This window comes from Pseudoalteromonas sp. APC 3893 (assembly GCF_030408095.1).
In the GTDB taxonomy this organism is placed as follows: Bacteria; Pseudomonadota; Gammaproteobacteria; order Enterobacterales; family Alteromonadaceae; genus Pseudoalteromonas.
This window is the reverse complement of sequence record NZ_JASDCD010000001.1, coordinates 57672-115342: the sequence shown is the minus strand read 5'-3', so window position 1 is coordinate 115342 and position 57671 is coordinate 57672. Positions and strand designations below refer to the sequence as shown.

Sequence of the window (57671 nt, the reverse complement as noted above, 5' to 3'; positions counted from 1 at the left end):
AGCATAGTTACGGGCAACCTACATGGTCTCCTGACTCTAAAAAAATCGCATTTACTTCCAACAGGAGCGGGAGTAATCAACTGTACGTTTATTGGTTAGAACAAGACAAATTAGCATTATTAACGCAGCTGCCAAAATCAATACGCAGTTTAAGCTGGTCTAATAATGGCAATAACATCGCATTTACGATGAATGTACCTGCTGGTAAAACAGACTTTGTTAAGTCAGTTAAATTACCTAAAAAGCCTAAAGGGGCTATGTGGTCAAAACCCGTCAAGGTTTATGAAAAAGCCCGCTACCAAGCGGATGGTTCTGGCTATTTAGAACCAGCCTATCGTCATGTATTTGTGGTGCCAGCAAATGGTGGCACAGCAAGGCAATTAACAACGGGCAATTATCAGCATTATGGGCCACTTGCATGGTCTCCTAATGATAGCAAACTCGCTTTTTCATCCGATCAACATGTGGATTGGGAATATCGCACCACTGAATCAGATTTATATGAAGTTGATATTAATCAAGGTACTTATACCCAGTTAACTCAATTGCCTGGCCGAGAGTTTCGCCCTACGTATTCGGCTAATGGTAAAAAAATTGCGTTTCTTGCTCGTGATAACGCCCCTGTTCCCTACGTAAATTACCAACTCAATGTCATCACTAAAAGTAATAAAAAAATTGCCAATATAAGTAATGATTTTGACCGTTCCGTTGCTGATTATAAATGGTCAGGCAAAGGTGACTTTGTTATTCAATATGACGATTTTGGTAAGCGCAAGCTGGCAAAGTTATCATCCAAAGGTAAAGTAACCGATCTTGTGGATTCGCTATCGGGAACTTCTATCGGTCGCCCGTATATTAGTGGTAGCTTTAGCCTCGCAAAAAATGGCGCAGTTGCATATACCAAAGGCAGTAGTCAGCGTCCGGCTGATTTAGCGTACTTATATAAAGGAAAAAGCAAAACTTTAACCGCTTTAAATGAAGACTTACTCGGCCATAAGCAATTGGGTGAAGTTCATGAGTTAAATGTTAAGTCTTCATTTGATAACGAAAATATTCAAGGTTGGTATATTACCCCTCCTAATTTCGATAAAACCAAAAAGTACCCATTATTACTTGAAATCCACGGTGGCCCACACCTCGCTTACGGACCTAGTTTCACAGCTGAACTACAACGATACGCCAGTGAAGGTTATGTTGTGGTGTATGTAAATTACCGTGGTTCTACTAGTTATGGTAAAGATTTTGCTTTATTACTCGATGGAAAATATAGCTCAAAAGAAGACTTTGCCGATCATGATTCAGCGGTTGATGCCATGATAGCCAAAGGGTTTATTGATGAAGAAAACTTATTTATAGCAGGTGGCTCTGCAGGCGGTATCGCTGCTGCTTACGCAATTGGCTTAACCGATCGATTTAACGCCGCTGCAATCACCAAACCGGTCATTAATTGGCTGAGTAAAACGTTAACGGCTGACAGTTATATCGGCCAAATTCGCAATCAATTCCCTGGTATGCCTTGGGATCATGTTGATCATTATTGGCAACGTTCTCCTTTGTCATTAGTAGGAAACGTTACAACACCTGCTTTACTTATGACAGGAGAAGAAGACCGCCGAACGCCTATTTCAGAGTCTGAGCAATTCTATCAAGCTCTCAAGTTACAAAAAGTAGACACGGTTCTTATTCGTGTTCCTGGCTCACCCCATGGTATTGCAGGGCGCCCATCTCGTATGATCTCTAAAGTAGAGCACACGTTAGCTTGGTTTGAACGATATAAGAAATAAATCTGTTTATTAAAATATAAATACAAAAAATGCCGCTTAATTGCGGCATTTTTATATCTAAGCTTTGTTGGAATTACTCCAAAGCTTTAAAGCTATTTAAACTAACCTTGAAAGCTATTTAAACCAACCTTGAAAGCGCTCCATCAACATATAGTTTACAGGCACCAGTAACAAAGTTATGAAAGTCGCAAAGATAATACCAAAGCCAAGGCTAACTGCCATCGGTATTAAAAACTGCGCTTGTGTGGCTTTTTCAAATAATAATGGCATTAGACCGATGAAGGTCGTTAAGCTCGTTAGCATTACAGGGCGAAAACGTGCCGCACCAGCGCGCTTTACAGCTTCGAGTAAGTCACCACCTTCACTGCGCTTTTTGTTTACATAATCAACCAATACCAATGAATCGTTCACGACCACACCAACAAGCGCTAACATGCCGAGTAGACTCATAATGGTTAAGTCCATGCCCATGATCCAATGCCCCATTACCGCACCTATCATACCGAATGGGATCACACTCATTACTATCAATGGCTGTAAGTAAGACTTAAACGGGATCGCGAGTAATGCGTAAATAATAAAGAATACAAACAACAAGCCCCACGCCAGTGAACCAAACGACTCTCGTTGCTCTTTCGCCTCACCTTCTAAGGTATAATTAACACCAGGGTACTGTTGCACAAGCTCGTCTAAGTAACCTTTAAGATCCGCTTGAAGAACCGTCATATTGGTGTTGTTCTTCTCAACATCAGCGGTAACATTTAAAGTACGGTAGCGATCGATACGGCGAATACTCGATGGGCTCTCACCTGTTTTGAGCGTAGCAACATGTGATAATGGCACTGTGCCACCACCTGGTAAATCAATAAGTATATCAGTTAAATCTGCTACTGAACGACGCTCTTCAAGTGGTAGCCTTACCATTACACGTACATCATCACGACCACGTTGAATACGTTGCGCTTGAGAACCAAAGAACGAATTGCGGATTTGCTGTAATACATCAGTACGGTTTAAACCCAGCGCTAAACCTTGATCGGTCAGTTCAACTTGCAGCTCTTCTTTACCGTCTGACAAACTATCTGCAATTTCAAATACCGTTGGGTAGGTTGCTAAACGCTCTTTAATTTTTTCAGCGACGGTTTCTAATGTCTCAATTGTGCTACCAGAGAGCTGAACATCAATTGGATTTGAACTACGGCCAATCTCAGCTCTAAAAGTAATTGTTTCTGCCCCTGGGATCACACCAATCAAGTCCCGCCATTCGCTCGATAACTGCTGCGAGCCAATATTAGATTCGCGCTCTTCTGCTGGCGTAATTTCAAAACGTACAGAGCCAGTATTTGATGTGCCTCCTCGACCACCGGTACTTGCCAAAATATTCAAGATAACACTTTCGCCATCTTCATCACGGTACTTATCTTGTAACTCTTTGGCTTTGTCTGCCATAAGCACAATATATTTATTAGTCACATCAAAAGGTGTACCCGCTGGGAAAGTAACGTTGGCACGTACAGTCTCACTCGGGATGCGCGGGAAGAAAACAAACTTAGTCCATCCGCTCGATATCAGTGTTAAAATCACTAAAAATATACCAATAAATGCGCTTACTGTAGCTAACTTATTTTTTAGTGCTAAATTAAGTACTGGTTGATAATACTTCATAATCGCCGTTTCAAAGCCATCGGCAAAACGCTGCTGTAAACGCTCTAGCTTTGAAGGCTCTGATTTTTGGTTACGCAGTTTGATGTATTTTAAATGCGCTGGTAAAACGAACTTAGATTCAATTAATGAGAATAGTAATACCGGGATAACCACTACGGGAATTTGCGCAAACAAAGCACCACGTCCGCCTTCGATAAATGCCAGCGGTAGAAATGCAGCGACGGTTGTTAACACACCAAAAGTTACCGGTGTCGCTACTTCTTGCGTACCTCGAATAGCAGCTTGCTCACCAGACTCTGCGGTTTTTAAATGAGTATAAACATTTTCGCCGGTGACAATCGCATCATCAACAACAATACCCAGCACTAAGATAAACCCGAATAAGCTCATTATATTTAGCGTAACACCAAACAAAGGCATCGCTAAAAATGCGCCCATGAACGATACCGGAATACCAACAAACACCCATATTGCTATGGCTGGGCGTAAAAATAACGTCAGTAACGCCAGCACTAAAATACCACCTTGAATCGCATTGGTTGTTAAAGTGGCAATACGCCCTTTTACAACTTGCGAATCATCATCCCAGTAACTGAGCTGAAAACCTTGCGGTAGGCTTGTTTGTTGTTCATTAATATAGTCCTTTACTGCATCAGCCACATCAATCGCACTTTGCGGCCCAATACGATAAACGTCGATAAATGCAGCTTGCTTACCATTAAAGCGGGTGCGCACTGGGGTTTCTTCAAAATCATCAGTAATACTAGCAATGTCGCCTAAGCGAATAATAGTGCCGTCAGATTGCTGTTTAACTACGATTTGAGCAAACTCATCTTTGCGATAGGCTTGGCCTTTTGAGCGAATAAGTACTTCACCACCTTCAGTTTTTAAGTTACCCGCAGAGACATCGGTACTTGAGCGAGAAATAGCAGATGATATTTGCGCAAGGCTTAAATCATATTGGCGTAGTACATCTTGGCTTACCTCAACTGCGATTTCGTAATCACGAACACCGCTTAACTCAACTTGCGTTATTAATGGAATACGCAGTAAGTCATCACGTACTTTTTCAGCATATTCGAGGGTTTCTTTTTCACCATATTCACTCGAAACTGTTACCGCTATAACTTCACGTATACGCTGAGCAAGTGCTACTACTGGCTTTTCTGCGTCTACAGGAAAGGTATTTATAGCATCAACTCGGCTTTTTATATCAGCCAATAAGTCACGAGCATCATAACCAGTTTCGATTTCAATATTGACCGATGATGACCCCTCAGAAGAGCTACTTGAAATTTGCTCAATTCCTTCCAAGTCTTGCACTGCTTCTTCAATACGAATAGTGACACCCTTTTCAACATCTTCCGGGGTTGAACCACGTAGAGTGACTTTGACGCTGATACGATCCGTTTCAAACGAAGGGAAAACCTCTAAAGGGATTTGGGTCGATAAACTAAATAGCCCCGACAATACAATACTAATAAGTAATAAATTGGCGGCTACATGGTTTTTAGTAAACCAAGCGATCATTGCCCAGCTCCTTGGTCGCGAGCTTGGCGACGCTGTTTCATTAGCTCTTGAACTGAGATACCTTGCTCTTTAGCCATTGCTTCTAACTTTTCTTTACTTGGTCGTTCACCTCTAGCTTGCTTTTGACCACGGGTACTTTGATAAGCTTGTTCACCCATAATATTTACTTGTGTACCTGAGCTGACTTGACCAAGCGGAGTTATAACTAAGTTGTCACCCGCACTAACACCTAAAGCAATAATTGCATCATTCGCATTTTGCCATCTCAAACTAATGTCTTTGCGTTTTAAAATACCCTGCTCTTCAATATAAACATAACTGCCTTGGTAAATAGCACTATTAGGAATAACAATAGCATCTTGAACCTCAACACCTTTTACTTGTGCAGTTACATATTGACCTATTTTGATTGGGTATTGATTATTTGCAGTTGCTTTATATGGGTCGTGAATTTGCCCAACCACATAAAGCTGCTGAGCAGATGAATCTATAGCACCTTCAGTACGAACTATTTGGCCTTGCCATTGCTGTGAGCCAACCAGATCAGAACGAAAAACAACAGGTGATCCTTGCTCATTACTCACACCATCACGAAACTGCTCAGGTAATTTGATAAAAGGTAAATCTTTGTTTTTAATTGGCAAACGGATTTCTACACTATCAATAGCATAAATAGAAGCAAGCTCAGTGTTATTACTTACCACTTGGCCTAAATCAACAGTGCGGCTTAAAACTCTACCTGCATAAGGTGCACTGATTTTAGTGCGTTCTAAATCAAGCTCAGCTTTTTCTAGTTGTGCTTGTGCTGATAACACCTCAGCTTGCGCTGCAGCTAATTGTGGTTTACGCAGTACTAATGAACTGGCTTGTTCACCATTGCCTAAGCGTTGCCAATCTGTTTGCGCTTGATTACCACGCGCTTCTTCTTCTAATAAAGCTTGTTGTGCACTTAATAAATTAGCTTGGGCAGATTTAACTTCTGCACGATGATCTCTATCATCTAATTCAAGCAGCACATCGCCTTTTTCAAAAAAGCCACCTTCACGAAATTGCTCGCTAATTTTAATAATTTGCCCCGAGGCTTGTGACACCAACATGCTTTGCGTTCGCGGTTTTACCGTGCCAAAACTATTGATCATAATTTGATAAGGTTGCGCTTGTAGATGAGAAACAGCAACAGTCACATTTGCTTTTGGCGCTGAGCCAAATCGTCGAGTTTCTGGTGGGTTGTCCTTGATAATCACAATAAGTGTCGCGGTCGCTGCGATAATAATAGTTGGGATTAAAAATTTACGAAGTTTACTGTTCATAATTATTGCTCTTCTGGCTCTTGGTTAGGCTCGGAAAAATCGCCACCAAGGGCAATATGTAACTTTATTCTATTTAATATTAATTGGTTTTTGATATTGATCACTGAGTTTTGAGCAGTGAAGGAGCGATCTTGTGCATCAAGTACAGTGGTATAGTCGACTAACCCACTTTGATATTGCTCAAATGATAGCTGTTCGGCAGAAATCGCGTTGGTTTGTGCTTCGAGTGTTTTCGTATATCGCTGCTGTAATGACTGCTCTTGCGTAATCGCATTTTCAACATCGTTAAACGCATCATATAAAGACTCAAGATACACTTGCTCTTGACGTTTCACCGTTAATCTAGCTTGCTCTTCATTCGCAGCTAAGCGTCCACCATCAAAAATAGGCATCGCAATGCTACCAACCAGTGACCACGCTAAACTTGAAGGCGAAAATAAATCACTAACCCTATCAGTACTATCACCAATTGACGCTGACAAATTTAAGCTAGGAAAACGCTGTTTGTGAGCATATGCTAAACCAGTATCAGTGCTTAATAATTGATACCAACTAGCCATTAAACTTGGTTTACGAGTAATAAGCTCTGACGGTAAACCTTTCGGAATTGGTTGGTCAAGTAAAGGTAAATCGGCATCTACAGTTAAAGCACCTTTAGGGTATTCACCGGTTAAACGTTCAAGAGTGCGAATTGCTTCAGTTAATGTTGCTTGTTGTTCGGCAATATTTGAGCGCTCAGTATTTAATTCATTGCGGGTTAAATATACGTCTAATGCTTCATTTAAGCCTTGGCGGTAACCTGACTCAATAATCGAGAGGTTCTGTAGAGCAATTTTTTCTCTTTGTTTATAAAGATCGAGCAATTGCTGCGCAGTAATCACATTAAACCAGCCACTAACTACATCCGCAACAAGCTGTTGGCGTGACTGCTCATAGCTGGCCTTTTGTGCTAAATACTCCAAATTTGCTTGGCGTTCAGCCGCCGATAACTTACCCCACAAATCCACTTCATAACTTAGTGAAATATTAGCCGAGCTTGCATTGTTATAACTAACAGGACGATTATCTTTACTACGATTTGTACTTGCTGATAAATCTAGGCTTGGCCAAAGCGCTGCCCCCGTTGCGAGTAACTGCTGTTGTTTTATTGCGACATCATAGCCCTGCTGTAAAATTGCTTGATTATGCGCAAGCGCCTGCTCTACTAATGCAAATACTTGTGGATTGTCTAATTGTTGTAACCAATCATTAGCAACTGCATCAACTATGTTTTCGTTAGAATTTTGCTGCCAATTAGTTGGCAGCGTTTCGAGCTGCTGCACACGCTCTTGTTGAGTAGGTTGTGTTGTACATGCTCCGATAAACAACACAGATAATGCAACAATACTCGGCTTTAATTGCCAGTTCATGTTTAACCCTGAATACATCGATTACTAAGTGTAATTCAAGCATTCAATTCCTATTTGCTCAACTGACTTTACATAACATTACAAATTCTTAGCATACAGTACGTTAAAGTGCAGGATTAATAAGATGAAAGGTTAAAAGTGAAAGGTGCTAGGTGCTAGGTGCTAGGTGCTAGGTGCTAGAATTAAAAATCACTGCCAAGTAGAAGGCAAACTTTATTATCTAAATAACAAATTATTTCAAAAACAAAAAAGCCCTGCGAGTGCAGGGCTTTATTATAAATGGTGCCTCGACGCGGAATCGAACCACGGACACGAGGATTTTCAATCCTCTGCTCTACCGACTGAGCTATCGAGGCACATCAACTGTGCTGATTTACTGCTAAATTAACAATAAATCTAAATAAATGGTGCCGACTCACCGAGTCGAACGGATAACCTGAATAAGTTACTGATTACAAGTCAGTTGTTCTTTTCAAATTATCTAAAATAAATGGTGCCGACTAACCGAGTCGAACGGTTGACCTACTGATTACAAGTCAGTTGCTCTACCAGCTGAGCTAAGTCGGCACACTAAACTGTGTGCTAGGCACGTATCAATTTTAAAGATTGATTAACTTTAATAAATGGTGCCTCGACGCGGAATCGAACCACGGACACGAGGATTTTCAATCCTCTGCTCTACCGACTGAGCTATCGAGGCACTAAATAGTGCTTGTTAACAGTAGCAACTATTAACTAAATAAATGGTGCCGACTAACCGGAGTCGAACGGATAACCTGAATGAATTACTGATTACAAGTCAGTTGCTCTGTTCAAGTTATCTAAAATAAATGGTGCCGACTAACCGAGTCGAACGGTTGACCTACTGATTACAAGTCAGTTGCTCTACCAGCTGAGCTAAGTCGGCACACTAAACTGTGTGCTATGGCACATATCAATTTTAAAGATTGATTAACTTAAATTTTTTTATTAAAAAAGCCTCGCTATTGCGAAGCCTTTTCAAATAAATGGTGCCTCGACGCGGAATCGAACCACGGACACGAGGATTTTCAATCCTCTGCTCTACCGACTGAGCTATCGAGGCACTTAATAGTGCTAATTAAATGTTTAAAACATTTAACCTAAATAAATGGTGCCGACTAATCGAGTCGAACGGATAACTTAAATGAATTACTGATTACAAGTCAGTTGCTCTGTTCAAATTATCTAAAATAAATGGTGCCGACTAACCGAGTCGAACGGTTGACCTACTGATTACAAGTCAGTTGCTCTACCAGCTGAGCTAAGTCGGCACACTAAATCATGTGCTTTGGCACGCGTAACAACATTTAAGTATATTTAAACATTATTACAATAATAATGGTGCCTCGACGCGGAATCGAACCACGGACACGAGGATTTTCAATCCTCTGCTCTACCGACTGAGCTATCGAGGCAAATTCAATTTACCTATAAATCATATAGGATTTTCAGTACATTTCCTACCACTCTACTGACTAAGCTACCAAGGAAACTTCAGCTCTAATTAAAAATCATATAGGATTTTTAATACTCTTCCCTAGATGCTCTGCTGACTTAGCTATCTGGGCGTGCGGCGTATTAAACTGGTTTTGCCCCTGCAAGTCAACTTTTTTTTTATCCCGCCCCACTGTTTGCACAGTTTTACAGCAATGTGGGTAATAAACATATTAAACGCTGCTTTTTGCATCAAATATATGTGATTAAGATTAAGTCCTTATAATTGCTAATAGGTAATTAAATCCCTTTATTATCTAAAACAGTAAATATTGCAATATTATGTACATAACGTAGTGAATTATTTCAGTAAATGTTAGGATTGATTGCAAGTAAATAAGCTGCTGATTGGTTTGTAGCTACTACATTAAAATTGGAAAATAAATGCACAGTAAATTTTCTTCGCCGGTTAAGGGCTTGTTACCACTTATTATATTTACAAATATTGTGGCAATAACATTAGCTTTAGCTGCCTACTACTTCTACCCGAAAAAACAAATTAATAACTTTCAAGTCAAGAGCACTACTGACTTAAGCGAGCTAGCTGATAATTTAGACAAGCAGTTAGTCATCGCTCTAAGTAAACCTGGGCAGAACAAAGCAGAGCAACTATTAGTTTTAAGCTCAAAGCTAAATAACCGATTTGAATATTACTTATATAGGTATACATCATTAAGTGCACCCCAACTCATTTATTCAAGTCATAAGCCTGCTATCAAACCTTTAAAGCTGGACACATTTATTCAAAATAAAGCAATTATCCATAAGCAATTAGTTTTGAATGACCAACCTATTGGAGAATTAATAATTAAAGATAGAAATAGCTCAGCTTCAGCTATAGCAGATTCAATGCTACTTACTTACGTATTTTCAGGGTTAACATTTTTTAGCTTGTTTTTATTTGCCTTCTATATTAATGCTTTTCTAAACAAACGAATAAAAAGAAGTAGCGACTATCTCGCTTCAGAAATCGATACAATTTGTCAATCATCTAACTATGAATCACAAGTAAAAGAGCAGTTAGATTTAGGAATGAAAGCAGTTGCAATAAATATAAATAAACTCCTCAAGCAAGTACAAAACGCGATTGTTAGTAATCAAGCAACACAATCCAAATTGCAAAGCCTGCAAAATGGCTTAGAGATAGAAGTTCAAAAACGAACTATGCAACTTGAGAAAGCAACATTGAGAGCTGAACAAGCAAGTGATTCTAAAACTACTTTTTTAGCAACAATGAGTCATGAGATACGCACGCCAATGAATGGTGTAATTGGCACAATAGATCTATTAAGGCAAACAGAGCTTGATGGTGCTCAGCATAGACTAAGCACCATTATTCGTGAATCTGCTTTTTCATTATTAGGTATTTTAGATGACATATTAGATTTTTCTAAAATTGAAGCTGGTAGGCTCAATATAGATCCAACTCCATTTTCAGTTTCTGACACTATTGAAGAAGTAGCCAGAGTTTTATCATCGGTTGCCAAAAAACGTCAGCTCGATTTAGAACTAGCAATTGCCCCAGATATTCCAACAAACTTAATTGGCGATACCATGAGAGTGCGCCAAGTACTGTACAACTTATGTAGTAATGCTATTAAATTCACTAGCACCGATGAAAACCGTCGTGGCCATGTTCGTATAGCCGTTGAAGTAGCTCAAAACACGACAGATCATTTCACTCTACGTTTTATCGTCAGTGATAATGGAAAAGGTATGAGCCAAGCACAATTACGTGAGATTTTTAACCCATTTATTCAAGCTGAAAATTCTATCACTCGAGAATATGGTGGCACGGGGCTTGGCCTTTCAATTTGTAAAAGTTTAACCGAGCTCATGCTTGGTACTATTAATGTTACAAGCGATTTAGGCATTGGCAGTGAATTTGTTGTTGAATTACCTTTTAGCACCGAAGGAACAATTAAGTACGCACATAAAAATACATTAAAAGATCAACTTGTAGTTTTAATAAGCGAAAATAGTACGAGAAAGCAAACGTTATCACGTTACCTATCGTTTGTGGGAGCTAAAACACTTCAAGCGGGTACTCTTGATGAGATAGAGCAGCACCAAGAGAGTTTTGGTATTGTCTGGGTTCTTGATGGTGTTGATTCGATAGAAAAAACTAATTCATTACTACGTCGCCTAATATACACTCTAGAAGATCATAACCAACAGGTTGTTGTACTAAGTAAGCTAGATGAAGCAGCAATTAACCATAAAAATATTTTTTATCTTAATGCTACACCATTGTGCAAATCTAACTTTATGATGTCATTACTTGTAGCTGCTGGACTTCATAAACCTAAACAAGTGAAACCCGTTAAAACTCTAAATAACTACCTAAACGTAGAACAGGCTAGAGAGGAAAATAGACTCATTTTACTTGTTGAAGATAACCTCTTAAACCAACAAGTACTAACCGATCAATTGCATTTGCTAGGCTTTGGTGTTGAAGTCGCTGAAAACGGTGAACAAGGCTTGCAAAAATGGCGAAAAGAACGCTACTCACTCATTCTTACTGATTTACATATGCCTAAAATGTCAGGCTACGATATGGTCGAAACAATCAGAGAAGAAGCTTCATTACTTGATGATATTAATGCACAGCCATATATAATAGCGATCACAGCGAATGCCCTTAAAGGCGAAAAAGAACGCTGTTTAAATGCAGGTATTAATGATTTTATTACTAAGCCTGTGGAATTAAATACTTTAGAAGCTATTTTAGAGAAGTGGGCTCAAAAAAGTCAGCAAGGTACTGTGTCTGTGAGCGAGCTCGGCGAAAGGCCTGCAGCCCCAGTTAATTTAGAAATGCTAGCTAAATACGTAAACAACGATGAAGCTAAACAAATCCGCTTTTTTAAAATGTACTTAGAACAAAGTAATAACTTAACTAAAGAAATAAACAGTGCTGTTATGGTTACAGACTATCAAGGTATTGCACAAGCCTGCCACCAGTTAAAATCAATTTCTAAAACGATTGGAGCTGAACAGATTAGTAAATTAGCTGCGGATTTTGAAGAGCACTGTAATTTAGAAGGATTATCGAGTGATGAGCTAATAGAGCAAAGAGATATTTTAGAAATCGAATATTCAAGAGTAGCGCAATTTCTCAAAGAGCAAATAGAAAAAGCAGATGAACAAGAGGAAAGTAGCTTTTAGTTTTTTTACTCCTGCTAATACACATAAAAGGGCGGCATCGCCCTTTTATTTATTCTGAACTTATTTTTCCGGCGGACGGTAGCCTTCGATTTCAACCTCTTTATCTTCAAACAAAAAGCCAACCATCTGCTCTTCCAAAAATGTGCGATGCTCTGGGTCCATCATGTTTAGATGTTTTTCATTAATTAGCATAGTCTGCTTATGCTGCCACTGACCCCATGCTTCTTTTGAAATATTATTGAAAATCTTTTCACCAAGCTCACCTGGGTATAATTGAAAGCCAAGGCCTTCGGCTTCTTTTTGTAACTTTTGACAAAATACTGTACGTGCCATAATTGATCTCTTCTTAATATGCGTTTAAGACTTATCTCTAGTGTAAACCATTGTGCTAATTTGTTTAACCAGCTTTTTAGTTGGTGCTGCTAAACCGACCTCAATGGACTGATCTAACGGATACCAAACAAGCTGACGCTCATTAACTACATCAGGCATTTTACTAACCTTAAGCACATGAGGATTAATAGTTAATTCAAAATGCGAAAACACATGAGTAAACGGTTCCACTTGTGTGGTAGTCAGCTCAAGCCCCTGCTGTGCAATAAAAACATCAAGTTGTTCCTTTTGTTCAAATTCAAAAAAGCTAAACAAACCACCCCAAATACCAGAGTTAGGCCTTTTTTCCATTAATACTTGGTCATCACATTGAATGATCAACTGATGACAGCTTTTTTTAGGAACGGCTTTTTTAGGTTTTGAATGAGGGAACTGCTTAACGACTGAATTATTAAATGCCTTACAACGACTGTTCAGGGGGCAAGGTTCACATTCAAACTTGCTACGGGAGCATAAGCTTGCACCTAAATCCATCATTGCCTGATTAAACTCAGTGACATTATCTACAGGAGTCAACTGTTCTGTTAATTGCCATAGTTGATTCTCTACTTTTTTAACTCCGTACCAACCTTCAACCATAAAATAGCGAGCCAAGACACGCTTTACATTGCCATCTAAAATTGGGTGATGCTGGCCAAGGGATAAAGACAAAACGGCGCCAGCTGTAGAGCGCCCTATTCCTGGTAATGCGATTACTTGTTCAATATTTGTTGGAAACTCACCATCGTATTGGTCGCGCACTATTTTGGCTGTTTTATGTAAATTACGCGCTCTTGCGTAATAACCCAGCCCAGTCCAATGATGCAGTACAATATCTTCATCTGCATTCGCTAAAGCGATAATATCAGGGAAACTTGCCATAAATTTTTCAAAATAAGGAATAACGGTCACAACTTGAGTTTGTTGTAGCATTACCTCAGACACCCAGACTTTATAAGGTGTTTTATTCAATTGCCATGGTAAGGTTTTACGCCCATGTAATTGATACCAATCAACTACCTGCCCTGAAAACCAACTTGCATCAGTGTTGTTTAACTTCAAAATAACTACTTTATAACTCGACCCTTGATAGCGAGCAGTCTATTGCAGTGAGTTAAAATATCAAGTTCTAAACATACACAAAGGATAAAGCCTTGTGATCAAGCCCACGGTCAGGGATAATACGCCACCATTTTAAACATGTTGTTTTCATCAGGCCAAAATATATGAGTGATTCAAGTAACGATAACCTTGAGCAAGCAAAGCAAGAAGGTAAATATATTCGTACAATTCGTAGCTTTGTTAAACGTGAAGGTCGTTTAACCAAAGGACAAGCAGCAGCAATTGAAAAGTGCTGGTCAACAATGGGCCTTGAGCACCAAAACGGCATGCTTGATTTAGCTCAAGTATTTGGTAATGACAATGATGTTGTTTTAGAAATCGGCTTTGGTATGGGTAAGTCATTAGTTGAAATGGCTAAAAACGCACCGCACTTAAACTTTATTGGTATCGAGGTACATCGCCCAGGTGTTGGTGCATGTTTGATGGACGCAGATGAAGCTGGTGTAACCAACTTACGTGTTTTTGAACATGATGCGGTTGAGGTACTCAAAGACTGTATAGCTGATGGCAGCCTTAGTAAGTTGCAGTTGTTTTTCCCTGATCCATGGCATAAAAAGCGTCACCATAAGCGTCGTATTGTGCAACCTGCATTTGTTGAAAGCTTACGCAGTAAATTAAAAATTGGTGGTGTTTTTCACATGGCAACAGATTGGGAAAACTACGCTGAGCACATGCTTGAAGTAATGCAAGCTGCTGAGCACTATAAAAACCAATCGCAAAGCAATGATTATGTGCCTCGTCCTGATTTACGTCCGCTGACTAAATTTGAGCAACGCGGCCATCGTTTAGGCCATGGTGTTTGGGACTTAATGTTTGAACGCATTAGCTAAACCAGTAACTTATTAAACAACACTTAAGGTAAAGCCATTTATGAGCGCATTAACTAACCCAAGTTCATTACTACTGAGAAATAGTGAATCACTCAATGCTGAATCTATTTTGGTGGTCAATTTTGTGCAAGATGGCTTTTTATCTCAACTTAAAAGTTTAAACCCAAACAGTAAAATAACCGCTTTTAGTTACAACCATGCCAATGGTCAATTTGCTAAAAACATCAACGGCATTGATGTTTGTATAAGCCATGAAATAGCAAAGCAACAATTTGATTTAGTAATTTACTATTATCCAAAATCAAAGCCTGAAGCATTAATGACGTTGGATAATATTCGTGCAGTTCTCAACCCTGATGCTGATTTACTGGTTGTTGGCGAGAATAAAAGTGGCGTAAAGTCGATAGAAAAACAATTTACTAATCATTGCGAATTTGGCCGTAAAATTGATAGTGCTCGCCACTGCGCACTCTATTTATTCTCTGGTATTGCACAACTAGCAGAGTTCAGTATTAGCCGGTATCACAAGCAATTCACTGTTGAAGTAGCAGGAACGCAGTTTAACGCAATTAGTATCCCCGGAGTATTTAATCACGGTGAACTTGATGCCGGAACTAAAATGCTACTAGAAAACGCACCAAATGTTAAAAGTGGCCAAGTGCTCGATTTTGGTTGCGGCGCAGGTTTAATAGCTACATTTCTAGGCCTTAAAAATATAGCCCTATCCTTTGTTTGCTCAGATGTAAGTGCGCTTGCAGCTTATGCCACAACACAAACTCTAGCGCTTAATAATATAAATGGTAAAGCTGTGCTTAGTGACGGCCTTACTAGTATTAATGGCAAATTTGATTTAATTATTTCTAACCCACCATTTCATACGGGTATTGCAACTGATTATACGATTGCAGAGCAGTTTTTAAGTAATGCAAAACAACACTTAACTAAATCGGGCAAACTGACAATTGTTGCGAATTGCTTTTTAAAATACCCACCTATTTTAGAGTCTCAATTTGGTGAGTATCAAACAGTTCATAAAAACAATAAATTTGCAGTTTATAGTAGCTAAATAAAGTCCTACTTAAACATATAGACCCCGTTTTTAAAGTAAATACACAAAAAGTGACAATTATTTGATATTTCTTCGTCACTTTTCGTTGCGTTTGCTAGACTTAGAAAACGAAGTCACTATGATGAATATCAGGCTATAATAAAAAATGCCTAAATCTCTACCACAAACAAGTATTCGAAAAGCGTTGATCAGTGCAGTGATGTTTGTTACGGCTCTTTGTTTGTCATTGTCTATTTCGATTTCAACTTATCTTGATGTTAAAGAGCAAAAACAATTAATCATAAATAAACTTACTATCCTTGCTGAAATTGTTGCATTTAACGCCCAAATTACCGTTTTATTTGATGATATAGAAACGGAAGAGCAACGACTTAAGTCCTTTGAAACCATTCCACTAGTTAAGAATATACATATCTACTCAATTGATGAAATATCGAATAAAGCTGTGTTCTTTACCAGTTTTAACGCAAAAAAAACGCCACCTGTACCACTTCGTGTAGATAGTATCGAGCAGTTAAAAGAAGCTAAAATTACAGGCGATCAAGTCGAACTGATAAAGCCTATACTCTATGAAGGTGAAATTAAAGGTTATGTTTATATTCGTGGCGGGCTAGAGCGTCTTAACGACTATATAAATAAAAAAATACTGATAGATATATTACTAACTCTATTTGTTTTAGTCCTAGTGTATTTTGTAGCTAAGCGTATCCAAAAACGTATTGCAAACCCAATCGATGAATTAAGCATGTTACTGCAAGATGTTTCTAAAAATCACAATTACAATGCCCGCGCACCAAAAACGAACATTACTGAAATAAACACTCTTGCTAGTAGCTTAAATATTATGCTCACGCGAACGCAAAACCAAATTGAGCGGCATAAGAATGATAAACTCGAAATTAAACAGCTAAACCAAAGTCTAGAAGAAAAAGTAAATCAGCGGACAATTGCACTTAGAGAAGCGAATCAAGAGCTATTAAATACACTTGAGCGCATGCATCAATATCAAAATCAAATCGTTGAAAGTGAAAAAATGGCTTCACTTGGTCAAATGGTTGCAGGTGTCGCCCATGAAGTTAATACTCCCATCGGTCTGGGCATCACAGGTTCCACTCTATTACGAGATAAACTTGCTGAAATTAATTCAGGGTTTGAAAACAAAACACTCACCTCAAGCCAGTTAAAACGCTTTATAGATGATGGTATAGAAAACCTTGATTTAATTTACCGCAACTTAAACAGAGCTGCAGAGCTTGTCTCTAGCTTTAAAAAAGTAGCGGTAAACCAAGATGGTGAACTGAATTCGTTAATAAACGTAAAAAATCTGATCTCAGATGTACTGTTATCCATGCGTACTGAAATGCAAGAAAAGGCCCCAGAGGTTATTATTCATTGTCCATCTGAACTCATTTTTGAAACTAAAGTAGGCCCACTTCAACAAGTGTTACAGCAGCTTATCAGCAACTCTGTCATCCACGGTTTTAAAGATGATATCGGCAATAAAATTGAATTCACAATAGAACGTAATGAAAGCAGTTTAATTATTAATTATCTTGATAATGGTATTGGCGTTGATAAAACAATTAAAAAGCGAATTTTTGACCCATTTGTAACAACTAAACGCGGCGAGGGAGGCAGCGGCCTGGGTATGCATTTAGTGTATAACTTAGTTACACAAGCATTAGGCGGCAATGTACACTACGATGAACAAGAAACTACAGGGGCTCGATTTATAATCACCCTGCCGAATGAGCAGGCCAACATAAAATGAAATTAAAGCTGATGTTACTTAGCATAATAATTTTTGCTCCATTTAGCATTTTAGCAAAGTCTCCTGAGCAGGTTAAATCTGCATTTTTATATCAAATTAGTAAGTTTGTTGAGTTTGCAAAAGCTGACAAAAACCACGCTATGACCTTTTGTTTTTATGACTTAAAGCTAGGGGTGGGAGCGATTTTAAACAGCACTCCATCATTAAGTGTTAACGATAAAGCCATCAAAATAATTTTAATAGATAAAAAACAGCAAATTTCTGAACTTTCTCGCTTTTGTGATATCACATACATTGATGAAACAGAAGAAGATGATATAATTCCACTTTGGATCGATACCATTTCGTCAGACACCTTAACAGTTGGTGAGAGTATCAGTTTTTTAGAAAAAGGCGGGATTGCCGCTTTGATCCAAGAAGGGAATAAAATCCGACTGTATATCAATAAACAGCAGTTATTGCGTAGTAGTTTTAAAATGCAATCTCGGTTATTAGCTGTTTCAAAGTTTTATCCAAATTGATTTTACTTGTTAACAAATGGATATACTCCTATAATCTCTGTATTCGGTTTTATAATACAATACCGAATTAATTGTAAATAAAATATTCCGAAAAAGGTTAATTAATAATGCAAACGCCAGTCATTCTGATTGTAGAGGATGAAGACGTAACTCGACTAAACCTCGTTAGTTTATTTGAAGCTGAAGGTTATAAAGTTATTGAAGCCATAGATGGCGATGACATGCATGACAAGCTTACAAATAATGATGATGTGAATCTTGTAGTTATGGATATCAACCTACCAGGCAAAAACGGGCTAATTTTAGCACGTGAGTTGCGTCAAAAGCGTAACGTTGGGCTTATTTTCCTAACTGGTCGTGATAATGATGTAGACCGTATTTTAGGCCTAGAAATTGGTGCGGACGACTATATCACTAAGCCCTTTAATCCACGTGAACTAACCATTCGTGCTCGTAACTTAATTTCTCGTACTGCTCTTGGCGGTGAGGAAGCTAATATCGAAACAAATGGTGTTATTACGTTTAATGGCTGGGAGCTTGACGAAAATAGCCGTTGTTTAACATCCCCAAACGGCGATGCTAAACGTCTTCCTAAAGGTGAATACAGAGCACTACGTTTAATGCTTGATTCTCCAGGTCGCATTTTTAGTCGTGAACAGTTAATTAAACATATGACGGGTCGTGAGCTACGTGCTAATGACCGTACTGTGGATGTGACTATTCGCCGTATTCGTAAACATTTTGAAAGCGACAACAGCACCTCTGAATTGATCAGCACCATTCACGGTGAAGGTTATAGATTCATCGGTAAAATCGACAGCTAATAATATTGTTGGTTAACCTACAGCAGTTACTTCTCTAACTGCTGTAAGAATAAATGAAGGGCTTGTTGTCCTTCATTTATTTTATCTGTAAGTTCTATCAACCATTGTTGTAACTCCCCATCATTTTGCTCAAGTGCCCCATGCTCCATCATTTTAGCATGCAGCTGCACGTCATTAAGACCAACCGAACCTGCAGCTCCTTTAAGCTTATGTGCGACCGATTTATATTCTTCTCTATCACCTTGCGCTAATGAGCTCACTAATTCTTGCTGATACTGTGGATTTAGTTTGGCAAACAAATTACTGCTACGCTTGAATACATCTATTCCCATTGAATTGACAAAGTCTTCAATAGTTTCAACATCGAGTAGTTCTACATTTATATTTAAACAATCCTGCGCAGATACCGCTAAGCGCGTTTCATCACATTGCCGAGCTTGTTTAATATCAAATAACTCTGCGAGTATTTTATCAAGTTTAGTGGTATTGATTGGTTTGGCGAGTGCTCCTTGGATGGAGATTCCTTCTAGCTCTTCCTCGGCACTACGTACATTTGCCGTTAACGCTACTATAGGTAATTTATCAAAATAGCTATCGGCGCGAATTTGTCTTGCAACTTCATCACCATTAATATCTGGCAATTGCATATCTAATAAAACTAAATCAAGGTCATCCTCAGTTTCAACAAATGATAAAGCATCTTCACCTGTTTCAGCCCAAATAACCTCATGACCACGCTGCTCAAGTAAATTAGTGGCAATTTCAGCGTTTAACGGCACATCTTCAACTAACAGAATATTTAAACTACGCCCAGCATAACTTTGTTCTGTTGGCGCAACACATAAAGCCAATGGTATCTCAACGACAAAACTACTACCCTCACCTTCAGTACTACTTACTCGAATTTTCCCACTCATTGCCGTTACGAGTGCTTTGGTTACTGCCAGGCCAATTCCTGAACCAATAGCATTTGTGCCATTTAAGTCAGGCGCTTTATAGTACATATCAAAGATACGCTGTAATTGCTCTTGCGGTATTCCTTGGCCAGTATCGGTAACCTTCATCACTAACCACGTACCGTCAGCGCGATTCTCTCTAATACAAGATAATTCTACTCTCCCTTGCTGAGTAAACTTAACGGCATTATTAATTAAATTCCAAACAACTTGGCGTAAACGAGTAGGATCTAGCGAAGCATAAATATCTAAGATGCCTTTACGCTCAATTTCAAATTCAAGTCCTTTCTCTTCTGCGATCAAGCCCGCAAAATTTACCACATCATTTATAAAGTCAGAGACATTTATTGGTGTAGTGACAATATCCAGCTGCTCACGGTCAATTTTATCTAAATCAATAATATCGTTGAAAATATTACCCAAGGTTTCGGCGCTTGAAAAAACCGTACTACACCAGCTACGTTGCTGTTTATCAAGTTCAGTGTCGAGTAACATGCGTGTTAAACCAACAATACCGTTAAGTGGCGTTCTTAGCTCATGGCTTAAAGTGGCAATAAATTTCCCCTTGTCTTTATAAGCGGTTTCAAGGGCTTGAGCTGCTTCTTTTCGGCTCGTTATATCACGGCCAAAAGCAAGCAAGCCGATGTATTCCCCTTCATCGTTAATAAAAGGTAATTTACGCATTTCAAACCAGCGATTTTCACTATCAACCGGGTACTCTACATCAAGGGTGAGCGCTTGGTGAGTTTCTTCCACTTTATTGTCTGTTCTAAGAACCTCAGGTAAATAAGGTTGCGGGTATATTTGCTCAGCGGTTTTGCCAATTAATTCAGTTGCCGGCTTGCCAATAACTTTTTCAAACATTTTATTACATCCGGCGAAAACCCCATTGTTGTCACGGTAATAAAATAAATCAGGAGATGAATCGACAATAGAACGTAATAACATTCCCTGTTGGGCAAGCTCTTGCTGGGTTTTCTTACGCTCTGCTATTTCGCGTCTAAGCTCTTCAATTGCGCGGTGCTTAGCATGAAAAGCCATTTTACGTTCGTCTATCTCAACGTTTAGCCGAGTGATATTATCTTTTAACGTTTGGTTTAATAGCTTCTCTTGTTTAGTTGCACTATCAAGGTATGCGTATGAGGCATCAAGTTGACGAATCGAGTTTATAATGACACTAATCATTATAGGCGAGACAACAGCAGTGAAAAACAACATTGCAAGTACATCTACAATCACTACATGGCCAACTGCAACATAATAAAACATGCATGCTAATATCAATGACACAACTAACAGCAACACATAGCAAATCGCTGCCGTTTTGAACTCACCAAACCGAGTGATTAAACTTGAAAGCATTCGAGCCCAAGGGCTCAAAGAAGAATCGATCATATATAAATCTGTCTCATGACTATGGGTTTTAACATCAATAGACTAAGCAATGCTTTAATCTAGTAATATAAGTATATAAAAAAGAAGCTGACACCACAGCTACAAATGAAAATGCCTAAACCAAACATTTATATAAATTAACTAAATAACACCATTTTTATCGGTGCTAAAAATGTCAAACCCATGGCTATTTTAATAGTTAAGGTTTTCAGCACGTTAAAAAGGCGGTTAGGGTCATTTTCTGGATAACCTATTTTAGCATTTTTACATTAGCAATTTTCATCTTCCGCGACGAAAACATAAAATTTTCATCTACTACGTTTTTTTCAATTAATTCGTGTAAAATACCGCGCTTTACAATTGCCAATAACGAGATTTTTCATGCAAAGCAATATGCCCGATATAGCAGATACGGCTCCCGCCTTACAAACTGGTAAATTAGACTGGATTGGTATGGCCGATATTGAGCTGCCATTTATTTTTGAATCTCGTGGCCTTGCACCTGTAAATGTAAATGCCAAAGCGCGCGCTTTTGTTAATCTACATAAAGAAGATGCAAAAGGCATTCATATGTCGCGCTTGTTTTTGGCACTCGATACACTTTCTACTGAGCAGCAAGTTAACCCGCAAACAATTGCTCAAGCCCTAGATACATTTATATCTAGTCACGAAGGTTTAAGCGATCAAGCTAAAATAGAATTCAAATTTGAACTACCACTACGCAGAAAGTCATTGCTTAGTGGTAAAGTTGGCTGGAAAAACTACCCTATTCTACTAGAGGCAAAAATTGACCGCGGGCAACTTAGTTTTGAGCTTAGTTTAGATGTAACCTACTCTTCAACTTGCCCTTGCTCTGCCGCTTTAGCACGTCAACTAATACAAAACGCGTTTGTAGAGAAGTTTGACCAACAAACATTAAACCAAGAAGAAGTAGTCGCTTGGTTAGGCAGTACTGACGGTATTGTTGCAACTCCGCACTCACAGCGTTCAATCGCAAACGTGAAAATCAAACTTGATAATACGATTACTGAGTTTGATATTTTAAGTTTGATTGATACTCTTGAAGCTGAGCTAAAAACCCCAGTACAAGCGGCCGTTAAGCGTGAAGATGAACAAGAGTTTGCTCGTTTAAATGGCCAAAATTTAATGTTTTGCGAAGATGCTGCGCGTAAAATAAAAGCAGTACTAGAGCATGCCCAGTACGCCGATTACTGGCTACAGATAAACCATTATGAATCTTTGCACGCACACGATGCGCTCGCAATCGCGGTTAAAGGTATTGAAGGCGGTTACCAACCTTAAATTAATATACAACTCCACATCAACTAGGCACATAAATTGCTTATTACTAGCAAAGTGTCAATTTGTTGTTGTGGAGTTACCGTATGGAATTCGCTTTATTATCAATTTTAGTGCTAGTTGTAGGGGCCTCTGTTGTTGCATCGAAATTCACCGATGATGGCGGCAATCCTTATCCCTTCACCCGTAAGCAGAGTGTATTTACTCAAGTAGAAAGTGCTTTTTTAAATTTGCTCGAGCGCGCTGTAGGCGATCAATATAAAATCGTTAGTCGTGTGAAACTAATCGACATTATTGATTGTAAGAAAGGCCTATCGGTTAAAGCTAAACGTGCTGCTATAGCAAAGGCAAAAAATAAGCAACTTGATTTTGTACTGATTGATAAAGAGAAGCTGACGATTGTGGCCGCTGTAGATTTAGTCAACAACGCAAATAAAGATGGCCACAAAGCACAACGTGACTGGTTCGTAAACGGTGCATTAGAAGCCGCAGGTATTCCTCATATTCGAATGAAAGTAAAATCAGGCTACCGCCCTAGTGAAGTCCGTGATGCAATTATGTTTAAACTTGGTAAACCCGCAGCTCAAGCTCCTCGACCTACCCGCAGTAGAGCAACCAAACCTGCTGTACTATCACCTTCACAAGCAAAAGCACATTCAACAGCTTTAGCAGAAATATAACAGCAGTAATAAATTATATTTAAAAATGCGAGTTTAGGCTCGCATTTTTGTTTTTTAGTACTAACTTCACGTATAATCTAGTCATCTAATTCGAGGAATCAAAAATTATGAATGTTGGTATTATTGGCGCAATGGAGCCAGAAGTTAAAATTTTGCGTGAAGCAATGCAAAATCCACAAATTTTAACAAAAGCAGGTTTTACTTTTTATACGGGTGAATTAGCTGGCAACACTGTTACTTTGGTTCAATCAGGTATTGGTAAAGTAGCATCAGCCATAGCAACAACATTATTGATTGATAACTTTAACCCCGATTGCGTGATCAATACAGGCTCTGCCGGTGGTTTTGATCCTTCATTAAGTGTGGGCGATGTAGTTATTTCATCACAAGTACGCCACCATGATGTTGATGTGACTGCATTTGGCTATGAAATTGGTCAAGTTCCACAAATGCCTGCTGGTTTTTCAGCACATCCTAAACTGGTTGAAGCGGCTGAGCAAAGTATTGCTCAAATCAGTGACGTTAAGACCTTAGTTGGTTTAATTTGTACTGGTGATTCATTTATGTGTGACCCTGTACGTATCGATAAAGCGCGTGCTGATTTCCCAACTATGCTTGCAGTAGAAATGGAAGGTGCTGCGATTGCTCAAGTATGTCATAGCTTAGAAACCCCTTTTGTGGTTATTCGTTCTATGTCTGACATAGCCGGTAAAGAATCGCCGCAATCGTTTGAAGAATACTTAGAAACGGCATCAGTCAACTCTTCTAAAATGGTTGTGGCTTTGCTTGAAAAACTAACAGCGGTTAGTTTATAAGGTGTTACTCAATCTAGTTCAACAACATTTGGACTTTATTGTGTTTTTGTTAGCGCTCCTGGTTGAGCGCTTTTTACCTTTAAGCAGCTGGTATCATCCAAATACATTTTTCACGGCGGTATTTCGTCCGTTAGGTAAACGGATATACCGTGAAAAAGAACCTAAAAGCTATCACTACTTATCATCAACATTATGTTTCAGCTTAGTGATTCTTGTAATCATGACTATTATGGTATTGCTGCTAGAATTTGCTTATTATCCTGAGCTACTCGCCGGTTTAATTTTATACATATGCTTGCAATGGCAAAATATACAAAAAAAAGCGTTACGTATTGCTCGTTTAGTTAAACAAAATCAAAAAGCCACCGCGCGCGATTTACTTAGCCCACTAGTAGCACGCGATGTGAGTAAGCTTTCAAGTGCAGGAATATGTAAAGCTGCGATGGAAACATTTGCATTAAGAGTTGCTCGCCATTATTTCACAGTCATTTTTATATATTTAGTATTTGGTGCTATGGTGACCTTAAGTTATCATTTATTAAGCCTAATGCATCAAGCTTGGCGCAGCGACCTTCCCCCCAACAATACTTTTTTAAAACCTATTGCAGGACTTTTATTTATTATCGAGTGGCTGCCAATACGCATGCTTACGCTTACAATTGCTATGAGTAAAGCTACAAAGCAAAGTATTCGTTATATAAAGCATTATGGCCGACACTTTTATCAAAGCAATTCAGGTTGGTTACTCAGTGCCTGCTCAGCCTCAGTTGGCGTGCAACTTGGCGGACCTGCAATGTATCAAACTCTACGCTTTAACAAAATGCGTATAGGTACTGACAGACTACCAAAAGCTGAAGATATAGCAGTGCTTGTAAACCGATTAAATCAAGCTCGCGGATTTTGGTTATTAGTGATCCTTGGTATTGAGATTATAAAAACGATATAAAAAAACCAGCCGAAGCTGGTTTTGTACTATTACTGAATTTTCATTCTTAGCTAATTAAGCAACGGTAATGTTCGCAAATTTACGTTTACCTACTTGGTAAATAGCCGTACTGCCTTTTGCTATTTCCAGCTTAGAATCGGTTACTTTCTCTTCACCGTTAATTTTTACTGCACCTTGTTTGATCATACGCATAGCTTCTGACGTGCTGGCAACGAGTCCTGCTTCTTTAAGCATATTCGTTACAAATACAGTATCTTCATCAATGGTCACTGTTACATCTGGGATATCATCAGGTAATGCATTCTTTTGAAAACGTTTGATGAAATCTTCATGTGCACCTTGTGCAGCATCGTCACTATGAAAACGAGCGATCAGCTCTTTTGCTAAATCAATTTTGATATCACGAGGGTTTGTGCCCTGCGCGACTTTTTCTTTTAGTGCAGCTATTTCTTCAATTGATAAGCTACTTAGCAAGTCATAATAGCGCCACATTAATTCATCACTAATTGACATCACTTTACCAAACATGTCATTTGGCGCATCTGTAATACCAATATAGTTGCCTAACGACTTAGACATTTTTTGTACGCCGTCAGTACCTTCTAGTAGAGGCATCATCAGTACTGTTTGCGGCTTTTGACCTTCATCTTTTTGCAGCTCTCGGCCCATAAGCAGATTAAAACGCTGATCAGTCCCACCTAATTCAACATCAGCTTCTAGCGCAACTGAATCCCAGCCTTGTACTAATGGGTATAAAAATTCGTGAATTGCAATCGATTGGCCACTTGCATAACGCTTTTTAAAGTCATCACGCTCAAGCATCCGTGCAACAGTCTGCCTTGCAGCTAATTTGATCATACCTGCAGCGCCTAGGTTTTCCATCCAAGATGAGTTAAACGCAACTGTGGTCTTTGCAGGGTCTAAAATTTTAAACACTTGTTCTTTATACGTTTCAGCATTTGCTAACACGTCATCACGAGTGAGTGGCTTACGCGTTACATTTTTGCCAGTTGGATCACCAATCATGCCGGTGAAATCACCAATTAAGAAAATCACTTCGTGACCTAAGTCTTGGAAGGTTTTCATTTTATTAATTAACACGGTGTGGCCTAAGTGTAAGTCCGGTGCAGTTGGATCAAAACCCGCCTTGATCTTAAGCTTTTTACCAGACTTTAGTTTCTCAACTAACTCGTCTTCAATTAATATTTCTTCTGCACCGCGTTTAATCTCTGCTAGAGCGGTTTGTAAATCCACTATGTATTACTCCAAAAAATTCAGTCAACCTAGGGATTCTAGCGTAAATTAGCCACAGTTTAAATCTACAAAACACTGGTATTAACGCTTTATTAGGTATATCCTGCAATATTAGTGATTAATTATCTTGACAGCAGAAAAAGGCACGTTATGGTTCACGTTGTGCACAAACTCCCAAAAAAACACAAATTGCTTATTCTAGGTTTGGTTTCTGCTATTGCTGCCCTGACTCTTATTCCTTCTGAAAAAGCAACCGCCTCTAAAGATAACAGTGCAGATGCACTAGAAATTGGCAAGCGCTACGAATTACAAATTAAAGTTGATGATGCTGAGCAATTAACTGAATTAAATTCGCAAGAAGACGCAGCAAAATTACCAGAATATGACCTAGTCGACTTTGAAGTAAAGAACGGTGACAATTTAGCACTTATCTTTAAGCGTGCAGGTTTTAACGCGCAAACCGTTCATAAATTACTTAACACCAACGCAGAAACTCGCAAACTTACTAAAATTCACCCTGGTGAAATTCTTAGTTTTGCCACAGCTGAAGATGGGTCTTTAGCGCAGTTACGCTACGTTATCTCAAAGACAGATACTTTATTTGTGACTTTAAACGAAGAAGGTAACTACGATACCTCAATCGACAGCAAAGAAATCGAAACCCTAACTAAATCAACTGGCGGTGAAATCAGCAACAGCTTTTGGACCTCAGGTATTGCAGCAGGTTTAAGCGAACGCCAAATTATGAACTTTGCTGATATTTTTGGTTGGGACGTGGATTTTGCAAATGATATTCGTAAAGGCGATCAGTTTGGTCTCATTTACGAGTCACACTATGTAGATGGTGAATTTATTGGCACGGGTAAAATTATTGCCGCTGAATTTATAAATCAGGGTGAGCGTTATGCCGCTATTCGCCACAGCGATGATAACTTTTATACCCCTGAAGGCCGCAGCATGAAAAAAGCATTTTTACGTGCACCGGTTAACTTTAAATATATTAGCTCAAGCTTTAACCCGCGCCGCTTACACCCTGTTACTGGGCAAGTAAAAGCGCACCGCGGCATTGATTACGCAGCACGTACGGGTACGCCAGTTGTTGCATCAGGTAACGGTAAAGTAATTAAATCAGGCTACAGCAAGTATAACGGTAACTATGTATTTATAAGCCACGGCACACAATACGTGACTAAATACTTACACTTAAATAAACGCGCAGTAAAAACGGGTCAAAAAGTTAAGCAAGGCCAAAAAATTGGTACTGTAGGTGCAACAGGCCGTGTAACCGGCGCACACTTACACTATGAGTTTTTGGTTAACGGCGTTCACCGTAACCCTAAAACAGTTAAACTACCTAAGTCTGAGCCATTACCACGCGCAGAGCTTGCGAAGTTTAAGCCAATTGCAGATACGTTCTTAGCGCAATTAGAGCGCAACAGAGAGCTACAGTTAGCGCTTAAGTAAGAGTTGTCAGCGGTCAGCGGTCAGCGGTCAGCGGTCAGCGGTCAGCGGTCAGCGGTCAGCGGTCAGCGGTCAGAAAATATAAAACCGTTGCTATGCAAATAGCAACGGTTTTTTCTTGATAGGGTATTTTCGTTGGGTTTCGGGGTGCTCAACCACAACCTACGCAGCCCATTTTAACACCGAGCAGCTTAAAACTGACGGCTACCGCACCAACATATAAATCAACTGCACAACCAATGAAATCATGACTAATGGCCAAATATATTTCGCATATTTAGTTGCCCCCTCTAAGCCCATTTTTGATTGGTACTTTTCAAGTAGTGGCACCAGAATAACAAGAGCGACAAACAAAGAGATTAAAATCACAAAGATATTCATACTACTGCCTTTTAAGTTCAGGTGCTAAATTAAGGTAATTAGTAAGACGAAATTCGAGTATACCTAAAAAGCAGGCAAAAAAAAAAGCGCAGTATAAACTGCGCCAGTCGGTTGGAAGTAAAAGTTTACTTCAGCAGTGCTCAAAATTAAGAGCACTGGTGTTGTATTTTAACCTACAAGTGCTAACAAAATACCCGCAGCAACGGCACTACCAAGTACACCTGCTACGTTTGGCCCCATTGCATGCATCAACAAGAAGTTATGTGGGTTATTCTCAAGACCAACTTTATTAACGACTCGAGCAGCCATTGGTACTGCAGAAACACCTGCCGCGCCAACTAAAGGGTTGATCGGTGACTTGGAAAACTTATTCAAACCTTTCGCCATAAATACACCCGATGCTGTACCTATAGAGAACGCCAGTGCACCTAGCGCTAAAATACCCAGCGTTTCGACAGTTAAGAATTTGTCTGCGGCTAATTTAGACCCTACAGCTAAACCTAAAAAAATCGTTGTGATATTGATAATCTCATTTTGTGCACTGTTACTTAATCGATCAACCACACCTGATTCACGCATTAAGTTACCTAAACAAAACATACCTACTAGCGGTGTTGCCGCAGGTAAAAACAACATAGTTAAGCCCAATACCATTAGAGGAAAAATAATTTTTTCCTTCTTAGACACTGTACGTAATTGTGGCATTTGAATTTTGCGTTCTTCAGGCGTTGTAAGTACGCGCATAATTGGCGGCTGAATAATTGGTACTAAAGCCATATACGAATAAGCAGCCACTGCAATTGCACCTAATAAATCAGGCGCTAATTTTGATGCTAAGAAGATAGCCGTTGGGCCATCAGCACCACCAATAATAGCGATAGCTGATGCATCTTGTAATGAGAACTCAAAGCCTGGTACATAGTTAAGTAAAATCGCCCCAAATAATGTAGCAAAAATACCAAATTGAGCCGCAGCACCAAGCAACATCATTCTCGGGTTTGCAATTAAGGCACTAAAGTCTGTCAGTGCCCCTACTCCCATAAAGATCAGTAACGGAAACACACCAGTATCAATACCAATATGATAAACGTAATATAATAAGCCACCAGGGTCTGATAAGCCCGCTACTGGAATATTTGTTAAGATTGCACCAAAGCCTATTGGTAATAGTAATAGTGGCTCAAAGTTTCGTGCAATTGCGAGGTACAACAATAGGCACCCTACTGCAATCATGATTAACGCAGGAAAAGTGAAATTTGCTATACCCGTTGCTTGCCAGAGGTTTAATAACGCGTCCATCCTCTATACTCCTAAGCCATTGCAATCATTGCTTCGCCTGTGGCAACAGAGTCACCTTCAGCAACTAAAAGTTCAGCAATAGTTCCACTGTGAGTAGCGCGAATTTCTGTTTCCATCTTCATCGCTTCCATAATCATCACAACATCACCTGCGTTAACTGTTTGACCCGCTTTCACTTTAATCTTGAAGATGTTACCTGCAAGCGGAGCATTCAAAGTTTCGCCCGATGCTACCGACGCAGACTGCGGAATTAACTCACTGTCTTTGAGTGTTACCTCTTTTAGTTCACCGCCTTGTGCAACGACAACATCATATACTTTACCATCAACTTTTACGCTGTACTGCTCAGCTTTAACTGTGTTGTTATTAGATTTATTGCTTGAAGAAGGTTTGTCTTGCTTAGCTGACTCAGCACTTGGCACCGCTTCAAACGCATCTGGGTTGTTGCGGTTTTTCAGAAATTTCAAACCAATTTGTGGGAATAATGCATATGTTAATACATCATCAATTTGCTCATCAGCAAGGTCTAAACCTTGTTCTTGTGCTTCTTTTAGTAGTTCAGCTTGCAATGTTTCAAGTTCTGGTTGCAGTACATCAGCAGGGCGACAAGTAATTGCCTCACTACCATCAAGTACACGTTCCTGTAATTCTTTATTCATTGGCGCTGGTGTTGAACCATATTCGCCTTTAAGTACACCTGCAGTCTCTTTTGTGATGGTTTTATAACGTTCACCGGTCAATACATTCAATACTGCTTGAGTACCAACAATTTGTGAAGTTGGTGTAACTAATGGTAAGAAACCTAAATCTTCACGTACGCGTGGGATCTCAAGTAGAACCTGATCCAGTTTATCTGCTGCGCCTTGCTCTTTTAGCTGGTTTTCCATATTAGTTAACATGCCACCTGGCACTTGAGCTAACAAGATACGGCCATCTACACCTTTTAAGCTCCCCTCAAATGCCGCATACTTTTTGCGCACATCACGGAAGTAAGCCGCGATTTCTTCTAACTGATTTAAATCAAGATCGGTATCACGCTCAGTACCTTCGACAATTGATACTATTGTTTCCGTCGCGCTGTGACCGTAGGTCATACTCATTGATGAAATAGCGGTATCAAGCATATCAATACCAGCATCTATGGCTTTTTGATAAGTTGCTGTACTCAAACCTGTTGTTGCATGACATTGCATAGCGATAGGAATAGAAACGGTTTCTTTTAGCCCTTTAATCAATTCCTCACAATCATAAGGCTTAAGCAAACCTGCCATATCCTTAATACAAATTGAGTGACAGCCTAAATCTTCTAACTGCTTGGCTAAAGTAAGCCACATATCAAGTGTGTGCACTGGGCTGACAGTATATGAAATCGTGCCTTGTGCATGAGCTCCCACTTTCACAGCGGCTTTAATTGCAGTTTCAAGATTTCGCACATCATTCATCGCATCAAAAATACGAAATACATCAACACCATTTTTGTGGGCACGTTCAACAAATTTTTCTACAACGTCATCAGCATAATGACGGTAACCTAAAAGGTTTTGCCCACGAAGTAGCATTTGTTGCTTCGTGTTTGGCATTGCTTTTTTAAGCGCACGGATGCGTTCCCACGGATCTTCACCTAAGTAACGAATACATGAGTCAAACGTTGCCCCACCCCAAGATTCAATAGACCAATAACCCGCATTATCAAGTTTTTCAGCAATTGGTAGCATATCGTCTAAACGCATACGTGTTGCTAATAAAGATTGATGCGCGTCTCTGAGTACTAGCTCAGTTAATTTTAATTTAGCCATGAGTCACCCCTTATGATTTTTGTTTATTTTTGTACTGAGCGATTGCAGCACTGATAGCAGCAACATGTGCACTTGGCACACCTTGGGCTTTAATAGATGGTGTACGAGCAGCCTCAACCACAGGTTCTTCAAAGCGGCTCATTATTTTAGACATAAAGATAATTGCTGAAATTAACAGCGATAAGAATACGAAAACGCCCACCATTCCAGTGACCATTAAATTTGCTGCTGTCGCAAGTAGTTGTCCTATGTCCATGCTGCTCCCCCTTGATTACTAAACTTATAGTTTTAATTTACCAACCTAAAACAGGTAAAAAATCACTTTATATAAATAATTATGCACCAATCATAACAAAGAAATAGACCAAGTCCAACACTTTGTAAATTGGTAAAACCAATTAATATTAAGCTAACATATCCACATTAAAGTTAACACCGTACATTTTGCTATTATTTTCTGAGATATAGACAATATAAATAATGAATATAGTTAAAAGTTATAACTATCCTGCATACTGTTGATTAAAAAATCATGATAGCAGTTTGAATCTGCACTAAATTTAAGAGGAAATGCCTCACCATGTTAAATTGGTCTTACCAAGGAAGGCATTTAATAACACGTTATTTTTTATTTTAAGAATAAGTTACACGTAATAAAGTAAATATTACTTACAGTGCGCTTGTCTTTCTTTGTAATAACCCTATTAGACATTGATTTTAAAGTACTTTTATTTATGGCACATAACTGGCATTAACCATATCGAACAAATTTACAAACCAAGGAGACAACAATGTTACGCTGGACAATTACATTTTTAGTTATTGCACTTATTGCTGCAGTGTTAGGTTTTGGTGGTATCGCAGGTGCCGCAGCAGGAATTGCCAAAATTATATTTTTTATCTTTTTAGTATTATTAGTTATTTCACTCGTTTCAGGTGCGCTTAGAGGCAAAACCCCTTAACAGGAAATTAATTTAAACACTAATACATACATTACTTACAAGGAATTACATTATGAAATCAACAACAGTCAAAACAGCCGTTATCGCACTTTTCGCAAGTTTTTTTATCATGGGTTGTGAAGACAATCATGCAGAAGAAGCTGGTGAGCGCATTGATGAAGCAGTAACAGACGTACAAAATGGTGTTGAAGACGCCTGTGAAGAAGTTAAAGAAGGCGTAAATGCTGAAGAAACTAACTGTTAATCCATAATTAATAGTAAACAAAAAACGACTCACCTGAGTTGTTTTTTGTTTACTTTAAACGATCTGTCACCTATCCCCCCCTCAAAAAATACCTCTAAATATCAAACTTACACACTACTAATTTTACTGAAAAACTGGAGCAAATATTTTTTTCTAAAAATTTATTATTTGTATGTCCTAAATTTGCAACTATCTTTAAATAGCTAATTAAAGGTATCGTTAGCGTACCTTCAGTTGTTTTTAGCCTAATTATTATAAATATTTGGGAGATTACAATGTTAAAAAATAAAGTGTCACTCGGTGTAAAATCAGCCTTCAGCGCAGGATTTATATCAACTGCATTAATTTATACCCCCCTCACGATAGCCGAAGAAGAAACAACGATAGAAAAAGATGTAGAAGTTATTTCAGTTACAGGTAGCCGAATACGTCAACCTGGAGCTGTATCCGCCAGCCCAATAATATCAATTGGAGAAAAAGAGCTTGGATTCCAACAAGAGCCTGAGGTAGAACAAATTTTAAGAAGCCTTCCTGCAACAGTTCCTGGAGATGGCAGTAATGTAAATAATGGTTCCGGAGGAGCAGCAACTATAAACCTAAGGGGTCTGGGCGCACAACGTTCATTAGTACTAATGAACGGCCGTCGTATGATCCCATACAATTATAATGGTGCAGTTGATAGCTCAACAATCCCGAGCGCTTTGATTGAACGTATTGATATTGTCACTGGTGGTGCATCAGCAGTATATGGCTCCGATGCAATTGCTGGGGCAGTAAACATTGTTCTGAAAGACGACTTTCAAGGGGTGGTTTTTGACGCAAAACATTCTGAAACAGGTGATGGTGATGGTGATAAGGATAGTTTCAGTTTAACTCTAGGCTCAAATTTAGCTGATGATAAAGGTAATGTTGTACTTTCTCTTGGCTGGATGAAACGAGATCAAATATTATTAGGTGATCGTCCTCTCGGTCTTTTAGGTATTGAAACTGCGAGCGGTGCAAACTATGAGCAATTTCTAAATAGCGAACCACCAATTCCTGCTCCAGAGGAATGTAGCGGCCCTAACTCTGTTGAAAGCGGTGGTTCTACTACGGCATTTCCGACTCGCTTTGCTATCGTTGGAGCTGGCCAAACTGGCGCAGGGCAATTTAGAAACGATGGTACTTTAGAGTCTGATACTTGTAGTGTGTTTAACTTTAATCCCTACAATTTTTATCAAACCCCCTCTGAACGCTACTCAGCAACGGCTCTAGGTAATTACTATATTACTGATGATCATCAAGTATATTCTTCAGTGAATTTTACAAATACGAGTGTAGATACCCAAGTCGCTCCCTCTGGTACATTTGGCTCAAGCTTTAATTTACCTCTAGCAAACCCATTTATTGGTGAGCAAGCACTACAGTTTATGCTTGATGGTGCAGCACAAGCACTCGGTGAAGGCAGCTTAGATTCCAGCAACTGGCAAGATGTAAATGGAAACGGAATTGTTGATGAAGCTGATTATCTAACTGTTCAATTAAGACGACGTACATTAGAGCTTGGAGCTCGTACAGAGCGCTTTGATAGTACTCAGTTTCAAATTGTAACTGGTGTTAAAGGCTATTTTTTAGATGATTGGGAATACGATGCGAGCTATCAATATGGTGAATCAAACCGGACAACCGTTCGCGGTGGCTATACCAATCTAACTAATATTCAAAATGCTTTAGATACTACAGATGGAGAAACATGTAAAAATGGTGACTCAAGCTGTGTACCTATAGATCTTTTTGGTGGCTTTGGAACTATTACTGAAGAAATGGCGGGATACGCTCAAGCTATTGCTTTACAACAACAAAAATACAGCCAAGAAATTTTTACTGCCAGCGTAAACGGCAGTCTTGATTTTATTGAAATACCAGGTGCTGGAGCACCTTTAGCTGTTAGCTTCGGTTATGAAAAACGCACCGAAAAAGGCCTTTTTGAACCAGATGAGTGTTTAAAACTAGCCCCTGCAAGCTGTCAAGGTGGCGCCGGTGGTAATCAATTACCAATTTCAGGTGGTTTTTCTGTTGATGAGCTATTCATGGAAGGTTATCTACCGGTATTAGATGGATTACCTGGTGCTGAAACTCTTGACGTAGAGTTTGGTTTTCGTTGGGCTGACTACGATACCGTTGGTAGTAATGAAACTTGGAAGTTAGGCTTTAACTGGCGTCCGGTAAGCGACATTTTAGTTCGAGTTATGCAACAACAAGCAACTCGAGCACCTAATGTAGGGGAGATTGCTTCTCCTGTTGTAACAGGTTTAGATAACGCACAGAGCGATCCTTGTTCAATAGCTAATGCTGGTAATATTGATGAAAACTTAAAACAATTATGTATGTCAACAGGAATGACAGAAGCACAGGTTGGTAATGTGCAAGATGTTATATCTGGACAAGTACAAGTTATTAGCGGTAGCGATCCACTAAACCCTCCTGGAGCCGAAGAAGCTGATACTTTTACGGCTGGTATTGTTTGGACACCTGAATTAAACAGCTTAGAAAACTTTACTATCACTTTAGATTATTACGATATAGACATTAATAATATTATTGGCAACTTTTCAGCTCAGGAGATTCTTGATGCGTGTTATGTTTTAGGAGACGCTGATGAATGTGCAAAAATTAATAGAATTGGTGGTGATTTAACAATTGCAGGTGCAGGTATTGAGCAATTTACAACTAACTTGAAAAACCAACGAGCTGAAGGTCTTGAGTTTGGGTTTAATTTTGCTGTTTTAATTGATCAGATGGGAGAGTTACAATTTTCAGGTAATATTAATAAGTATCTTACTCAAGAATCTCAAAGCTCAGACACTGCCCGCATAATTGATTGTAAAGGCTACTTTAGTACCAGTTGTGATCCTGTTTCAGAACTTCGCTGGGTTCAAAGAACAAGCTGGGTGTGGGAAGATCTAACGCTATCGCTTCAGTGGCGTCATATTGATGGTGTTGATGTTGAGCCAATTGAAGCACCAAACGTATACGAAGAGTTCCAAAGTATAGAAAGCTATGATTACTTTGATTTATTTGCTAGTTATTACGCAACAGAAAATATAGTTGTTAACTTTGGTATCGATAATATATTTGAAAAAGAACCACCGGTAGTGGGGGGTGAGGCTGGTGATACTAGCTCTAACTCTGGTAACACATTCCCAAGTAATTATGATGTGCTTGGTCGTAAATTTAAAATGGGTATAAAAATCCAGTTTTAATGATTCCTGGTAGTAGGTAGTAACTTGCACCGCAATTTGCGGTGCTTTTTTATTTTTATCTACGCTCTTGCTTCAAGCATTAAACGTTTCATATCACGTACGGCTTTATCAAGGCCATCAATAGCAGCACGAGCGATTATGGCATGACCAATGTTAAGCTCGTAAATGTCCTTCATCGCAGCGATTGGTTTGACGTTATGATAATGCAGGCCATGCCCTGCGTTTACCGTTAGTCCTAAGCCCGCAGCATACTCTACACCTTGGCGAATATGTTCAAGTTCTTTTTGCATATCTGTGTCATTTTCTGCATCAGCATAAGCACCCGTGTGTATTTCTACATAAGGGGCATTACATGCTTTCGCTGCATCTAGCTGCGCTTTATCTGCATCAATAAATAATGATACTTTGATGCCCGCGTCAGTTAGCTTAGCAGTGGCAGCTTTAATTTTGCCTAGATTACCAACAACATCTAAACCACCTTCAGTAGTGAGCTCTTCACGTTTTTCTGGTACTAGGCATACATATTCAGGTTTTACATCTAATGCAATATCCAGCATTTCATCAGTGACTGCAATTTCTAAGTTCATACGGGTTTGAATTGTCTTTGCCATCACATAAACGTCGCGGTCTTGAATATGACGACGATCTTCACGCAAGTGAATTGTAATGCCATCAGCGCCAGCATGTTCAGCTACACTTGCTGCATGAGCGGGATCCGGGTAGTTTGTGCCGCGTGCTTGGCGTAAAGTTGCAATATGATCAACGTTGATACCTAACAGAATGTCTTTCATTTTTTACCTATATAAATTATTTAATAAAAAGCTCGCGGCTTTTTAATGGTTTTTTACCAAGCAATGGCTTCATTAAATGACGGCTTAATTGCTTCGCCATATATAGCACATCAGGTGCACTAAAGTCATGATCTGCAATTGCATTTAATTGAGCTCCCGTAAACCCATCCCCTTTTAGATCCTGAACTACAAAACCGTATTCGGCAAAGTAACTATACGTGTACGACGCATCAATTGGATCGCCCGCCGCATCGAAAGTAAAATCAACACCATAGCCCAGCAATTCTAGTAACTGAAACTCATAAGAGCGCAACACGGCTTGTAAGTTTGGATGTTGGTTTAGTTGCGTAAGGTGAGTTTTATATAACTGATAAGCATGATCAATTGGCTCATTAATTGGCACAATGCGGTTAGTGAGTTCATTTAAATAAAAGCCACAGTAAAGCTGATCACCTACAAGTGGTGATTGCGTACCATGTAATTCAAAGCGTTGGATATATTTTAAATCATGCCTACCAGTGTAGTTTACTAGTAAGGTTTGGAAGGGTTGTAACTGTGCTTTATGCTTTGTTGCTTGTCGGCCATTGATGCGGGCTAACATTCGCAATTGGCCAACACCTTCTACTAGCATATCAAGCATTACTTGTGAGTCGCTATAAGGACGTCGGTGTAATAAATATGCTGTGTAGAAGTCGCTATCCATAGGTCAATTTAGGCAGAAGTTAATCTTCACCATAGCCTAAACTGCGCAAGGCTCGTTCATCATCAGCCCAACCCGATTTTACTTTTACCCAAAGCTCTAAAAATACTTTGTTATCAAGCATTTCTTCAAGATCTTTGCGTGCTTCACGGCCAATAACTTTTAGCTTTTCGCCTTTGTTACCTATAACCATCCGTTTTTGTGTTTCACGCTCAACCAAAATCAAGCCATTGATATGCCAAACACCATTGTCTTGCCACTTAAACTGCTCTATTTCAACAGTCACTGAGTAAGGTAGCTCCTCACCCATAAAGCGCATCAGCTTTTCACGAATAACTTCAGCTGCCATAAAGCGCATAGAACGGTCTGTAACATAGTCATCAGGAAAGTAAAATTCACACGGTGGAAGGCGTTTCGTTACTTCATCTTTGATCAAGTTAATATTTTTACCCTGTGTCGCTGACACTGGCATAATACCTACAAAATCAAACTTATCGCCCAACCACTTCATATGTGGAAGTACTAAGTCACGATCTTTAACCTGGTCAATTTTATTAATGACTAATAATACTGGTTTGCCACTTTGGCTCACTTTATTAAGAACCATCTCATCATCAGCATTCCAATGAGTGCCTTCAACCACAAAAATTATTAGCTCAACATCGCCAATCGAACTTGAAGCTGCACGGTTCATTAAACGGTTAATGGCGCGCTTTTCCTCAACGTGCAATCCAGGTGTATCTACATAAACAGCTTGATGCTGACCTTCTGTATGAATACCCATAATACGGTGACGTGTTGTTTGCGGCTTACGCGAAGTAATACTTACCTTTTGCTCAATGATCTCATTAAGTAAGGTTGATTTACCAACGTTCGGACGACCAACAATGGCTATCATGCCACAAAAAGTATCAAGCTCACCTTCATGTGGTTGGATCAATGTATCAAGATTCATTTTTGAGTATCTTCAATGCTTTTTCAGCGGCTTTTTGCTCGGCTTTACGACGTGAGCTACCTACTGAGATAATGCTATCCATACCTTCAACAATACATTCAACCGTGAATGTTTGATTATGTGCTTGGCCTTTAGTATCCACTACAGTATACCCTGGCAGTGATAGTTTACGGGCTTGTAGGTACTCTTGTAGTAAGGTCTTAGGATCTTTTTGATTAAGACCCGGAGAAATCGCATCAAGACGCGCTTCATACCATTGTAAAATTAGCTCACCACATACATCGATACCGGAGTCTAAAAATACAGCACCAATAATCGCTTCTACGGCATCGGCCAATGTAGACTCGCGTCTAAAACCGCCACTTTTAAGCTCACCTGGACCTAAACGTAAATAGTCACCTAAACCAAATTCAAGGCCAAACTCAGCCAGAGTTTGCCCACGCACTAAAGTAGAGCGCATACGGCTTAAGTCACCTTCACGGGCTTTTGGAAATTTGCTATAAAGTGCATTAGCAATGACGAAGCTTAGAATCGAGTCACCTAAAAACTCTAAACGTTCATTATGCTGGCCTTTATGGCTGCGGTGGGTCATTGCCTGCTCAAGTAAACCTTGATCAGTAAATGTATACCCTATTTTTTTATATAACTCTGTTACATTTTTTTTCATTGTTACTGAATATTACCTAGGCGTTCAAAACGAACTCCAGTTGGAACCCAGCCTGGTAAAATATCATCTGGGCCATTATCAAATTCAAAACTCATCCATATAAAGACGGCTTTACCCACCAAGTTTTCTTTTGGTACAAAGCCCCACACACGACTATCTTGGCTATTATCGCGGTTATCACCCATCATAAAATAATGATCAGCCGGTACTACCCATTCATCAGAACGTGTACCCGGTTGTTGATAGTAGCGCCCTTTCATTTCAAGCGCTTCTGGGTTGATTAAAATATCATGGTTTAGTGTTGTTAAATTCTCATTTAAACGTACTAAATCCATAGAGCCTTGCTTAAATTCGTCACGATTGATGATTTCCATATCAATCTTATTAAACTCATTACACAATAAATCACCTTGCTGAGTTTGTCCTTGCTCACAGTTAGGCTGAATGTATAAGCGTTTATTACGGTATACAATTTTATCACCTGGTAAGCCAATCGCACGTTTAATGTAATCTACACGCTCATCAAGCGGGTATTTAAACACTACAATATCACCACGCTCAGGTTCATCAACATCCATTAGCTGAGTACGCCATACAGGGTCTTTTACCCCATATGAGTATTTTTGTACTAGGATAAAGTCACCCACCAACAAGGTTGGCATCATAGAGCCTGACGGGATTTGAAACGGTTCAAACAAGAACGAGCGAAAAACCGTAATCGCTGCAATCATCGGAAAAATAGACTTTGCCGTTTCAGTAATTGTAGGCTCAGGTGCAATTAACGATGCAGTTTCTTCATCTAATTCGCCACCGGCAGAACTCGTAGCCAAGGCTAAGCGCTCTTGTCTTTTAGGTGCAAACATAAAATGGTCAATTAACCAGATTAAGCCCGAACCTAAAGTTAATAGCACTAAAAATATTGAAAAATAACCTGCCATTCATTCATTCCTTTATCTTACTAACTTGGGTTTGAAACTTATTTACCAACTTTAAGAATAGCTAAGAACGCATCTTGTGGTACTTCAACATTACCTAGTTGCTTCATTCGCTTTTTACCGTCTTTTTGTTTCTGAAGAAGTTTCTTCTTACGGCTTACATCACCACCATAACATTTAGCGATTACATTTTTACGTAATTGCTTAACTGTCGTACGGGCAATAACATGCTGACCAATCGCTGCCTGAATTGCAATATCAAACATCTGGCGAGGAATAAGCTCTTTAAGTGCATCGGCTAATTGACGTCCGCGTGATTGCGCACTTTCTCTGTGTACAATAATAGCAAGGGCATCAACTCTGTCGCCATTGATTAAGATATCTACACGTACCATGTCAGATACTTGGAAGTGTTTAAAGTTATAATCAAGCGAGGCAAAACCACGACTAGTTGATTTTAATTTATCAAAAAAGTCCATGACCACTTCAGCCATAGGTAGTTCGTATGTCACTGCAACTTGCTTACCGTGATAACTCATTTTTGTTTGCATGCCACGTTTTTCGACACATAAAGTGATCACACTACCTAAATACTCTTGCGGTACAAGAATATTTGCTTCAACAACGGGCTCACGAATTTCTAAAATATCATTTACTGGCGGTAAATCAGACGGATTATCTATTTGCGTTGTGCCATTTTTAGTCACTACTTCATAGATTACCGTTGGTGCAGTGGTTATCAAATCAATATCATATTCGCGCTCTAGACGCTCTTGAATAATTTCCATGTGCAACATGCCTAAGAAACCACAACGGAAACCAAAGCCTAGTGCTGTTGAATTTTCTGGCTCAAAGAACAGTGACGCATCGTTTAGGCTTAATTTATTAAGCGCATCACGGAACGATTCATACTCGTCAGATGCAATTGGGAACATACCCGCATAAACTTGTGGTTTAATTTTCTGGAAACCCGGTAAACGCGCAGGTGCAGCATTTTTCTGATGCGTAATTGTGTCACCTACTGGTGCACCATGAATCTCTTTGATACCCGCAATTACAAAGCCAACTTCACCGGTTTTAAGTACACCTGTATTTGTTTGTTTTGGTGTAAATATACCCACGTGATCGGCAATATGTACTTGCTCATTCGACATAATCTTTATTTTATCGCCAGCACGTAACTCGCCGTGCTTAATACGAACAAGCGATACAACACCTTGGTATGGGTCAAACCATGAATCGATGATCAATGCTTGTAACGGTGCATCCTTGTCGCCTTCTGGCGGCGGGACATCCTTTACAATCATTTCTAACACTTCGGCAATACCAACACCTGTTTTAGCACTACATTGCACTGCATCTAAAGCATCAATACCAATAATATCTTCAATTTCTTCAGCTACACGTAGTGGATCAGCTTGCGGTAAATCAATTTTATTGAGCACCGGAATAACTTCTAAGTCCATCTCTATCGCAGTGTAGCAATTTGCTAATGTTTGCGCTTCTACGCCTTGCCCTGCATCAACAACCAGTAATGCACCTTCACAAGCGGCAAGTGAACGCGATACTTCATAAGTGAAGTCAACGTGCCCTGGTGTATCGATAAAGTTTAACTGGTAGGTCTCACCATCATTAGCTTTATAATTTAGGGTAACACTTTGCGCTTTAATGGTAATACCACGTTCACGCTCAATGTCCATTGAATCCAATACTTGCTTTTGCATTTCACGGTCGGTTAGGCCACCACAAACTTGGATCAAACGATCAGAAAGGGTCGATTTACCGTGGTCAATATGGGCGATGATCGAAAAATTACGGATATGCTTCATAAACTGGATTCTAAACTTCTATTTTAATGGACTAAGTGTATAAAGCCGCAATTTTACATTTAATTGGCTTCAATCACCATCTATTTGAGTTAAAGGGAGGCTAATTGGGTGAATTTTTATTACTTTTATATCGTGCTTTAGACTTTTGACCCGACTTTTAGCAATCCCAAAGCCTGTTATGCCACCGCCTACAGCGGCAATTATTTGTATCCACTCTGCGGCTTTAAATAATTCACTAGCAAGCAAAGCAAATAGCATACTTAATAACAAAGGTAACATATACACGGCAAAAGCATGTTTAACCATGTGCCTGTCATCTAAAGCCAAGGTTATTTTTTGCCCAACTTGGACTGGGATGTCGAATTGATACGGGAACGTTTTTTTTGCAGTGCCGAATAGTTTACCAAAAACTTGTGAACCACAACGTCCATTACAGCCTTCGCAGGCCTTTTTTTGTTGGGCTTCTAAATGAGCAATGGTGCCTGTAATAGACACCACGGTAAGCGTTTGTTCAATCATGAGGTTTTAAAGTGGCCGTGCGACTGATTCTGCAATTGCTTTTGCTGTCATAGCGGGGATATTACCCACCACTGACACATCAAAACTACCTGCATTATGAACATAAATTGTAGTCGCTCCAGATGATAAAGAGCCACTAGGCCTGCGTCCTGGTAACGGGCGCTGCACAAATACAGATACTTCAACAAAGCCATCTGAATATAAATAGTAGTCGGTTAATTCATTATTTAGGTCAAGCTTATGTCTATCAGATTTTAGTAAGCTAAAGCCATCTGGTAGCCAACCTATTTGCCAATTATTACTCGCAACATTGGGTTGCTCTTGCGCAACAGCATTACTTGGTAAGGGAGTCGGGAAATCACGATTAAGCATTTCGAGTAATAGTGGCGCTGGCTCTTCGGTCACGCTTATATGTGTTAACTGTAGTTGCTCCAGCATTTCACCAGCTTGATTTACATAGGCTGATTTTAAAAGTAATGACGACTCAGCATCTATCCAAAGCCAATAGTTAAACTTAAATTCATCTTTTGATTCAATACGCACTAGTTGTGCTGCTCGTCCTGCTATGCGCCCTTTACCACCCAGTACAAAGTCATATTCTTTACTCAAACGTTCAATATCTTTAAAAAGCACTTCAGGAATTGGACCTGCAATTGAATCTGTTGCGATTGAATAAGGCGCTGACTGCGGTTCAAAGTACGTTACTTGATCATCGATTCGGACCATTTCAAGCCCTGCACCGTTAAGTAAACTTAAGTGCTCTAGTTCAGTCTCATTTTGCTTGGCATGTAACCAACGATACGGTTCCATTGACTTGCCTTTTACAACCACAAAAGACGCATCAAAATTACGGTTGTGAACGGCTTCAGCCATATTAAGCAAAAGCTCTTTTGCAGGGGGTTCGTCGCTGGCATAGGCGGGGGCCAGTATTACCAACGACAAGATAAAAGTAATTACTTTCATTTAATTAGTTTTTTTCCTCTTCAGCTTGCCCCTTAGTGTGAGCCTTTTCAAGTGAATATGCAACGCGTGCTTGACGTTGATGCTCTAAAACTAATGCACCAATACGTTGCTGCTGTAATTCACGTAAACCCTGCTCTGCATTTTCAAGGGCTGGCTCTGACGAATAGCTCACTGGAGAAGCAACCCCGGTTAACGGTGTACTTTGCAGTATTGGAATTTCATTAGCAGGTGAGTCCTCACCTTGAGGTAGCGTTTGCACCCCAACAATTGCAAACATAGCGACACTTGCTGCAATGGCAAGCTGTGCAACTGGTTTACGCCAATTAAAAGCAACAACATTGTCAGTGCCAGTGGCAGCAACTTGTGCATCTTGCTTTTGGTTAAAATCAGCATAAACAGGTTCACTTTCTAATGCTTTAGCAACACTGTCGCTAATATCGAGCACAAAAGCGTCTTCTGACTCAGCACGCATTACATCACCTATTAACGCGTAGCGCCCTAAGGTTTTAGTATCTTGCGCAGCAAGCTCTTCGTTTGTTAAGAGTTGTTCGCCGTCAAGTAATGCGGATAAGTCTTGATTATCCAACTTGTTAACGTGTGCTTTTGTCATATTAAGACTCGCCTATTAATGGGTTTAATTTGTTATCAATTGCTTCACGGGCACGGAATATACGTGAACGCACCGTCCCGACTGGGCAATCCATTACCACGGCTATTTCTTCATAGCTCATCCCCTCGATTTCTCGTAAGGTGATCGCGGTTTTAAGATCTTCAGGCAAACTATCAATCGTGTTAAATATTACAGCGCGAACTTCGTCGCTTAATAATAAATTCTCAGGTGATGCGTTAGAACGCATTGCATCCGCGCCGTCATAAAACTCAGCTTCATCAGCGTCTACATCATTTGCTGGCGGTTTACGGCCTTGAGCCACTAAGTAATTTTTAGCACAATTAACAGCGATACGGTATAACCAAGTATAAAAGGCGCTATCTCCACGAAAGTTCGGAAGTGCACGATACGCTTTAATAAAAGCTTCTTGTGCCACATCAGCAATATCACCCTGATTTGAAACATAACGAGAGATCAAACCGGCTATTTTATTCTGATACTTCTTTACTAATAGGTTAAAGGCATTTTTATCGCCTTGTTGAACCCTTTTTACTAGCGCTAAATCTAAATCCTGCTCGCTCATTCGAGCCGGTACTCCTATATCTAGTTATTACTTGTTATTCATATCTTAGCCATTGTTTACAAATACTCTGACTGAGGCATGAATGAAAAGTTCATTTAATATTATTTTTTTATAAAATAGCGCATAAATAAATACGTAAAAGTTGAAAATCACTAATAGTGTCATGTCAAAATATGATACATATACGCTTATCACAATAATATTGATTGCTCGTACCAATTACTTAAATTAGTATCCTAGAGCATTGTAACCGCAAAGACCACGGACATGAACCAAAATAAACACCACGCCACTGACGTTGTCATAATTGGCAGCGGCGCTGCCGGACTTTCTCTGGCACTTTCATTAGCAAATCATTGTAAAGTTACTGTAATTAGTAAAGGTGAGTTAAAAGAAGGTTCCACGCTATACGCACAAGGTGGTATCGCTGCTGTATTCGATAAAAAGAACGACAGTATCGAGTCTCATGTACAAGATACACTAGATGCCGGTGGGGGTTTATGCGACCGAAAAGTCGTCCATTACACTGCAAGCAATGCCCCCGATTGCTTAAAATGGCTAATTGAACAAGGCGTGCCATTTGATATGGAGTTTGACAGCAAGGGCAAAGAACGCTTTCATTTAACCCGCGAAGGCGGACATAGCCACCGTCGCATTTTACATGCCGCGGATGCCACTGGTCGCGCAGTACAAACGACGTTAATTAGCCAAGTACAAGCCCACCCTAAAATTACTTTGCTTGAACAATATAATGCAATTGACCTAATTGGAGATAAAAAGTTAGGTAACGCGGGCGATCACATTCACGGCGTTTACATGTGGAATCGACGTGCTAAACGTGTTGAAACTATTGCTGCTAAATTCGTTGCTTTAGCAACAGGTGGTGCCAGCAAGGTGTATTTATATACGTCAAACCCTGATGTATCTAGTGGTGATGGTATCGCTATGGCATGGCGCGCAGGCTGTAGAGTTGCAAACATGGAGTTTAATCAATTTCATCCAACGAGCTTATACCACCCTGAACTACAAAACTTCTTAATCACTGAAGCTATGCGAGGCGAAGGGGCTTATTTAAAACGCCCTGATGGTACTCGCTTTATGAAAGATTTTGATGAACGTGAAGAGCTTGCCCCACGCGATATTGTAGCCCGCGCAATCGACTTTGAAATGAAACGCCTCGGTGCAAATTGTGTTTATTTAGATATCAGCCATAAAGAGAAAGACTTTATAATTGAACACTTCCCTACCATTTACGCAAAGTGTTTAAGTGTAGGTTTAGATATCACCAAAGAGCCGATCCCTGTGGTTCCCGCAGCGCACTATACCTGTGGCGGTGTAATGACCGACTTTAACGGTAAAACAGATTTAGCCAATTTATATGCCGTTGGCGAAGTAGCGTACACTGGCTTACATGGTGCAAACCGAATGGCAAGTAACTCACTGCTAGAGTGTATTGTATTTGCCCATGCCGCAGCAAAAGATATTCTTGCAAAACTTGCTAGCAGCCCGCCTCAGCAAGCTTTACCGCAATGGGATGAAAGCCGCGTAACGAATTCTGACGAAGAAGTGGTGATAACACATAACTGGCATGAGTTGCGCCTTTTTATGTGGGATTATGTAGGCATTGTTAGATCAACAAAACGCTTGGAACGGGCATTGCATCGCGTTGAATTATTACAACAAGAAATTCATGATTATTATGCAAATTTTAGAGTCACCAATAACTTACTCGAGTTAAGAAACTTAGTGCAAGTAGCTGAGTTAATCATACGCAGTGCGATGGAGCGTAAAGAAAGTCGCGGTCTACACTATACCATTGACTACCCCGAACAAAGTGGCGACCCAAAGCCAACAGTTTTAACCCCAGCTAAAGCTTAGAGCTAGCAATAATTGCGCGTTTGAGCCTGATAAAGTTTTGCTCATCGACCCCACTGGCATTAATCACCAGCCAGTGGGAAGCTGCAAACCCTTCAATATAAAGCCAAACACAGTGTTGATAAGCTCGACTTTTCGCACTTATTTTGCCCTTAATTTCTTGCTCAAAATTTATAAAATGACAATGTGGTAAATCTAAAATTATCGTGCCACGCAGTGGGTGTAAACGCTTAAAGTAAAGCCAAGTTATGTAGCCAGTAATGCCTGTGACAATAACACTGGCAATTTGCCCCAAGGGTGTTGTAAGAAAGGCGGCAGAAAAAAATGCAAACAGGCTAAAGCAGACCACTAAAGGGGCGTGGTCTGCTTTATTATTAGTCAATGTAAATCTATACACGAACTCGGTCTAAAATAAGGTTCACCATTTGCTTAAGTTCTGGATCTTTACATTCTTGATGGCCCATAAACCAAGCAAACAAATCAGGATCGTCCGCTTCTAATAAACGCTGAAATACTGCTTGTTGTTGTGCAGATAATGAATCAAACGCTTCTTCAACAAATGGCATAAACAATACATCAAGTTCTAACATACCACGGCGACAAGCCCATCGAATACGTGCTTTACTATGAATTTCAGTCATTTTTTACCTCGTACTTAGTTGCTATTGAGTTTACCAAATTACCTCTGAATAAACAGCTTTAAATAACACTCACTAAATAATTCCAATACGCTGACATATCATTTAGCTGCATCTATACCCATAGCATCATCTACGTTATTATAAGCATCTCAATTTCTCGCAAAGAAGGTTTTTATGTCCACTGTATATGCATGTCCTTTATCACATAAGCTAATCAGTATAAGTGGGGTTGATAAACTCGCTTACCTTCATGGCCAAATTACCCAGGACTTAAACCTGCTCAAGCAAGATAACTTTTTGTGGGCTGGACACTGTAATGCTAAGGGTAAGCTTTGGAGTGTTGCTAAGTTATTTTCTCATCAAGATAATTTCTATCTTGCAGCCACAGCACACGAAGTAGAGCAGTCTTTAAGCGAATTGAAAAAATATGCGGTTTTTTCAAACGTTGAAATCCAGCAATCACCTTTACAACTCATTGGTTTACTTGGCGATGACTTAACGCAAGTGCAAAATGAATTAGCAATAGAGTTTGCACCAGACGCAACGGCATGTGACTTTAGCGCTGGTAAAGCACTTAAATTAGCAGACAATCGTATTTTATTAATGGTAGACAGTGACTTTTCTCTATCGCAAGACATTACTTGTCTAGACGATGATGCGTTATGGCAACAGCATGCAATTTTAGCTGGTGAGCCAGCGCTTAACCGAGCAGCGATTGGTGAATATGTGCCGCAAATGGTTAACCTACAAGCGATAGGTGGCATTAGCTTTCGTAAAGGCTGTTACACCGGGCAAGAAACCGTAGCCCGCATGAAATACCTTGGCAAGAACAAACGCGCCATGTTTATTGTATCAGGCCCAAGTGAAGGTACCTTTGCTGAGCTTGATTTAGAAACCCAAGTAGGGGAGAACTGGCGTCGTGCTGGAAAATTAATTAGCCAAGCCTACAATAAACACACGAATACTTTTTATGGCCTTGTTGTGTTGCCAAACGACAGTGAACCTAGTCAATCACTGCGTGTAAAACATGAACCGCAGGTAGAGCTCACAATCCAGCCTCTACCCTACTCTCTAGAAGACGAATAAATAGGAATGACTATGCTCATTGCAACAAACAAAGTGGTAAAAATGCATTATTCAGTAACGGATAATGAAAATAACTCTATCGATAATTCATTTGATGGCGAGCCACTCATTTTTATCGTTGGTACTGGGTACTTAATCCAAGGCCTAGAAGATGCGCTACAGGGCAAGCAAGCAGGTGATACACTTAGTGTTACTGTTGAGCCTGAAAACGGCTATGGCGAACGTCATGATGAATTAATGCAAGCAGTGCCTAAATCTATGTTTGAAGGTATGGAAATTGAGGTTGGTATGCAATTTCGTGCAACAACAGATGACGGCGACCAATCAGTTATGATCATCGATATTCAAGATGAAGAAGTCATCGTAGATGGTAACAACCCACTTGCAGGTATAACGTTAAACTTTGACGTCGAAATCCTCGAAGTGCGTGACGCAACGGCTGATGAGCTTGCTCATGGCCATGTACATGGTGAAGGTGGCTGTGGTCACGAGCATTAATCACAATTACCCATAAAAAAGCGCCTCGGCGCTTTTTTTATGGGTAATTCCTAAGCTGTTTCAACTGCTTCTGACGGAAAAATTTTACCTTCGAGCGCGCTAAGTAACCCCGCTTGATCATTAGTACCTAAGCGATACTGGCTACCATCTTTCATCGTTAGCTGAACCGCACTAAACCCGGACACAGTATAAACCCAGCCATCATGAGTGATCCGTAAGCCAATACCATGGCGAAATGAATTTTCCACAGCTTTTGCTTCTACAATATCTGCAAGCATTAACGTTTGACCAAATAAACCCGGACCAAAGCCCCAACCAATAGTCTCACTATCAACTTTAATGGTTAGACCGTGGAAAATAAAACCCACTAAAACAAGTATCCCAGCAAATACCATTAATGGCATATCTGCGCCAATTAAATACCATGCAAGGCCAACGAAGCTGCCAATCCACGCTAGTATCGCAAAAATAAATAAAGCATACTGCTTATGTTGATACATAAAAATCTCTATAAGGGGTTAAAAACTATATACAAAAGTAGCACTAAGCTCAGAGTCATACTTAAGCTTGTCATCTTCTGGCTTTGAATTATATCGATATAGGTAGGCAAACTTTAATGACACAGCCCCCATAACTTGACTGATCAACGATGTCTCAGACTTAAGGCGTGAGTTTAAGCCAGACAATGATTGCTCAATACTCACATCTTGATTGAATCGGGTACGCTTTGAAACTGTACGCTCCCACTGCAACGCAACTCGTAATAAATAACCGGTTTTGGTGGCATCTTCATCTGTTGCCAACTCTGTTTCGTCATCAGCAACAGAGCGGTATAAACCAGGCCCTATATCAAAATCCACTTGGTTTTTTACACCTTGGTACAAGCGATTACCATAACCGGTTGCAATTGTGCTTTTAAATTCTAAGCCACTAAACTCATCATTTTCATAATCACCGTAGACAAAGAAAGAGGCGTTTTTAACACCTACTTTATAGTTTCCTTGCGCCGATATAAATATACGATTAGCCGAAACTTCATCATCACCAGTAGTATCATTACGATCACGCTTGTACAACGTGTCTATTTTGAATTGGTTTCGCCAACTCTCTAAGTCTTGGTACAAATTACCTCTGAGCTTAAAACTGGTAGAGGTTGTATTGCCGCGACTTACAATAAAACCAAACTCTGTATCACCATACAGCATTTCACCTTGATGTATTTTATGTATTTCTTCTTCAGAAAGCTGGCCATATTCATGAAAGTCTTCAAACGGATCAACCGCCCAAATTTTAAAGCTCATAAATAAACAAAAAAACAGTAAAAAACGATTCACTGTTTACTCGCTAATACATAAACGCTATTGCTAGCTAAATCACCAAAATAATTCATTTTTTATTCGCTATCTTTCCATAAAATATGACAAAACGGCGCGTCTTTATCGCGACTAATTAGAATTTTAGCAAATAAAATATCTTGATTCTCAAATTCGAGACCAACTAACACCTGTAAAAAGTGTTCTGGTTCTATTTCTAATGCAACAAAGTCTTGCCACTGTTCGTCTGGTTCACCTTCTTCAATAAAACCGAGGTTTTCCCTGTGCATATTAAAGTCTTCAACATCTTGCTCGGTTAAGTTATCTGGCGCTAACTCTAAAAAAATATCGTACGCTTGATGCGTCACTTCTTCTTCGCTGTATAAACGTGGTCCTGTCATTGCCATTACTCTTTATCGACTTTATGGTAGCTATAGTATCAAACCTCAGCAAAATTATGCCAAAAAAAGTCAGGTTTCCCTGACTTTTTTTAGCAAAACTCATTTTTACGATTCAGGGCTGGTTGTCCCTTTCATTTTTTCACGCATAGTCTGCACTAAGCTATAAAATAATGGCACCAGCAAAGTACCAAAAATAGTAGCTGCAAGCATACCTGCAAGCACTGTGACACCTAATGACACCCTACTGCCAGCCCCCGCGCCTGTTGCAAACACTAACGGCAACACACCTAAGACGAAAGAGAATGCAGTCATTAGTACTGCACGAAATCGCATTTTAGCTGCGCTTGATGCTGCCTCAAAAATACTTTTCCCAGCAGCTCGCTCTTCCATGGCAAACTCAACTATCAGAATAGCTGTTTTAGTCGACATGCCTATTAATAATACTAAGCCAACCTGAGCATAAATATTGTTTTCAATACCAATCACATATAAAGCAAGCATTGCGCCAAACATCGCAAGCGGTATTGCCGCAATAACAGAAAATGGAATGGTCCAACTTTCATATTGTGCAACTAAAAATAAATAGACAAATAAAACCGCTAAGCCAAATAGTAATGGCGCCATATTACCTGCTTCTATTTCCTGCTTAGATTGGCCTGCCCATTCAAATGTATAACCGCTAGGTAGTTGCCCTGCAAGCTCTTGCATAGCGGCAATAGCGTCACCACTTGAAAACCCAGTCGCAGCCTGACCACTAATACTGGCACTACGGTATAAGTTAAAGTGGTTTAATGTGGTAGGCCCAAGGATCGGCTCAAGTTTAGCAAGGGTCGTTAACGGCACCATGTCACCCTGATCATTACGCACAAAATAGTGCTGCAAATCAGCTGGGTCTTTACGAAACTCACTTTCAGCCTGCATAATAACCTTATATGTGCGACTAAACTGATTAAAATCATTAATGTATAAAGAGCCCAATTGAGCTTGCAGGGTAATAAATATATCGCTTAGAGCAACACCTTGAGCTTTGGCTTTATTACGATCAATTTCTAAGAAGTACTGAGGAACATTGGCACGAAATGTACTGTATACATTGCTTAAGCTCGGATGTTGATTTGCTTCATACACCAAGCCATTAAGCACTTGAGCCAACTCAGTCGGATCCCGTCCTTCACTGTCCTGTAACCTAAATTCAAACCCCGAACTTGTGCCAAGCCCTGGGATTGGCGGCGGATTAAACACCATTACTTGCGCATCTGGCATCGCCCACATTTGCCCCATAAGACGACCTATCGTTGCTTTGAGCCCTAGCTCTGCTGTTGTGCGCTCTTCCCAGTCTTTTAAAATAACAATACCTAAAGCGTTATTTGACCCTGCACCGCCAATTAAAGAAAAACCAGACACGGCAATAAAGTCGGTCGCAGAGGGCTCGTTCTTAACTATATCGCCTATTTTTTTCATCACATCTTGCGTGCGTCCTGACGCCGCGGCATCAGGTAATTGAACATCAACAAATACAAAACCCTGATCCTCTGCTGGTACAAACCCTGTCGGAACACTTTTCGCAAGCCATCCGGCTGCAACAAATATGATGATCGCAAATAAACTCATTCGCCCAGCACGCTTAAGGATAAAATGAATGACTTTGCTATAAATTGAGGTAGATTGAGTAATGCCTCGTTCAATTGGAGCAAGCCACTTTATCGGTTTCATGGCTTTTTCATTTAATAACAAAGCACACAATGCGGGGCTGAGTGTTAACGCATTTACTGAAGAAATAAGCACTGCGAATGAAATTGTCACCGAAAACTGTTTATACAACTCCCCAGTAATACCAGGCATAAAGCCAACAGGAACAAATACAGCTAACAACACTAGTGTTGTAGCAATAATTGGCCCAGTTACTTGCTCCATCGCTTTGGTTACAGCTTCTTTGATAGGTAGCTTATCTTCTTTTAAGATCCGCTCAACGTTTTCTATAACAATAATTGCGTCATCTACCACAATACCTATTGCCAGTACTAAGCCAAACAGAGTTATTAGGTTTATTGAGTAGTTCATAGCCATCATAAAAGCAAAAGTACCAACTAAAGAAACTGGAATTGCAATGGTAGGAATAAGCGTGGCTCGCCAGTTTTGTAAAAATAAAAACACAACTAACACCACCAAGCCTACGGCTTGAAATAAGGTAACCACCACCTCTTCAATCGAGCGGTTAATGAACTCAGTGGTATCATAAGGTATAGAATACTCAACGCCGTCAGGAAGTTGTTTAGCAAGCTCTGCCATTGTTGCTTTTACATCTGTGGCAACTTGCGTAGCGTTTGCATCCGTTAGCTGGTAAATAACCACAAATGCGGTATCTTGTTGGTTCAATTTAGCCGCTATACTGTAATCGGCCGAACCTAGCTCTATTCGCGCAATATCATTTAAACGCACAAAATTACCGCCTTGGTTAGCGCGAATAATTGTTTGGCCAAATTCTGCGGGGGTTTTTAAACGCCCTTTAGCTTGTATTGAATATTCGAATTGTTGACTCGGTAGCGAAGGCGCAGCACCTAATTTACCTGCAGCAACAATGGTATTTTGTTCTTGCAGCGCAGCTTGCACTTCAGTCACGCTAAGGCCCAAAGATGCCATTTTATCTGGACGAAGCCACAACCTCATTGAATAAGTTTGTTCACCCATCACTTCAGCTGACGCGACACCTTCAATACGACCAAGAGGCTCTGTTATATAATTTGTAGCGTAGTTACTTAAAAAGATTGCATCAATATTTTCTTGATTAGAGTAAAGGTTAATACCCAATAACATAGAGCTGGATTTTTTCTTAACCGAGACTCCTTGTCGCGTGACTTCTGAGGGCAACCCAGGCTCAGCAAGCGCAACCCGATTTTGCACATTAACTTGTGCAATATCTGTATCAGTCCCGACTTTAAAGTACACCGTAATGTTGGCTGTACCATTATTAGTGGAACTCGATTCTATATACATCATGTCTTCAACCCCATTGACTTGCTCTTCAATGGGCCGAATCACTGACTCTTCAACTATTTGCGCACTCGCTCCAGGGTAAACAGCCGTTATTTGTACTTGCGGCGGGGTTATTTCTGGATACATATTTACTGGAAGCAAACCCATTGAAATCAAACCAGCTAAGGTAATGACTATAGAGATCACTAAAGCAAATTTAGGTCGCGCGATAAACGTTTTACTTATCATATACGCTCCTATTAACTCGCTGAGTCTGTTTTACTTGAGATAGTACCGGTGACGTGATCAACCATTTTCTCAACTGGCTTTACTTCAACTCCTTGTCGTACTTTCTGTAACCCTTCAACGATGATCTTTTCACCCTCTTTTAAGCCAGATTCAACAACCCACATAGCGTTAATACGTCGACCTAAAGTTACAATACGTGTAGCAACTTTATTATCGTCTCCAACCACCAATACGAATTTACCTTGTTGGTTTTCTTGTACCGCGGCTTGTGGGATCAGTGCATGTTCTTGCTTATTTTTACTTTCTACAATTAAAGTTACAAACAATCCTGGCATAACAATACTTTTCTCATTTGCGAAAGTTGCACGTAACTCTACCGTACCCGTACTTCTATCTATTTTCGTATCGGCAAAATCTAGCTGCCCTTTTGCGGCAAAATTAGTGTTATTTGGTAATCGCAGTGATAAATCAATCGGCACATTTTGTGGGTCATTCACACTATCTTGGTGTTTTTGCCGGTAACTTATGTAATCAGCCTCTTCGACTTGAAAGTTTACATAAATAGGGTCAACGTCTGTTAGTTCTGCCAATTCACTAGAGCTTGGTCCTACGATATTGCCTACATCGTAATTTACTTTACCAATACGCCCGGCAAATGGTGCGCGAATTTCTGTATAACTTAAATTTAGTTTAGCCTTTTCTAAACTCGCTTGGGCAGACTTAACTGCAGCAGCGGCTTGCTCATAATTAGTTGTTAATTTATCGAGATCAGATTGCGAGATAAACCCTTGTGCAGCAACTTCTTTGCCTCGTTTTAAATCACGCTGCGCTCCATTCTCACCTGCCATTTTACTTTTAATATCAGCTTCAATCTCAGCCACTGAAGATTTATACTCTGAGGGGTCAATACGAAGTAGTAACTGGCCTTTTTCTACATAAGAGCCTTCATTAAAGTGACGTTCTATCAGCTCACCTTCAACACGAGCTCTTATTTTAACTTCTTGGTGTGCTTCTGTTCGCGCTACAAACTCCCGGTAGTCACCAACATCCTGAAAAACCACATTAAATACAGAAACAGCAGGCGCGGGAGCAACTTGTTTTGCTGCATTTTCATCAGAGCAACCTGCTAACGATACAATAAATGCCATTCCTAAGGCACCTTTGACAGCTAACGACATATAACTTGCTAAAATGCTTGGCGTAAACCGTTTAAGCATGGTTTTTCTCCTTGATAGCTTTTTAAAAACTACCTTTTATGATTATTGTTAGTTACATCAAAACGCATAACTTGTTTGTCCGGCTAGTATTGAGCTCTGAGATAGCTATTAGTTCAGATAAAAATATACACCACTTTGTAACCTTTTGTAGGTCAGGTTTACAAATAGGTGTATATTTTTAAAATTAAAAAGCATCGCTTTACATCATTCTTTTTAATTCGTAAGCTAAGTTAAAACAGGTCAGAGCAGTTAACATGGTAAAGCTTGAAAAACAACAACACATCGCTTTCGTAACTTTTACCCGCGAAGAAAAACAAAACGCACTCAACTTCATTATGTTTAAACAGCTGGCATCAGTGATTAAACAAATTAAAAAAGATAGCTCTATTCGCGCAGTTATTATCCAAGGCGAAGGTGCTAATTTTTGTGCTGGCCTTGATGTTGCGGCTGTGATGAAAAACCCAATGAATATTATTAGCTTGTTATTCAAGTGGTTGCCAGGTAACTGTAATTTAGCTCAGCAAGTTGTGTTAGGTTGGCAGTCTTTAAGTATCCCTGTATTTGCTGTAATTCAAGGTAACTGTTTCGGTGGTGGTCTACAAATAGCTTTAGGTGCAGATTATAGAATTGTACATGAAGATGCTAAGTTAGCGATTATGGAAGCGCGCTGGGGCTTATGCCCAGACATGGGAGCGAACGTTGTGCTGCCTAGTTTAATGCAAAAAGATAAAGCGCAATGGCTCGCCAGTCACGCATCCGCAATTGATGCAAAGACTGCCAAGCAACTAGGGTTAATAACACAGGTAAGCAACGAGCCGCTTAAAGCGTGTTTAGCTATGATTGATACCTTAATGATCCGTTCACCTGACACATTAGCAGCAATTAAACGTGTTACTCAGCAAAGTTACGCGACTCCTAGACGAAAAATTCTGGCGAAAGAAACGTTTAGCCAAATTCGACTATTACTCAATAAAAATACAAAAAAAGCAATTGCTAGAGCAAAAGGTGACGAGAGCATTGAATACTCAGACCCAAAACGCTGGTAAATATGTCACATATTAAAAAGTCACCAAATATGATTAATTTTAGTGTTATAAAATCTTAAATTATTACAGAGCCTACTATGACAAAGTTAAAGTTATTCTTGCAAACAAGCTCCCAGCTTGTAGTCAGTTGTGGCATTATTTTGGGCTGCTTGCTAATAGCTAAGTTGACTATGCACTTTATTGGCGGCAGCTTTCCAGCTCCCATACTAGGTATGCTACTTTTAGTTACTTTGCTCTTGTCAGGCATAATAAAAGAGGCCCAAGTTATCCCCTTTGCATCACCTCTATTAAATTTTATGCCATTGTTCTTCATCCCCGCTGGGGTTGGATTTATTGAACACTTAGGGTTAATACAGCAATACTGGCAATTTATTACAGCAACTTTAATTCTCATCCCGTTAACAAGCCTATTATTGATAAGCCACATAATTGGTTATTACAAAGGTCGTGCGCAGCATGATTAATTATTGGTGGTTAAGCTCTTTTATGGTGGTTGGCTTATTCATTATACTTAAGCGGCTAAATAGCTTGAGCGGTAACTCGATTATAAAATCACTGACAAACCCTGTATTTCTGGCAATTACAATTGTAGCTGCTTTATTACTGCTGTTTAAGTTGCCTTATAAGCCGTTCTATCAACATACTCAAATACTCAGCTGGTTGTTAGAGCCTGCAATTGTTGCGCTTGCAGTTCCTTTATACCAACAGTTTGTACATGTTCGTAAAAATGCGCTTTTAATTTTGCTCAGTTGTACCGCAGGGATTATAAATGCAACCTTTGTAGGCACCGTTCTAGCTTTGTTTTTTGCTGCTCCAAAAGCACTGGCCGCTTCAGTAGCAGCTCTGTCGGTTACAACGCCTATCACCTTGCTGGTTACTGATTCTTTAGGCGGGGTGCCCTCTTTAGCAGCGGCAATGGTAATTTTTATTGGTGTATTAGGTGCTTTATTTGGCGTGTTATTTTTGCGCTTTATTGGTATATCTAATCACCAAGCGCAAGGTGTCGCAATTGGCACAGCCTGCCATGCAATTGGCACAGCCGCTGTGTTAAACGAAAATGTATCAGCTGGTGCCTATGCATCAGTAGCAATGGCATTAAGCGCCCTTTTAACTGCACTTATAGTGCCTTGGCTTTATCCATTTTTGTATCAAGCTCTGTTATGATAAACACACTTGGTTACAACGTTTTTAATTATCACTTCATGGATTTTGGATGATCAGCACAGAAATAGAACAAGTCGAAAAATATTACACAATGATTAGTGAGTATTTAGTTAAGTACAGTATGCAGCTTGTTGGTGCACTACTGATATTAATATTTGGGCTGTGGATAGCGCAAAAGCTGTCAAAGGTGGTTGCAGGGATCATGTCCCGCAATAACATCGATGTCACACTCACTAACTTTGTCAGTAACGTTGTCAAAGTTCTATTAATCATCATGTTTATAATTATCGCACTGGGTAAAATTGGCATTAGTGTTACCCCGTTTGTTGCAGCAATTGGTGCTGCTTCGCTAGGTGCAGGTTTAGCATTACAAGGAATGCTGTCAAATTATGGCGCTGGCCTTGCGATTATTGCTACGCGCCCCTTTATTGTTGGCGACACTATCGAAGTTAAGAACGTCAGTGGCCAAGTAAAAACCATTGAGCTTGGCCATACGGTACTTATCAACGAAGAAAAAGTAGAAATTACCATTCCAAACAAACACATCGTCGGTGAAATATTACATAACTCATTTAGCTACTCACTGGTAAAAGGTGAAATAGATATTGCCTATAACGCCAGTGCAGAGCAAGCAATAGGCTTAATAGAAGGCGTGTTAAAAGAACATGCACTCGTCGCCGATGACCCTCATTCACAAGTCGGTATAGAGCGTTTTGCAGATAGTGGCGTGACGATTAGTTATCGCTATTGGGTACCGACAACTAAAATTATTGAAACTAAGCTCGCTGTTAACGGTGGTGTTTATAACGCAATCCAAGGCGCAGATATTGAAATCCCATTTCCTCAGCGAGTGGTTACTTTTAATAAAGAATAGGTATTTAAAACAACCCCCCCCCCTGTATAAGGAACATTTGGCTAAGCTAATTGAGTTCCTTATATCTTTAATAGTACAATCGTAAAATACATTGAGAATTCTTATTATTAACATCAGGGGTTAACATGGCAAAAATAAGCCAGCGATTTTGGTTTCAGTTACATG

Annotated in this window: 51 protein-coding genes and 7 tRNA genes (2 of these 58 cut by a window edge); 23 read left to right on the top strand and 35 right to left on the bottom strand. The window is 39.7% G+C overall.

Features of this window, described 5'->3' with window-relative positions:
• Positions 1 to 1784, top strand: the 3' portion of a protein-coding gene (locus tag QMA12_RS00545; RefSeq protein WP_290210085.1) for a S9 family peptidase. The gene continues 256 nt to the left of window position 1, outside the view; 1784 of the gene's 2040 nt are visible here — the last part of the coding sequence; the start codon falls outside the window, past its left edge; it ends in the stop codon at positions 1782 to 1784.
• A gap of 114 nt (positions 1785 to 1898) precedes the next feature.
• On the opposite strand, the gene QMA12_RS00540 is transcribed toward QMA12_RS00545, so the two are convergent.
• The 10 genes from QMA12_RS00540 to QMA12_RS00495 form a co-directional block, all read right to left on the bottom strand.
• The gene (locus QMA12_RS00540; protein ID WP_087532016.1) at positions 1899 to 4979 is read right to left on the bottom strand and encodes an efflux RND transporter permease subunit; all 3081 of its coding nucleotides are present in this window, start codon (positions 4977 to 4979) and stop codon (positions 1899 to 1901) included.
• Positions 4976 to 6289: an efflux RND transporter periplasmic adaptor subunit gene (locus tag QMA12_RS00535; protein ID WP_290210086.1), complete on the bottom strand. Its 1314-nt coding sequence runs from the start codon at positions 6287 to 6289 to the stop codon at positions 4976 to 4978. Before QMA12_RS00535 ends, QMA12_RS00540 begins: the two co-directional genes overlap by 4 nt.
• Positions 6290 to 6291: 2 nt before the next feature.
• On the bottom strand, positions 6292 to 7698 hold the full coding sequence (locus QMA12_RS00530) for an efflux transporter outer membrane subunit (protein WP_290210087.1): 1407 nt from the start codon (positions 7696 to 7698) through the stop codon (positions 6292 to 6294).
• Positions 7699 to 7978: 280 nt separating this feature from the next.
• Positions 7979 to 8054 (bottom strand) — tRNA-Phe (locus QMA12_RS00525).
• A gap of 135 nt (positions 8055 to 8189) precedes the next feature.
• Positions 8190 to 8265, bottom strand: a tRNA-Thr gene (locus QMA12_RS00520).
• A 57-nt stretch (positions 8266 to 8322) separates the two neighbouring features.
• Positions 8323 to 8398 (bottom strand) — tRNA-Phe (locus QMA12_RS00515).
• Positions 8399 to 8529: 131 nt separating this feature from the next.
• Positions 8530 to 8605 (bottom strand) — tRNA-Thr (locus tag QMA12_RS00510).
• A 101-nt stretch (positions 8606 to 8706) separates the two neighbouring features.
• Positions 8707 to 8782: transfer RNA gene (locus QMA12_RS00505), tRNA-Phe, on the bottom strand.
• Positions 8783 to 8914: 132 nt separating this feature from the next.
• Positions 8915 to 8990, bottom strand: a tRNA-Thr gene (locus QMA12_RS00500).
• A gap of 68 nt (positions 8991 to 9058) precedes the next feature.
• Positions 9059 to 9134, bottom strand: a tRNA-Phe gene (locus QMA12_RS00495).
• Positions 9135 to 9597: 463 nt separating this feature from the next.
• Here QMA12_RS00495 and QMA12_RS00490 point away from each other — a divergent pair.
• A complete protein-coding gene (locus tag QMA12_RS00490) occupies positions 9598 to 12378 on the top strand; it encodes a hybrid sensor histidine kinase/response regulator (protein WP_290210088.1) in 2781 nt (926 codons plus the stop codon).
• A gap of 60 nt (positions 12379 to 12438) precedes the next feature.
• Here the strand turns inward: QMA12_RS00490 and QMA12_RS00485 are convergent, their stop codons facing one another.
• Both QMA12_RS00485 and mutY read right to left on the bottom strand, forming a co-directional pair.
• On the bottom strand, positions 12439 to 12711 hold the full coding sequence (locus QMA12_RS00485) for an oxidative damage protection protein (RefSeq protein ID WP_256827120.1): 273 nt from the start codon (positions 12709 to 12711) through the stop codon (positions 12439 to 12441).
• A 24-nt stretch (positions 12712 to 12735) separates the two neighbouring features.
• Positions 12736 to 13815, bottom strand: a complete 1080-nt coding sequence (gene mutY / locus QMA12_RS00480) for an A/G-specific adenine glycosylase (RefSeq protein ID WP_290210141.1) — start codon at positions 13813 to 13815, stop codon at positions 12736 to 12738.
• Positions 13816 to 13976: 161 nt separating this feature from the next.
• Between mutY and trmB the strand changes: the two genes are divergently transcribed.
• From trmB to arcA, 5 genes are all read left to right on the top strand, one after another.
• Complete coding sequence (gene trmB, locus QMA12_RS00475) at positions 13977 to 14702, top strand: tRNA (guanosine(46)-N7)-methyltransferase TrmB (RefSeq protein ID WP_087532010.1); 726 nt, start codon at positions 13977 to 13979, stop codon at positions 14700 to 14702.
• 40 nt (positions 14703 to 14742) lie between these two features.
• Complete coding sequence (gene rsmC / locus QMA12_RS00470) at positions 14743 to 15768, top strand: 16S rRNA (guanine(1207)-N(2))-methyltransferase RsmC (RefSeq protein WP_290210089.1); 1026 nt, start codon at positions 14743 to 14745, stop codon at positions 15766 to 15768.
• A 148-nt stretch (positions 15769 to 15916) separates the two neighbouring features.
• Entirely contained in the window at positions 15917 to 17542 is a 1626-nt protein-coding gene (locus QMA12_RS00465) for an ATP-binding protein (RefSeq protein ID WP_290210090.1), read from the top strand.
• The gene (locus QMA12_RS00460) at positions 17539 to 18063 is read left to right on the top strand and encodes a YfiR family protein (protein WP_087532007.1); all 525 of its coding nucleotides are present in this window, start codon (positions 17539 to 17541) and stop codon (positions 18061 to 18063) included. The genes QMA12_RS00465 and QMA12_RS00460 overlap by 4 nt, the downstream gene beginning before the upstream one ends.
• Before the next feature lie 107 nt (positions 18064 to 18170).
• Positions 18171 to 18887 (top strand): two-component system response regulator ArcA, encoded by a 717-nt coding sequence (gene arcA, locus QMA12_RS00455; RefSeq protein ID WP_087532006.1) that lies wholly within the window; start codon positions 18171 to 18173, stop codon positions 18885 to 18887.
• Positions 18888 to 18913: 26 nt separating this feature from the next.
• Here the strand turns inward: arcA and arcB are convergent, their stop codons facing one another.
• The gene (gene arcB / locus QMA12_RS00450; protein WP_290210091.1) at positions 18914 to 21238 is read right to left on the bottom strand and encodes an aerobic respiration two-component sensor histidine kinase ArcB; all 2325 of its coding nucleotides are present in this window, start codon (positions 21236 to 21238) and stop codon (positions 18914 to 18916) included.
• Positions 21239 to 21619: 381 nt separating this feature from the next.
• Between arcB and folE2 the strand changes: the two genes are divergently transcribed.
• The 4 genes from folE2 (at position 21620) to QMA12_RS00430 (ending at position 24978) form a co-directional block, all read left to right on the top strand.
• Positions 21620 to 22540 carry a GTP cyclohydrolase FolE2 gene (gene folE2, locus QMA12_RS00445; RefSeq protein ID WP_290210092.1) on the top strand — a complete coding sequence of 307 codons (921 nt, stop codon included), beginning with the start codon at positions 21620 to 21622 and terminating at the stop codon, positions 22538 to 22540.
• Between the two features lie 83 nt (positions 22541 to 22623).
• A complete protein-coding gene (locus tag QMA12_RS00440; RefSeq protein WP_290210093.1) occupies positions 22624 to 23217 on the top strand; it encodes a DUF2726 domain-containing protein in 594 nt (197 codons plus the stop codon).
• A gap of 107 nt (positions 23218 to 23324) precedes the next feature.
• Positions 23325 to 24032, top strand: coding sequence for a 5'-methylthioadenosine/S-adenosylhomocysteine nucleosidase (gene mtnN, locus QMA12_RS00435; protein WP_290210094.1), 708 nt, complete (start codon positions 23325 to 23327; stop codon positions 24030 to 24032).
• Between the two features lies 1 nt (position 24033).
• Entirely contained in the window at positions 24034 to 24978 is a 945-nt protein-coding gene (locus tag QMA12_RS00430) for a cobalamin biosynthesis protein (protein WP_290210095.1), read from the top strand.
• A 54-nt stretch (positions 24979 to 25032) separates the two neighbouring features.
• Here the strand turns inward: QMA12_RS00430 and tyrS are convergent, their stop codons facing one another.
• Complete coding sequence (gene tyrS / locus QMA12_RS00425; protein ID WP_256827132.1) at positions 25033 to 26232, bottom strand: tyrosine--tRNA ligase; 1200 nt, start codon at positions 26230 to 26232, stop codon at positions 25033 to 25035.
• A gap of 150 nt (positions 26233 to 26382) precedes the next feature.
• On the opposite strand from tyrS, the gene QMA12_RS00420 reads away from it, so the two are divergent.
• Complete coding sequence (locus QMA12_RS00420; RefSeq protein ID WP_087531999.1) at positions 26383 to 27696, top strand: peptidoglycan DD-metalloendopeptidase family protein; 1314 nt, start codon at positions 26383 to 26385, stop codon at positions 27694 to 27696.
• Positions 27697 to 27897: 201 nt separating this feature from the next.
• Here QMA12_RS00420 and QMA12_RS00415 read toward each other — a convergent pair whose 3' ends face one another.
• The 4 genes from QMA12_RS00415 to QMA12_RS00400 form a co-directional block, all read right to left on the bottom strand.
• Positions 27898 to 28074, bottom strand: a complete 177-nt coding sequence (locus tag QMA12_RS00415) for a hypothetical protein (protein ID WP_176372521.1) — start codon at positions 28072 to 28074, stop codon at positions 27898 to 27900.
• A 168-nt stretch (positions 28075 to 28242) separates the two neighbouring features.
• The gene (locus QMA12_RS00410) at positions 28243 to 29373 is read right to left on the bottom strand and encodes a sodium ion-translocating decarboxylase subunit beta (RefSeq protein ID WP_290210096.1); all 1131 of its coding nucleotides are present in this window, start codon (positions 29371 to 29373) and stop codon (positions 28243 to 28245) included.
• Positions 29374 to 29384: 11 nt separating this feature from the next.
• Positions 29385 to 31169, bottom strand: a complete 1785-nt coding sequence (gene oadA / locus QMA12_RS00405) for a sodium-extruding oxaloacetate decarboxylase subunit alpha (protein WP_290210097.1) — start codon at positions 31167 to 31169, stop codon at positions 29385 to 29387.
• Between the two features lie 10 nt (positions 31170 to 31179).
• Positions 31180 to 31425: an OadG family transporter subunit gene (locus tag QMA12_RS00400; protein ID WP_087531996.1), complete on the bottom strand. Its 246-nt coding sequence runs from the start codon at positions 31423 to 31425 to the stop codon at positions 31180 to 31182.
• A 535-nt stretch (positions 31426 to 31960) separates the two neighbouring features.
• Here QMA12_RS00400 and QMA12_RS00395 point away from each other — a divergent pair.
• The 3 genes from QMA12_RS00395 (at position 31961) to QMA12_RS00385 (ending at position 35617) form a co-directional block, all read left to right on the top strand.
• Positions 31961 to 32131, top strand: coding sequence for a DUF1328 family protein (locus QMA12_RS00395; RefSeq protein ID WP_087531995.1), 171 nt, complete (start codon positions 31961 to 31963; stop codon positions 32129 to 32131).
• 52 nt (positions 32132 to 32183) lie between these two features.
• A complete protein-coding gene (locus tag QMA12_RS00390) occupies positions 32184 to 32375 on the top strand; it encodes a hypothetical protein (protein ID WP_087531994.1) in 192 nt (63 codons plus the stop codon).
• Between the two features lie 275 nt (positions 32376 to 32650).
• Entirely contained in the window at positions 32651 to 35617 is a 2967-nt protein-coding gene (locus QMA12_RS00385) for a TonB-dependent receptor (protein ID WP_290210098.1), read from the top strand.
• 59 nt (positions 35618 to 35676) lie between these two features.
• Here the strand turns inward: QMA12_RS00385 and pdxJ are convergent, their stop codons facing one another.
• The 10 genes from pdxJ to rpoE form a co-directional block, all read right to left on the bottom strand.
• Entirely contained in the window at positions 35677 to 36408 is a 732-nt protein-coding gene (gene pdxJ / locus QMA12_RS00380; protein ID WP_290210099.1) for a pyridoxine 5'-phosphate synthase, read from the bottom strand.
• A gap of 16 nt (positions 36409 to 36424) precedes the next feature.
• A complete protein-coding gene (gene recO / locus QMA12_RS00375) occupies positions 36425 to 37111 on the bottom strand; it encodes a DNA repair protein RecO (protein WP_290210100.1) in 687 nt (228 codons plus the stop codon).
• A 19-nt stretch (positions 37112 to 37130) separates the two neighbouring features.
• Positions 37131 to 38063, bottom strand: coding sequence for a GTPase Era (era, locus tag QMA12_RS00370; protein ID WP_087531990.1), 933 nt, complete (start codon positions 38061 to 38063; stop codon positions 37131 to 37133).
• Positions 38053 to 38730 (bottom strand): ribonuclease III, encoded by a 678-nt coding sequence (gene rnc, locus QMA12_RS00365; RefSeq protein WP_087531989.1) that lies wholly within the window; start codon positions 38728 to 38730, stop codon positions 38053 to 38055. Before rnc ends, era begins: the two co-directional genes overlap by 11 nt.
• A 2-nt stretch (positions 38731 to 38732) precedes the next feature.
• Positions 38733 to 39668, bottom strand: a complete 936-nt coding sequence (gene lepB / locus QMA12_RS00360) for a signal peptidase I (protein ID WP_290210101.1) — start codon at positions 39666 to 39668, stop codon at positions 38733 to 38735.
• A gap of 38 nt (positions 39669 to 39706) precedes the next feature.
• The gene (lepA, locus tag QMA12_RS00355) at positions 39707 to 41494 is read right to left on the bottom strand and encodes a translation elongation factor 4 (RefSeq protein ID WP_290210102.1); all 1788 of its coding nucleotides are present in this window, start codon (positions 41492 to 41494) and stop codon (positions 39707 to 39709) included.
• A gap of 69 nt (positions 41495 to 41563) precedes the next feature.
• Positions 41564 to 42013 (bottom strand): SoxR reducing system RseC family protein, encoded by a 450-nt coding sequence (locus QMA12_RS00350; protein ID WP_087531986.1) that lies wholly within the window; start codon positions 42011 to 42013, stop codon positions 41564 to 41566.
• Between the two features lie 6 nt (positions 42014 to 42019).
• Positions 42020 to 42976, bottom strand: coding sequence for a MucB/RseB C-terminal domain-containing protein (locus tag QMA12_RS00345; RefSeq protein ID WP_087531985.1), 957 nt, complete (start codon positions 42974 to 42976; stop codon positions 42020 to 42022).
• A gap of 4 nt (positions 42977 to 42980) precedes the next feature.
• Positions 42981 to 43586 carry an RseA family anti-sigma factor gene (locus tag QMA12_RS00340; RefSeq protein ID WP_087531984.1) on the bottom strand — a complete coding sequence of 202 codons (606 nt, stop codon included), beginning with the start codon at positions 43584 to 43586 and terminating at the stop codon, positions 42981 to 42983.
• 1 nt (position 43587) lies between these two features.
• Complete coding sequence (gene rpoE / locus QMA12_RS00335; protein ID WP_087531983.1) at positions 43588 to 44169, bottom strand: RNA polymerase sigma factor RpoE; 582 nt, start codon at positions 44167 to 44169, stop codon at positions 43588 to 43590.
• Between the two features lie 267 nt (positions 44170 to 44436).
• On the opposite strand from rpoE, the gene nadB reads away from it, so the two are divergent.
• Positions 44437 to 46047: an L-aspartate oxidase gene (gene nadB / locus QMA12_RS00330; RefSeq protein ID WP_087531982.1), complete on the top strand. Its 1611-nt coding sequence runs from the start codon at positions 44437 to 44439 to the stop codon at positions 46045 to 46047.
• On the opposite strand, the gene QMA12_RS00325 is transcribed toward nadB, so the two are convergent.
• Complete coding sequence (locus QMA12_RS00325) at positions 46037 to 46426, bottom strand: hypothetical protein (protein ID WP_087531981.1); 390 nt, start codon at positions 46424 to 46426, stop codon at positions 46037 to 46039. The genes nadB and QMA12_RS00325 overlap by 11 nt on opposite strands.
• 7 nt (positions 46427 to 46433) lie before the next feature.
• On the bottom strand, positions 46434 to 46685 hold the full coding sequence (locus tag QMA12_RS00320; protein WP_087531980.1) for a succinate dehydrogenase assembly factor 2: 252 nt from the start codon (positions 46683 to 46685) through the stop codon (positions 46434 to 46436).
• A gap of 174 nt (positions 46686 to 46859) precedes the next feature.
• Between QMA12_RS00320 and ygfZ the strand changes: the two genes are divergently transcribed.
• Complete coding sequence (gene ygfZ / locus QMA12_RS00315) at positions 46860 to 47771, top strand: tRNA-modifying protein YgfZ (RefSeq protein WP_087531979.1); 912 nt, start codon at positions 46860 to 46862, stop codon at positions 47769 to 47771.
• A gap of 12 nt (positions 47772 to 47783) precedes the next feature.
• A complete protein-coding gene (locus QMA12_RS00310; RefSeq protein WP_087531978.1) occupies positions 47784 to 48269 on the top strand; it encodes a peptidylprolyl isomerase in 486 nt (161 codons plus the stop codon).
• Positions 48270 to 48319: 50 nt separating this feature from the next.
• Here the strand turns inward: QMA12_RS00310 and QMA12_RS00305 are convergent, their stop codons facing one another.
• The 5 genes from QMA12_RS00305 to QMA12_RS00285 form a co-directional block, all read right to left on the bottom strand.
• A complete protein-coding gene (locus QMA12_RS00305; RefSeq protein ID WP_087531977.1) occupies positions 48320 to 48769 on the bottom strand; it encodes a hypothetical protein in 450 nt (149 codons plus the stop codon).
• 18 nt (positions 48770 to 48787) lie between these two features.
• Positions 48788 to 49570 carry a DUF481 domain-containing protein gene (locus QMA12_RS00300; RefSeq protein WP_290210103.1) on the bottom strand — a complete coding sequence of 261 codons (783 nt, stop codon included), beginning with the start codon at positions 49568 to 49570 and terminating at the stop codon, positions 48788 to 48790.
• 92 nt (positions 49571 to 49662) lie between these two features.
• Positions 49663 to 49983 (bottom strand): HI1450 family dsDNA-mimic protein, encoded by a 321-nt coding sequence (locus QMA12_RS00295; protein WP_290210104.1) that lies wholly within the window; start codon positions 49981 to 49983, stop codon positions 49663 to 49665.
• Between the two features lie 105 nt (positions 49984 to 50088).
• A complete protein-coding gene (locus QMA12_RS00290; protein ID WP_290210105.1) occupies positions 50089 to 53205 on the bottom strand; it encodes a multidrug efflux RND transporter permease subunit in 3117 nt (1038 codons plus the stop codon).
• An 11-nt stretch (positions 53206 to 53216) separates the two neighbouring features.
• Positions 53217 to 54422 (bottom strand): efflux RND transporter periplasmic adaptor subunit, encoded by a 1206-nt coding sequence (locus QMA12_RS00285; RefSeq protein ID WP_290210106.1) that lies wholly within the window; start codon positions 54420 to 54422, stop codon positions 53217 to 53219.
• A gap of 254 nt (positions 54423 to 54676) precedes the next feature.
• Between QMA12_RS00285 and QMA12_RS00280 the strand changes: the two genes are divergently transcribed.
• The 5 genes from QMA12_RS00280 to QMA12_RS00260 form a co-directional block, all read left to right on the top strand.
• On the top strand, positions 54677 to 55468 hold the full coding sequence (locus QMA12_RS00280) for a crotonase/enoyl-CoA hydratase family protein (RefSeq protein ID WP_290210107.1): 792 nt from the start codon (positions 54677 to 54679) through the stop codon (positions 55466 to 55468).
• Positions 55469 to 55545: 77 nt separating this feature from the next.
• The gene (locus QMA12_RS00275) at positions 55546 to 55932 is read left to right on the top strand and encodes a CidA/LrgA family protein (RefSeq protein ID WP_290210108.1); all 387 of its coding nucleotides are present in this window, start codon (positions 55546 to 55548) and stop codon (positions 55930 to 55932) included.
• Positions 55925 to 56632, top strand: coding sequence for an LrgB family protein (locus QMA12_RS00270; RefSeq protein ID WP_087531971.1), 708 nt, complete (start codon positions 55925 to 55927; stop codon positions 56630 to 56632). The genes QMA12_RS00275 and QMA12_RS00270 overlap by 8 nt, the downstream gene beginning before the upstream one ends.
• Before the next feature lie 49 nt (positions 56633 to 56681).
• On the top strand, positions 56682 to 57506 hold the full coding sequence (locus QMA12_RS00265) for a mechanosensitive ion channel family protein (protein WP_087531970.1): 825 nt from the start codon (positions 56682 to 56684) through the stop codon (positions 57504 to 57506).
• A 125-nt stretch (positions 57507 to 57631) separates the two neighbouring features.
• Positions 57632 to 57671 carry the beginning of a PepSY-associated TM helix domain-containing protein gene (locus QMA12_RS00260; RefSeq protein WP_290210109.1) on the top strand. It continues 1103 nt past the right edge of the window, so 40 of the gene's 1143 nt are visible here — the first part of the coding sequence; its start codon is at positions 57632 to 57634; the stop codon falls past the right edge of the window.

Excerpts from the sequence above, each read along its gene's own strand:
- QMA12_RS00540 (WP_087532016.1), bottom strand. The coding sequence starts at position 4,979 with ATGATCGCTTGGTTTACTAAAAACCATGTAGCCGCCAATTTATTACTT.
- QMA12_RS00535 (WP_290210086.1), bottom strand. The coding sequence starts at position 6,289 with ATGAACAGTAAACTTCGTAAATTTTTAATCCCAACTATTATTATCGCA.
- QMA12_RS00530 (WP_290210087.1), bottom strand. The coding sequence starts at position 7,698 with ATGAACTGGCAATTAAAGCCGAGTATTGTTGCATTATCTGTGTTGTTT.
- QMA12_RS00490 (WP_290210088.1), top strand. The coding sequence starts at position 9,598 with ATGCACAGTAAATTTTCTTCGCCGGTTAAGGGCTTGTTACCACTTATT.
- QMA12_RS00485 (WP_256827120.1), bottom strand. The coding sequence starts at position 12,711 with ATGGCACGTACAGTATTTTGTCAAAAGTTACAAAAAGAAGCCGAAGGC.
- trmB (WP_087532010.1), top strand. The coding sequence starts at position 13,977 with ATGAGTGATTCAAGTAACGATAACCTTGAGCAAGCAAAGCAAGAAGGT.
- rsmC (WP_290210089.1), top strand. The coding sequence starts at position 14,743 with ATGAGCGCATTAACTAACCCAAGTTCATTACTACTGAGAAATAGTGAA.
- QMA12_RS00465 (WP_290210090.1), top strand. The coding sequence starts at position 15,917 with ATGCCTAAATCTCTACCACAAACAAGTATTCGAAAAGCGTTGATCAGT.
- QMA12_RS00460 (WP_087532007.1), top strand. The coding sequence starts at position 17,539 with ATGAAATTAAAGCTGATGTTACTTAGCATAATAATTTTTGCTCCATTT.
- arcA (WP_087532006.1), top strand. The coding sequence starts at position 18,171 with ATGCAAACGCCAGTCATTCTGATTGTAGAGGATGAAGACGTAACTCGA.
- arcB (WP_290210091.1), bottom strand. The coding sequence starts at position 21,238 with ATGATCGATTCTTCTTTGAGCCCTTGGGCTCGAATGCTTTCAAGTTTA.
- folE2 (WP_290210092.1), top strand. The coding sequence starts at position 21,620 with ATGCAAAGCAATATGCCCGATATAGCAGATACGGCTCCCGCCTTACAA.
- QMA12_RS00440 (WP_290210093.1), top strand. The coding sequence starts at position 22,624 with ATGGAATTCGCTTTATTATCAATTTTAGTGCTAGTTGTAGGGGCCTCT.
- mtnN (WP_290210094.1), top strand. The coding sequence starts at position 23,325 with ATGAATGTTGGTATTATTGGCGCAATGGAGCCAGAAGTTAAAATTTTG.
- QMA12_RS00420 (WP_087531999.1), top strand. The coding sequence starts at position 26,383 with ATGGTTCACGTTGTGCACAAACTCCCAAAAAAACACAAATTGCTTATT.
- QMA12_RS00415 (WP_176372521.1), bottom strand. The coding sequence starts at position 28,074 with ATGAATATCTTTGTGATTTTAATCTCTTTGTTTGTCGCTCTTGTTATT.
- QMA12_RS00410 (WP_290210096.1), bottom strand. The coding sequence starts at position 29,373 with ATGGACGCGTTATTAAACCTCTGGCAAGCAACGGGTATAGCAAATTTC.
- oadA (WP_290210097.1), bottom strand. The coding sequence starts at position 31,169 with ATGGCTAAATTAAAATTAACTGAGCTAGTACTCAGAGACGCGCATCAA.
- QMA12_RS00400 (WP_087531996.1), bottom strand. The coding sequence starts at position 31,425 with ATGGACATAGGACAACTACTTGCGACAGCAGCAAATTTAATGGTCACT.
- QMA12_RS00395 (WP_087531995.1), top strand. The coding sequence starts at position 31,961 with ATGTTACGCTGGACAATTACATTTTTAGTTATTGCACTTATTGCTGCA.
- QMA12_RS00390 (WP_087531994.1), top strand. The coding sequence starts at position 32,184 with ATGAAATCAACAACAGTCAAAACAGCCGTTATCGCACTTTTCGCAAGT.
- QMA12_RS00385 (WP_290210098.1), top strand. The coding sequence starts at position 32,651 with ATGTTAAAAAATAAAGTGTCACTCGGTGTAAAATCAGCCTTCAGCGCA.
- pdxJ (WP_290210099.1), bottom strand. The coding sequence starts at position 36,408 with ATGAAAGACATTCTGTTAGGTATCAACGTTGATCATATTGCAACTTTA.
- recO (WP_290210100.1), bottom strand. The coding sequence starts at position 37,111 with ATGGATAGCGACTTCTACACAGCATATTTATTACACCGACGTCCTTAT.
- era (WP_087531990.1), bottom strand. The coding sequence starts at position 38,063 with ATGAATCTTGATACATTGATCCAACCACATGAAGGTGAGCTTGATACT.
- rnc (WP_087531989.1), bottom strand. The coding sequence starts at position 38,730 with ATGAAAAAAAATGTAACAGAGTTATATAAAAAAATAGGGTATACATTT.
- lepB (WP_290210101.1), bottom strand. The coding sequence starts at position 39,668 with ATGGCAGGTTATTTTTCAATATTTTTAGTGCTATTAACTTTAGGTTCG.
- lepA (WP_290210102.1), bottom strand. The coding sequence starts at position 41,494 with ATGAAGCATATCCGTAATTTTTCGATCATCGCCCATATTGACCACGGT.
- QMA12_RS00350 (WP_087531986.1), bottom strand. The coding sequence starts at position 42,013 with ATGATTGAACAAACGCTTACCGTGGTGTCTATTACAGGCACCATTGCT.
- QMA12_RS00345 (WP_087531985.1), bottom strand. The coding sequence starts at position 42,976 with ATGAAAGTAATTACTTTTATCTTGTCGTTGGTAATACTGGCCCCCGCC.
- QMA12_RS00340 (WP_087531984.1), bottom strand. The coding sequence starts at position 43,586 with ATGACAAAAGCACACGTTAACAAGTTGGATAATCAAGACTTATCCGCA.
- rpoE (WP_087531983.1), bottom strand. The coding sequence starts at position 44,169 with ATGAGCGAGCAGGATTTAGATTTAGCGCTAGTAAAAAGGGTTCAACAA.
- nadB (WP_087531982.1), top strand. The coding sequence starts at position 44,437 with ATGAACCAAAATAAACACCACGCCACTGACGTTGTCATAATTGGCAGC.
- QMA12_RS00320 (WP_087531980.1), bottom strand. The coding sequence starts at position 46,685 with ATGACTGAAATTCATAGTAAAGCACGTATTCGATGGGCTTGTCGCCGT.
- ygfZ (WP_087531979.1), top strand. The coding sequence starts at position 46,860 with ATGTCCACTGTATATGCATGTCCTTTATCACATAAGCTAATCAGTATA.
- QMA12_RS00310 (WP_087531978.1), top strand. The coding sequence starts at position 47,784 with ATGCTCATTGCAACAAACAAAGTGGTAAAAATGCATTATTCAGTAACG.
- QMA12_RS00305 (WP_087531977.1), bottom strand. The coding sequence starts at position 48,769 with ATGTATCAACATAAGCAGTATGCTTTATTTATTTTTGCGATACTAGCG.
- QMA12_RS00300 (WP_290210103.1), bottom strand. The coding sequence starts at position 49,570 with ATGAGCTTTAAAATTTGGGCGGTTGATCCGTTTGAAGACTTTCATGAA.
- QMA12_RS00295 (WP_290210104.1), bottom strand. The coding sequence starts at position 49,983 with ATGACAGGACCACGTTTATACAGCGAAGAAGAAGTGACGCATCAAGCG.
- QMA12_RS00290 (WP_290210105.1), bottom strand. The coding sequence starts at position 53,205 with ATGATAAGTAAAACGTTTATCGCGCGACCTAAATTTGCTTTAGTGATC.
- QMA12_RS00285 (WP_290210106.1), bottom strand. The coding sequence starts at position 54,422 with ATGCTTAAACGGTTTACGCCAAGCATTTTAGCAAGTTATATGTCGTTA.
- QMA12_RS00280 (WP_290210107.1), top strand. The coding sequence starts at position 54,677 with ATGGTAAAGCTTGAAAAACAACAACACATCGCTTTCGTAACTTTTACC.
- QMA12_RS00275 (WP_290210108.1), top strand. The coding sequence starts at position 55,546 with ATGACAAAGTTAAAGTTATTCTTGCAAACAAGCTCCCAGCTTGTAGTC.
- QMA12_RS00270 (WP_087531971.1), top strand. The coding sequence starts at position 55,925 with ATGATTAATTATTGGTGGTTAAGCTCTTTTATGGTGGTTGGCTTATTC.
- QMA12_RS00265 (WP_087531970.1), top strand. The coding sequence starts at position 56,682 with ATGATCAGCACAGAAATAGAACAAGTCGAAAAATATTACACAATGATT.